Here is a 54,011-nt window from a genome sequence, read left to right as displayed (position 1 = left end):
GACGGTCCCCGGCGACCTTTCGGCCAAGGTCGAGATGGGCCCGGACAACAACGCGGTCATCACGCTGAGCCGTCCCGTCGACGACCCCGCCTGGGTTCAGGTGACGGCGTGGCAGGGCGGCGACCTGCACGTCGACCCGCTGGAGCAGACCGGCGCGACGACCTACCGGACGACCTCGCCCATGCCGGTAGAAGGCGAGTGGAAGACCCTCATCCGCGTCCACGACGGACGCGAGCTGTCGGCGATCCCGATCTACCTGCCGAAGGACCCGGCGATCGACGCCGAGGAGCTGCCGGCCGAGCCGTCGTTCACCCGTCCGGCGCAGTCGGAGAAGCTGATCCTCCAGCGTGAGCTGAAGACCGACGTGCCCGGCTGGCTTTGGGGGACGGCTTCCCTCGTCGTCCTTGTGTGCTCGCTCGCCCTTGTCGTGGCGCTCGGGTGGGGTACGCAGCGGATCGCCCGTGCCACCCGGGAACGTCCCGATGTACGGTCTCGGTCATGATTGTCGCCGACCATTCCGTCACCGAGGCCATCGCCCTCTTCGTCCCCGCGCTGGCCATCGTGTCGGTCATCGCAGGCGCGGTCATCATCGACCGCCGCAGAGGCGCGGCGGAGGAGGCGGCCCAGGCCGCCGAGCCCGCGGCCGAAGCCGAGCCGAAGCCCTCCGAGTCCTGACGGTCGCTAGCGGCCCACCGCCGAGCGGAGGGCCGCCTCGATCACCTCGAGCCCGGCGATCGCGTCGGCCATCGGCACCGGGGGCGGCGCGCCGTTCTGGAGGGTCGCGGCGACGCCCTTGTAGAAGTCCTGGTACGCGCCCGCGTCCGTGCGCACAGGGCGGGCCCGTCCGGGGACGCCGAGCAGGCCGTAGGTCTCGGGCGGCATCTGCCCCCAGCCGGGCTCGCGCGGGGTGCGTCCGGCGCGCAGCGCGGCCTCCTGCCCGTCCATGCCGTGGATGACGTAGGACGCCTCGGAGCCGAGGACGCGGAAGCGCGGTCCGAGGTCGGCGGCGGTCGCGCTCATCCACAGGTGGGAGCGGACGCCGCCCTCGTGGGTGAGGCCGAGGAACACGTCGTCGGGCACCTGTGCGCCAGCGCGCCGGGTGTCCACCTCGGCGTACACGTGGGTGGGCGGGCCGAACAGGCAGATCGACTGGTCTACGAGGTGGGTGCCGAGGTCGTACAGGATGCTTCCCGCGTCGGCGGGGTCGCGGGACTCCTTCCAGGACTCGGCGACCTCGGGCCTCCACCGCTCGAAGCGTGACTCGAAACGCCGCACTTCACCGAGCGCGCCCTCGCCGATGAGCCTTCTGGCCGTGCGGAAGTCACCGTCCCAGCGGCGGTTGTGGTACGGGAAGACGGGCGGCCCGTAGGACTCGAGTTCCCTCGCCTGCGCGGAGGTCACCGCCACCGGCTTGTCGACCACGACCGGCAGCCCCGCCTTGAGCGCGCCGGTGGCGAGCGTGACATGGGTGCGGTTGGGGGTCGAGACGACGACGAGGTCGCAGTGCTGCGGCTCGGCGAAGACCGCGGCGGGCTCGGGCAGCACCGCGACGCCCGGGTAGCGCTGACGGACCGCCTCCTGGCGCTCGGGGTTCCCGGTCACGACGGCGACCAGCATCATCCCCGGCACCGAGCTGATCAGCGGCGCGTGGAACGCAGCGCCGCCGAGCCCGTATCCGATGAGGACCACACGCAACGTCATAGACCGATCATGACAAACCAGATGCGGAGGACAAGCGGGAGGGTCCCCCCTGACCAGGGCGAGCGCGTCAAGGCAGACGCAGCAGGGCGAAAACCCCCCGGTGGTCGCTGTCGGGCAGGGGGTGCACCGCGTAGTCGAGGACCGCCACGCGCCGGTCGGCGAGGACGTGGTCGATGACGACGCCGGGCAGCGGACGTCCGTCGGCGGGCCAGGTCGGCGCGAGGGCCGACCCGCGGACCTCGGCGGCGTCGCGGTAGCCGGTGGCCAGGACGTCGCGGATCGTCGTGTGGTCGAGGGTGGCGTTGAAGTCGCCCGCCAGGACGCGGACGCGTCCGTCGGGGGTGGCGGGCGGGAGGGCCGCCTGGCTCTCGCGCCAGCACCGGTCGAGGCCCGGGTACAGGGGCGCGCAGGTGTGGACCGCGACGACCTCGACGGGTTCGGCCGCGCCCGGCACCGTCAGCTCCGCGCGGACCGCACCCGCAGGGGACGGTCCCGGCACCGTCAAGGGGTGGGCCGAGTACAGGGTCGTGTCGTTCGTGCCGTCTTCGGCGTAAGGCAGGTACTCGCGTATGCCCGCGTCGTCGAGCGCGTCCTTGGCCTGGGAGGGCAGCTCGGACAAGGCGAGGACGTCAAGGTCGAGGACGCGGACGAGGCTCAGGACGTCGGCGGGCGGCGTCCTGCCGAACAGCAGGTTCGCCGCGAGCACCCGCAACTCGGGCCCCTTGGCGACGGGTTCGGAGTCGGGCAGGACCCGGGGCGCGAGGAGCGCGGCGAACACCGCGACGACCGCGACGCCGGCCAGCGCCGCGCCCTTGCGCCGCAGCACGAGCGCCGCGACGGGGACGGCGACCGACGCGGCGGCGACATAAGGCGTGAACGAGACAAGCTGGACCCATCGGAAGGACGAGTCCCACCCGGACAGCCGCACGGCAGCCCAGACGGCGAAGGGCGCGAGCAGCGCCCACGCGACGAAGGTCTTCCAGCGCCCCATCCCCGGCCCCCCGTGGCAACGGCCCCTAGGGACGGCCCCGCGCCCCTCCGCAGCGTAACAGCGGCCGATCAGGGCCGAACCCGTCCCGGTAGTGAGTTGGATATGGCAACCTAGAAGGCATGAGCAGCACCGCGCGTCCCTGCTCGATCGCGGGGGCGCTCCAGATCGTCGGCGAGCGCTGGGCGCTCCTTGCCGTCCGCGAGATCATGTTCGGCAACCGCAGGTTCGACGAGATCGCCCGCAACACCGGCGCGTCCCGCGACATCCTCACCGCGCGCCTGCGCTCCCTGGAGACCGCGGGAATCCTCGAACGCCGCCGCTACCACGACCGCCCCGCCCGCTACGAGTACCACCTCACCGAGGCGGGCCGCGACCTCGCCCCCGTCCTCCACGCCCTGCGCGACTGGGGCGACCACTGGCTCCCCGACCCGCCCCCCGTCACCGCCCACCACACCTGCGGCCACCCCCTCGACCCGCTCACGGTCTGCCGCCACTGCGGCGCCGAAGCCACCCCAGAAACCCTCCGCCTCACCGTCAACGCCCCAGGCTGGACCCTGAAAGGCCCCGAATGACCCCCCACAACCTCCCCTCCCTCCTCCACTCCGCCTCCGAAGGCGCCCACCACAAGTACGTGTTCTTTTGGGGGCATGCGGTTAATGCGAGTGGGAATCATGTGTTTTCGCAGTGGTGGGAGGTGGGGTTTGAGTTTGAGGGGGTGGGGTATCGGAGTGCGGAGCACGCGATGATGGCGGGGAAGGCGCGGTTGTTCGGGGATGAGGAGGCGGTGGAGCGGGTGCTCGCGGCTCGGCATCCGGGGGAGGCGAAGAAGGTTGGGCGTGAGGTGCGGGGGTTTGATGAGGGGGTGTGGGCGGAGCACAGGTTCGAGCTGGTGACGGCGGTGAACGTGGCGAAGTTCAGTGCCACGCCGGAGTTGCGGGCGCATCTTGTCGGGACTGGGTCGCGGGTGTTGGTGGAGGCGAGTCCGGTTGATCGGATCTGGGGGATCGGGCTTGCCGCTGACTCACCGGATGCTGCCGATCCGGCGCGGTGGCGTGGGTTGAATCTGCTGGGGTTCGCGCTGATGCGGGCGCGTGACCTGCTGAGCGAGTGAGCGGGGTGGTCAGGAGGCCGTCCAGGAGCCGTCGGGCTGCTGCCAGACGCGTATCGGGGAGCCGTCGACGGTGACGAGCAGGGCCCGCCCGGACGGCGTCACGCCGCCGATCCGGACGGCGAGCCGGTCGCTGCGGTCGTCGGTGAACGCAAGTGACGGCACGAGTTTGCTGAGCGCGTCCTTGAACGCGGCGGGCAGGGGCGTGGAGCCGCAGGTGACGGGGTCGGCGCAGAAGGCGTCGAGGATGAGCAGGGGTGTACTGCGCTTGGTGGGCAGCGCGTTGAGGGCCGCCACGTACGCGGGGGCGTAAGAATCCGGTGCGTACGCCAGGGCTCCTTCGGGCGCGACCTCGTCGCTCAGGGGGCCCGGCTTTTCCGCGCCCTCCAGTGGAGCGTCGCTGTGCGCGCTGTAGGACTCGTCACGTCCAGCGGCGGTCTGGGACGCGGTGTCGGACTGGACCGAGGAGCCCTGCTGCCAGACGACGGGGAACACCACGGCGGCCGCGCAGACCACCACCGCCGAGGCCGCGACGGACACCCGCCGTCTGCGCCGGACGCGCCGGGCCCTGCCGACGACGGCGTCGGCGAGGCCGGGCGACGGGTCGGGGGCGTCGTCGGCGAGGAGGGAGAGCAGGGTCTTGTCATCCATGGGCGTCGTCCCGCACCGTGCCATACGCTTCGCGGAGTTTGTCCAGGCCGCGCAGGGTCTGGCTGCGGACCGTGCCCGGCGAGCAGCCGAGCAGTTCGGCGACCTCGGCGACCTCGAGGCCCACCCAGTGCCGCAGCACGACCGCCGCGCGCTGGCCCGCGGGCAGTTCGGCGAGCGCGGCGCGCAGCCGTACATTGCCGTCGATCGCGGCGAACGGATCGGACCCGGGCAGCTCGGGCGGCGCCTCGGTGGCGGTCTCGTGCCTGCGGTGCGGGCGGCGGCGTTCGTCGGCGGCGACGGTGACGAGGATCCGGCGCACGTATGCCTCCGGGTTCGTCTCGATGCGCTTCCATCGAAGATACGCCTTGACCAGCGCGTTCTGCACAAGGTCCTCGGCGTTCGCGCGGTCGGCGGTGAGCAGGTAGGCCAGCCGCAGCAGCGCCGGGGAGCGTTCGGCGACGAAGTGCCGGAACGCCTCCTCGTCGGCCATCGGGGCCCTCCTCGTTATGCCGGGACCTGCCACACGGTGGTCCGCTTGTGCCTCGCGTCCTCCAGCGCGCGGCTGACCGGCACGTCGTACCGGGCGAGCGCGGTGTACGCGCCGCGCGGCAGGTAGCGCCGTCCCGGGTCGCCGACGAGGACGAGCGCACCCCGCTCGGCGCAGCCGCGGAGGAATGGCTCGACCCTACGGGACATCGCCTTGTCGTAGAAGACGTCCCCGGCGAGGACGACGTCGTGCCGGGCCGCCTCGCCGTCGCCGTCGTCGAGGAGGTCGGCGCAGACCGCGGTGACGGTGACGGCGTTGGCCTCGGCGTTGGCGGTGACGGCGGCCGCCGCGTACGGGTCGACCTCGGCCGCGACGACCTCGCGCGCACCGGCCCTGGCGGCCGCGACGGCGACGACCCCCGAGCCTGACGCGAAGTCGAGGACGCGGCGGCCGCGCACGAGTTCGGGCCGGTCGAGGACATGCCGGGCAAGGGCGAGTCCTCCGGTCCAGGCGAAGGCCCAGTAGGGAAGTCCGGTGTCTTCGGTGCGTTCCCACAGGCCATAGGGGTCGTCGGCCTGGTGAAGCACCAATTCCGGGAGAAAGGGGACAGATCTGAGGCGCGTGTGGGCTCGCACGAAGGCGAGTTCCTCTGGCGCCTGGCAGAGCGGGGGGTTCGACTGCACGGTGCAGACCTTAAACCGCGCGACCTTACAACGCCATTTCCCACGGTCATTTACCAACAGATCTCATTTTGTTGCGCAATCAGACTATCCCTCTCCTCCGCCCTTCCACCTGGGAAAACAGGTATTAAACAGACCTTCCAGGCAATGCGCAATGTGTCCGGACGATCACGACTTCCTATAGTTAACAAACCTACCTATTATGGTCGTCCATGTCCCTCAGGTTGACCCCCAGGACCGCGGTCGCTGCAGTGTTCGCCCTGCACGGCGCGGTCGGCGGCTCGTTCGCCACACGGATCCCGTGGATCCAGGAGCACGTGGGCGCGGGCCCCGGCGGGCTCGGTCTCGCGCTGCTCGCCCCCGCGCTCGGCGCGTTCCTCGCCATGCCGCTCACCGGCCGGATCATCCACCGGCGCGGCGCGCGGACCGTGACAAGGGCGACCGCGCTGCTGTTCGCGGTCGCGCTCGTGCCTCCCTCCCTCGCCCCCGACCTCGCGCTGCTGTGGGTGCTGCTGCTCGGCTACGGGGTGCTCGGCGGCGTGTGCGACGTGGCGATGAACGGGCTCGGCGTCGAGGTGGAGCGCGAGCTCGGCAAGCCCGTCATGTCGAGCCTGCACGGGATGTAGAGCGTCGGCGCGCTGGTCGGCGCGGGCGGGGGCGCGCTCGCGGCGGCCGCCGGGGTCGACGCGCGCGCCCACTTCGTCGCGGCCGCGCTCGTCCTTGCCGCGCTGGCGCTCGCGGCGGGACGCGGGCTGCCCGACCCGCCGCCCGGACTCGCCGAGCCCGCGAGGTTCACGCTGCCGGGCCGCGCGGTCCTCGGGATCGGGTTCGTCGGGTTCTGCGCGGTGTTCGCCGAGGGCGCGACCGCCGACTGGTGCGCGGTCTACCTGCGCGACGTCGTCGGCGCGGACCCGGGCGTCGCGGCTGCGGCCTACGCGGCGTTCGCGGTGACGATGGCGGTGAGCCGCCTCGTCGGCGACGCGGTCGTCGCCAGGTTCGGCACGGTCAGGACGGTCCGGCTCGGCGGGGTGCTCGCGGTCGCGGGCGGCGCGCTCGTGGTGACCGCCGACTCCCCCGCCCCGGCGATCGCGGGCTTCGGGCTCATCGGCCTCGGCATCGCGGTCGTGGTGCCGCTGGCGTTCGCGGCGGCGGGCCGCGCCGCCGCCGTCCCCAACGAGGGCGTCGCGGCGGTGGCGACCATCACCTACTCGTGCCTGCTCATCTCCCCCGCGCTCGTCGGCGGCCTCGCGTCCGCGACGTCGCTGCCGGTCTCCTTCGCCGTCATCACCGCCGTCGCCGCCCTGATGACCCTCACAGCCGGCTTCCTCTCCCACCCCACCCCCAAACCCGCCTGACCTCCCGGACGGGCCCTGCGCGGCTTCAGGAGGGGTTGAGGAGGCGGAGGGCCCGTTGGGTGGTGTTGCGGGCGGCGCTGGCGGCAAGGCGCGGGACGGCGGCGGGGGCGACGCGCAGGGTCACCCGGACGGCGATCGCCGCCGCAGCCTCGCCCGCGGGCCCGTCGACGACGAGTTCGGTGATCCTGCGGGTGGCGCGGGAGACCGCCCCGTCGTCGGCGGCGGGCGCCTCGCCGCGCAGTGTGCCGACCGCGCCGGTCCAGGCGAGGCGGACCGACTCGCGGGCGGTGTCCTTCATGCGTTCGCGCAGGGTGGTGCGGGCCACGTCCTCGACCATCGCGGTGAGGGCGCGGCCCAGGTCGGTGCCGGCCGCCCAGGCGGCGCCGCGTCCGGCGAGGTCGGCGACGCCCGCCGACCCCGAGCGCTCGACCACGATCCTGACGGGGCCGCTGCGCGCGGCCTCCCCCGCCCACCCGACGACCGAGCGCGGCACGAGCCCCGAGGCGACGAGCCGGTCCGCCACCTCCTCGGCGGCCTGCCGCGCGACGTTCTCGGCGACCTCGAGCGCGAGTTCGGGGCCCACCTCGATCACCACGTCCATGACGACGTCGGCGACCACGTCGGTCACCGAGTCGAGCGCGGCGTCCACTGCGGTGCGTGCCAGCGCGCTTGAGGCGGCACGTTCGGTGATCCCCACCCACGTGGAGGCGGTCGCCCGGGTGATCGGGTTGCGCAGGGCAAGCCGCCGAGCCGCCTTCGACAGCGGGTGCCCCGCCGCCTGGCCCGCGACCGAAAGGGCGGTCGCGGTGACGCCGTAGGCGGCCCCGGTGACCACGTTGGACTCCGCAGCCGACGCCAGCTGCCCGACGGCCTGCTCGGCGATCGACACCGCGAGGCGCTGCGCGGCGGTCTGCGCGGCGCGCTCGACGGGCGCGCGCACCGCGGGAAGCTCAAGCGCCCGCTCAAGGCCCTCGCGCGCGACGCCGACGGTCACGTCGCGGCCGAGCTCGCGGACCGGACGGGTGATCAGCGACCCGAGCCGCCACAGCGCCGCGACCTCGCGGCGGAGGTCCGCGCCCCCGGTGTGCTCCGCCGCCATCGCCCGCTCCTCGCTGTCGCCGCCCCCTGGACGGGGCCCGGCCCCCCGGCCGACCTGCGGCGAAGAGGGTATCCCCTGCGGCCGACGGAACAATCCCGATCACTCGGGACGATCTCCTGGACCGCCGCGCGGGGCCGCCGAGTACCGTGATGCCATGAGCAATCTGGAGACCGCGCCCGAGCCCGTCAGCACGGGCGGGACCGCCGAGGTGAAGGCCACGCCGGTGCGGGAGCTGCTGCCGGTGAAGGAGGTGCTGCTCGGCGGGACCCCGGTGCGGCGGCTGCTGCCGTCGTTCGGCCGCCGCATGGTCGGCGCGTGGTGCTTCCTCGACCACTACGGCCCCGACGACATCGCGGGCGAGCCGGGCATGCAGGTGCCGCCGCACCCGCACATCGGACTCCAGACCGTCAGCTGGCTGCACGCGGGCGACGTGCTGCACCGCGACAGCCTCGGCAGCCTCGCGACGATCAGGCCGGGCGAGCTCGGCCTGATGACGTCCGGGCGCGGCATCGCCCACTCCGAGGAGTCCCCGGTCCCGCATCAGCCGGTCCTGCACGGCGCGCAGCTGTGGACGGCGCTGCCCGACTCCGCGCGGCACAAGGACCCGGCGTTCGCGCACCACACCGACCTCCCGGTGGTCACCGCGCCTGGCCTGCGCGCGACGGTGTTCCTCGGCGAGCTGGACGGCGCGATCTCACCGGGCGAGGTCTTCACCCCGATCACCGGCGCGGACGTCTCCCTCGACGCCGGGGGCGAGGCCAAGGTCCCGCTGGAGTACGACTTCGAGTACGCGGTGCTCACCATGACCGGCGACGTCCGCGTGGACGGCGCGGAGGCCCCCGTCGGACGGCTGCTCTACCTCGGCTGCGGCCGTGACGAGCTGCCCGTCGAGGCGGGTTCCGCAGCGAGGTTCCTGCTGCTCGGCGGCGTCCCTTTCGAGGAGAAACTGGTGATGTGGTGGAACTTCGTGGGCCGCACCGGCACGGAGATCGCCGCCGCCCGCGAGGCATGGATGACCAGCGACTCCCTCGGCGTCGTGCACGGCTACGACGGCCCGCGCGTCCCCGCCCCGACCCTGCCGACGACCCCCCTCAAAGCCCGCGGCCGCGAACGCTGACCCGCCCGCCAACGCCACCCACCGGTCCCCCCAGCAACCCCCACCCACCCCCATGCACCAGGCCCACGCGCTACGCCCCGCGCGTTAAGTCCGCGCACTAGGCCCAGGCGTTGCGCCCCGCGCGTTGGGCCCGCGCCTTGAGCCCCGCGCGCTAGGCCCAGGCGCTAGGCCCGCGCGTTGAGGCCACGCGCCAGGCCCACGCGTTAAGTCCACGCCCGAAGCCCCGCGCGTCGAGGCCACGCGTTAGGCCCACGCGCTAGGCCCACGCGTTAAGGCCGCGCCTTGAGCCCCGCGTTGAGGCCACGCGCCAGACCCCGCGCGTTAGGCCCACGCGTTGGGCCCCGTGTTAGGCCCCGCGCGCTAGGCCCACGCCTTGAGCCCGCGCGCTAGGCCCACACGTAAAGTCCGCGCCTTGAGCCCGCGCGTTAGGTCCGCGCGTTGAGTCCCGCGCCAGGCCCCGCGCGTTGAGCCCCGCGTTAGGCCGACGCGTTGGGCCACGCGCCAGGCCCCGCGCGTTGAGCCCCGCGTTAGGGCCGTGCGTTGAGCCCCGCGGTAGGCCGACGCGTTGAGCCCGTGCGCTGAGCCCGCGTTAGGGCCGTGCGTTGAGCCCCGCGGTAGGCCGACGCGTTGAGCCCGTGCGCTGAGCCCGCGTTAGGGCCGTGCGTTGAGCCGCGCGGTAGGCCGTGCGTTGGGCTGGGGGCGGGGGTTGGGGGTTAGTCCCACCAGAAGGTCCAGGCGTTGCGGCCTACTAGTTCTTCGGCGTAGCCCTCTAGGGTGCCTGCGCCTTGGACGATGACGTCGGGGCAGAAGGCCCAGTGTTCGGCGGCGACGTGGACGGCGTGGTCGGGGTCGCGGGGCGGGGCGGCGACGCTGAAGTCCATGGTGTTGAAGCCGACGCGGACCAGGCGCGCGCCGAAGCGGTCCTCCCAGCCGCGCGCGACGGCGGCCATCGGCGCGGTCCACGGGTTGTGGTTCAGCGCGCCCTGCCAGCCCATGACGGCGAGGGCGTCGGCCCCCCGGACGGCGGCGACGAGGCCAAGCAGGGTGGAGCGGCCGTCGGCGAGCTGACCGGCGAGCCAGTCGGCGGCCTCCATCGGCTCGGCCATCGGCTCGCCGGGCGGGGCGAGGCCCGGGCAGTACTTGCCGAACGGGGCGAGGTCCTCGAAGTCGTCGCCGTAGCGCAGGCGCGGTTCGATCATGTCCTGCCACACCTCGGACATGAACTGGGCGGGCTCGTAGACGTCGATCTCCGCCTCGGGCTCGGGCGCGACCTGGCCCGCCGCCCACGGCTGCGCGGACTCGTCGAGCAGCAGCGGCCACAGTCCGGAGTAGGGGTGTTCTGCGGCGAGGCTGCGCCACACCTCCGCGGTGACCGGCGCGTCACTCAGCCAGAACGCTGGCCTGGTCACCGGATGGTCGCGGCGGTAGGACCTGTCGGGCCACACCACCGCGCCCTCCGGCAGCGGCACGTTCAGCGTGCGGCCGTTGCCGCCGTCGGCGAACAGCCGGTAGACACCCGCCGGCAGCGCCCTGCCGGGCCGGGGATCGTCCATGCTCGACCACTTTCGAATTAGGCAGACCTATGCCGGATCTTGGCGCATTCCAGGACTCTACTGCCACCCGGCCGCCCCGTGCGGCCCGCGCGGGCAAGGCGTGCGACGATCGGTGCCGTGACCGCCGACGCCTCCCTGCCCTCCCTGCTTCCCGACCGCCGCACCCTCACCAGGGAGATCTGGCTCGTCTTCGCCCTGTCGCTGGGCGCGTCGGCGCTCGCGGCGTTGATCTCCTTCACCGGGTCGCTCACCGCCGAGAAGGCGCTCGCGGAGCAGACCGCCTCGCTCGTCACCGACAGGTACGCCGGACGGCCCTGGCTCGGCCTGTCCTGGCAGCTGTACGGGATCGCGGTGTCGCTGGTGCCCGTCGCGCTCGTCGCGCACTTCCTGGCGCGCTCGGGCGAGCCGATGGGCCGCACGCTCGGCGTCTCGTGGATTCCGCGCGGCTTGGACCTGCTGCGCGGCGCGGGCGTCGCCGCCGCGATCGGCGGGTCGGGCCTCGCGCTGTACCTCGGCGCGCAGGCCGTCGGCGCGAACCTGACGATCGTGCCGACGACGCTCGGCGACGTGTGGTGGCGTATCCCCGTGCTGGTGCTCTCGGCGATCGAGAACGCGGTGCTCGAGGAGGTCATCGTCCTGGGGTACCTGCTGCACCGGCTCGACCAGCTCGGCTGGTCCCGCTGGAAGGCCGACCTCACCAGCGCGGGCGTCCGCTCGGTCTACCACCTGTACCAGGGCATCGGCGGGCTCGTCGGGAACTTCGTGATGGGCGTGATCTTCGCGTTCCTGTACCGCCATTGGGGCCGGGTGATGCCGCTGCTCGTCGCGCACGCGCTGATCGACATCGTGGCGTTCGTCGGCTGGGTGGCGCTCGCCGGGAAGGTGTCCTGGCTGCCGGGCGCGTGAGCCCGCGCCGATAAACCGTTTGCGGTCCCGCCGCGCGCTTGGCGAGGATCCGCCCTCATGGAGAGCGCACTTCTCGCGGGAATGCTCGCGGGCTACGGCGTCGCGGTGCCCGTCGGCGCGATCGGGGCACTGATCGTCGGGCTTACCGCGCGCACCTCGCTGCGGATCGGCGCGGCGGCCGCGCTCGGGGTGGCGACCGCCGACGGCCTCTACGCGGTCGCCGCGGTGCTGGGCGGCGCGGCCCTCGCCGGGCTGCTCGCGCCCGCCGCCGTCCCGCTGCGCTGGGCCGCCGCGCTCGTGCTGCTGGCGATCGCGGCGCGCACGGCCCGCGCGGCGTTCGCGGAGTCTGCGGGACGCGCGGCGCCGGTGTTCACCAGGCCGTCGCGCGCCTATCTCGCGCTGCTGGGCCTCACGATCCTGAACCCGGCGACGGTCGTCTACTTCGCCGCGCTCGTCCTCGGCCGCCAGGGCGCGGACGCCCTCACCGGCCCAGGCCAGGCGGTCTTCGCCATCGCGGCGTTCGCGGCGTCGCTCAGCTGGCAGCTGCTGCTCGCGGGCGGCGGCGCACTCGTCGGCAGGACGCTGACGGGCCCGCGCGGCCGCCTGGCGACCGCCCTGACGGCCGCGGCGATCATCGCGGTCCTCGCCGTCGGCCTCGTCGTCTGACCCGGGCTCACTCGGCCCAGTCGAAGGTCCGGGTGACCGCCTTGCGCCACTGCGCGTACTCGCGCTCGCGCTTGTCCTCGGCCATCTGCGGCTCCCACCGCCGGTCGGCCTTCCACTGCGCGGCGAGCGCCGCCTCATCCGGCCAGACGCCGACGGCAAGGCCCGCCGCGTACGCCGCGCCCAAGGCCGTTGTCTCGTTGATGCGGGGCCGCACGACGGGCACGCCGAGCACGTCGGCCTGGATCTGCATGAGCAGGTCGTTGACGACCATGCCGCCGTCGGTCTTCAGCTCGGTGATGGCCTGGCCCGAGTCGCGGTCCATCGCGTCGACGATCTCGCGGGTCTGCCACGCGGTCGCCTCAAGGACCGCACGCGCGAGGTGGCCTTTGTGGACGAACCGGGTGAGCCCGACGATCGCGCCCCGCGCGTCAGACCGCCAATAGGGCGCGAACAGGCCGGAGAAGGCGGGCACGAAGTAGCAGCCGCCGTTGTCCTCGACGGTCCCGGCCAGCTCCTCGATCTCGGCCGAGCTGGAGATCACCCCGAGGTTGTCGCGCAGCCACTGCACGAGCGCGCCGGTGATCGCCACCGACCCCTCGAGCGCGTAGACGGCGGGGGCGTCGCCGATCCGGTAGCCGACGGTCGTCAGCAGCCCGTGCCGCGACCTGACGGGCTCGGTCCCGGTGTTGAGCAGCAGGAAGCTCCCGGTCCCGTACGTGTTCTTGGCGTCCCCGGGCGTGAAGCAGCACTGGCCGAACAGCGCGGCCTGCTGGTCGCCGAGGGCGGACGCGATCGGCACGCCCTCCAGGACCCCCCTGCCCGTCCCGTACACCTCGGCGGAGGAGCGGATCTCGGGAAGGACGGCTTCGGGGATGCCGAACGCCTCAAGGGTCGCGGGGTCCCAGGCGAGGGTCTCCAGGTTCATCAGCATCGTGCGCGAGGCGTTGGTGACGTCGGTGACGTGCCGTCCGGTCAGGTTCCAGATCAGCCACGAGTCGATCGTGCCGAACAGCACCTCGCCGCGCTCGGCGCGCTCGCGCAGTCCGGGGACCTCGCGGAGCAGCCACAGCAGCTTCGGGCCGGAGAAGTAGGTGGCCAGCGGCAGGCCGCAGGACGCGGCGAAGCGGTCCGCGCCCTCCTCGCCCGCCAGTTCGCGGCACAGCCTGTCGGTGCGGGTGTCCTGCCAGACGATCGCGTTGTGGACGGGCTCGCCGGTGGCCGCGTCCCAGACGACGGTCGTCTCGCGCTGGTTGGTGATCCCGGCCGCCGCCAGGTCGGACGGCCGCAGCCCGGCCCGCTCCAGCGCCTCGGCCACACACGCCTCGACCGACGCCCAGATCTCGGCGGGGTCGTGCTCGACCCATCCCGGCCTGGGGAAGATCTGGCCGAACTCGCGGCGCGCGTCGCCGACGACAGCGCCTGACCCGTCGAAGACCAAACACCTGCTCGAGGTGGTCCCCTGGTCGATCGCGGCCACGTACACCGGCTGCCTCCTGGTCGCTGTCTGCCGATCGAGCGGTCCGGCCATCTTGGCGGACGCGGCAGCCGCGCGCCACGGGCGACGCCGTCGGCGCGATCCCTACAGGGGGTTGTCGTCGGTCGGGTCGCCCTGGCCCGGCCGTCCCTCGTCGCCGGGTGTCGGGGAGTTCGTCCCGGTCGGCGATGGGGTGGGGCGCGGCGTCCCGGTCTGCCCCGGCGACGGCGTCGGGCTCGTCACGGTCTCGACGGGTTCGGGAGGCAGGTCCTCGGGCTGTGAGCGCCACAGCCAGATCACCGCGCCGATGATCAGCGCGAGCAGAAGCAGCACCGCGACGGCCGCGAGGATCGTCCCCCAAGGCCCCCGGTTGCCTCCCGGCCCCTGCCCTCCGCCGAAGAGAAGCGGCGTGCCTCCGCCCGCCGCCCCTCCGAAGCCCCTTGCGCCGCCGGGACGCGTGTACCGCGGGAACACCAGGTACGGCCCGCCCGAGCCCGGCGGGGGCGCGCCCTCCTCGGTGACGGGATAGGCGGGCTCCTCCGCGCCGACCCAGTGGTGCGCCAAGGCCGGACCGCCACCCGAGGAGTGCAGGGAGACGGTGTCCAGCAGCCGCGTGAGGTCGCCCTCCCCGACCGCCCAAGGCCCCGGGTTGGTCACGTCGTAAGACAGCAGCGCGGCCTTCTCGCCGCGTACGGCCGCCGCGAAGCGGTCGCGCGCTGCGGCGTCTCCCGCCGCGCCCTTGCTCAGCAGCACCACCTGGACCGCGCGGCCCGCGCCGTCCACCGCGCCGAACACATAACCGGCCGGGGTCTGGCGGAGCGCGCCCGTCAGCCGGTACGGGCCGGGTGACGGCGGGGACGGCGGCGGCGCTGTCATGGCAAGACCCTACTGCGACGCACAGGAGATCATCCCGTGTCGTCGGCGAGGCACCGGGTAGTCACGTAGGGTCGGACTTGTCAGTCGAGGCGTGGGAATTCGGGGCGAAGGGGCAGGGGTGACCGTCACCGAGCAGACCAAGCAGATCCGTGAGGCGTCCGCGCTGCTCGCGCGCGCGCTCGCGGAGGTGAAGAAGGTCATCGTCGGCCAGGAGCACATGGTCGAGCGGCTCGTCGTGGCGCTCCTCGCGGGCGGGCACTGCCTCGTCGAGGGCGTGCCGGGCGTCGCCAAGACCCTCGCGGTCTCCTCGCTGGCCCAGGTCACCGGCGGCACGTTCGCGCGGCTGCAGTTCACCCCCGACCTCGTGCCTTCCGACATCGTCGGCACCCGCATCTACCGGCCGTCCAGCGAGTCCTTCGACGTCGAGCTCGGCCCGGTCTTCGCCAACTTCATCCTCGCCGACGAGATCAACCGCGCGCCCGCCAAGGTCCAGTCGGCCCTTCTCGAGGTGATGGCCGAGCGCCAGGTGTCCCTCGCCGGCCGCACCTACCCGCTGCCGCGCCCGTTCATCGTGCTGGCCACCCAGAACCCGATCGAGTCCGAGGGCGTCTACCCGCTCCCCGAAGCGCAGCGCGACAGGTTCCTGATGCGGATCAACGTCTCCTACCCCGACGCGGCCGACGAGATGGCGATCCTGCGCCGGATGAGCGTCGACCCGCCCGGCGTGGAGCGCGTCCTCGACCCCGAGACCCTGCTCGACCTGCAGAAGACCGCCGCAAGGGTGTCGGTGCACGAGCTCGTCGCCGACTACGTCGTCAGGCTCGTCATGGCCACCCGCCAGCCCGAGGCGTACCGGATGCCCGACCTCGCGCCGCTGATCGAGTTCGGCGCGTCCCCGCGCGCGACCCTCGGCCTCGTGTCGTCGGCGCGGGCGCTGGCGCTGCTGCGCGGCCGTGACTTCGTGCTGCCCGAGGACGTGCGCGACGTGGCCCGTGACGTCCTGGTCCACCGGCTCGTGCTGACGTTCGACGCGATCGCCGACGGGGTGTCTCCCGGCGAGCTCGTCGCGCGGATTCTGGCCTGCGTGCCGCCGCCGCGCGTCATGTGGAACCACGGCCCGGTCTGATGCGCATCCCGGAGGACAGGCTCCGCAGGCTGGAGCTGAAGGTGACCGGCAGGCTCGACGGGATGCTCGGCGGCGAGCACCTCGGCCTGCTTCCCGGGCCGGGAAGCGAACTCGCCGAAGCCCGCGCCTACCAGCCGGGCGAGGACGACGTCAGGCACATGGACTGGTCGGTGACGGCCCGCACTGCGGTCCCGCACGTGCGCGACGTGATCGCCGACCACGAGCTCGAGGCGTGGGCGCTGGTCGACCTCTCGCCGAGCATGGACTACGGCACCGCCGAGTACCTGAAGCGCGATCTCGCCGTCGCCGCCCTGGCCGCCGTCGGGTTCACCGCGACGCGCCTCGGCGACCGGGTCGGCGCGTACCTGATGACCGGCCCGACGCTGCGCCGCAGGCCCGCGCGGGCGGGCCGCAGCCGCCTGTACGGGCTGCTGCGCGAGGTCGAGTCCGCGCCCAGTGAGCCGGGCCCGCTCACCCTCGCCGACGCGATCACCGCGCTCGACCGGGGCCAGCGCCGCCGCGGCCTGCGCGTGGTGATCAGCGACTTCCTCGACGCCTCGGACTGGGAGCGGCCGCTGCGCCGGATGGCCGCGCGCCACCAGGTCCTGGCGGTGGAGATCATCGACCCGCGCGAACTCGAACTCCCCGCGACCGGCATGATCGAGTTCGCCGACCCCGAGACCGGGGCCGTCCAGGAGTTCCTGCTGAACGCCCGCGTCGCCGAGGACTACCAGCGGGCCGCCGCCGCCCAGCGCGCGGGCAACGCCGCGGCCCTGCGCCGGGCGGGAGCCGCGCACCTCGTGCTGCGCACCGACCGCGACTGGGTGACCGACATCGCCCGCTTCGCCCTGCGCCGGCGCAGGCTCGGAGGCCGCGCATGACGTTCCTGTCGCCCTGGTGGCTGCTGCTCCTCCCGCTGGTCGCGGCGATGCTGCTCGCCTACCTGATGCTGCTGCGCAGGGCGGGCCGCCAGGCCGTCCGCTTCACCAACCTGCCCACGCTGCGCGCGGTCGCGCCGCGCAGCCCCGCGTGGCGCAAACACCTGCTGGCGGGGCTGTTCCTGACCCTGCTGACGGTCCTGGTGATCGGGGCCGCGCAGCCCGCCGCCACCGTCAAGGTCCCCCGCGAGCGCGCGACGATCATGGTCGCGGTCGACGTGTCGCTGTCGATGCAGGCCACCGACGTGCCCCCGTCCCGGTTCGAGGCGGCCAAGACCTCGGCCAAGACGTTCATCGAGGGCCTGCCCGAGCGGTTCAACGTCGGGGTCGTGTCGTTCGCCGGAACCGCCAACGTCGTCGCGTCGCCCAGCTCCAACCGGCTCGCCGCGCTCAGCGCGATCGACAACATCACCCTCGACCGGCGCACCGCGATCGGCGAGGCCGTCTTCGCCTCGATCACCGCGATCAAGACGTTCGACGCGGGCAACGGCGCCGACCCGCCGCCCGCCCACATCGTCCTGCTGTCCGACGGCGACAACACCTACGGCCGCTCGGTCGCCTCGGCGGTCGCGGCAGCGCGGGCGGCGAGCATCCCGGTGTCCACGATCGCGTTCGGCACCCCCTACGGCACGGTGACGATCGAGGGCGAGACCACCACCGTCGACGTCAACAAGGCGACCCTGCGCGCGCTGGCGACCCAGACGGACGGGCACGCCTACGAGGCCGAGGACTCCGCGCAGCTGTCGGAGGTCTACGAGAGCATCGGCACGTCGCTCGGCTGGCGGCCGGAAAGCCGCGACATCACCTCGTGGTTCACCGCCCTCGCCGCGCTCCTGGCGCTCGCGGGCGGCGCGTTGTCCCTCACCTGGTACTCGCGCCTGCCCTGACCGCGACGGGTCGGGCGGGTGCCGCGCCGCCACTAGGCTTGACGGCCGTGGGGGATCACTACTTCTCGGCCGAACCTGGCGCGCCAAGCCGTCGTACGACGGTCGACCTCGTGCTGCGCGACCTGCATCTGCGCCTGGAGACCGACCGCGGCATGTTCTCCCCCGACCGCGTCGACGCCGGGACCCGCATCCTGCTCGACGCGGTGCCCGCGCCGCCCGCCGAGGGCCATCTCCTCGACGTCGGCTGCGGCTACGGCCCCATCGCGCTCACCCTCGCCGCCCGCGCCCCCGGCGCGCGCGTGCACGGCGTCGACGTCAACCGGCGTGCCCTCGACCTCGCCGAGCGCAACGCCCAGACGGCGGGCCTGGGCAATGTCTCCTTCACCGAGCCCGACGCGCTCGATCCGGCGCTGCGCTTCGCCGCGATCTGGTCGAACCCGCCGATCCGGATCGGCAAGGACGCCCTGCACGAGCTGCTCCAGACGTGGCTGTCCCGCCTCGAGCCGGACGGCAGGGCCTACCTGGTGGTCCAGAAGCACCTCGGCAGCGACTCGCTCCAGCGCTGGCTCACCGACTCCGGCTGGCCGACGGCACGGCTCGCCTCCCGCTCGTCCTACCGCATCCTGGAGGTCAAGGCCCGTGAACACCCCTGAGCGCCGGCAGCTTCGCGCGACCGACGTCAAACGGCTGAACCGCACATGGCGGCGGGCCACCGAGGGGCGGCTCGGGCTGATCGTGGAGTCGGTGACGCAGCCGTTCAACATCGGCTCGATCTTCCGCACCGCCGCCGTGTTCGGCGTGGAGCGGCTGTGGCTGGCGGGCAACGCCACTCCCCCGACCCACCCGAACGCGCAGAAGACCGCGCTCGGCACCGACCGGCTCGTGCCCTGGGACCACGCGGGGACCGCCGCCGACGCCGTCAAGCAGGCGCGCGCCGCGGGGTTCAAGGTCGTCGCGCTGGAGCTGACGGGCGACGCGCTGCCGCTGCACGAGGCGGATTTCGCCGGGAACGTGTGCCTGGCCGTCGGGGGCGAGGACCACGGCTGCTCCCCCGCGCTGCTGGCCGCCGCCGACTCCGTCGCCTACATCCCGCAGGTCGGCCGGGTCGGGTCGCTGAACGTGGCGGTCGCCACGGCGGTGGCGCTGTCGGAGATCCGCCGCCGGGAATGGGCGAAATAACCGGCGGAGTCGGGCGGCGCGTGCGCGCGCGCCGCGCCGGGGTGATCAGGGCCACCGCCTTTACATAGTAAGTTCGGGTCATACTGAAGGCGAGATGCGTTACGCCTTCCTTGAACACGACGGGCCCATCGCCTTCGCCCACCGGGGCGGGGCGCTGGGCGCTCCCGAGAACACCATGACGGCGTTCCAGCGGGCCGTGGACGTCGGCTACCGCTACATCGAGACCGACGTGCAGGCCACCGCCGACGGGGCACTCCTTGCCTTCCACGACGCCGATCTCGCCCGCGTCACCGGCGAGCCCGGCCGGATCGCGCGCCTGCCCTACCAGCGGGTCGCCCGCGCCCGCATCCACGGCACCGAGCCGATCCCCCTCCTCGAGGACGCCCTCGGCTCGTTCCCCGACATCAGGTTCAACATCGACATCAAGGACAGGCCGGCGATCGGCCCGCTGATCCGCGTCCTGCACCGCACCCAGGCGTGGAGCCGGGTGTGCGTGACGTCGTTCTCCACCCGCCGCCTCGCCAGGGCCCGCGCGCAGGCCGCGGTGTTCACCCGCGAGCCCGTCTGCACCGCGCTCGGCCCGAGCGGGGTCGCCGCCGTCCGGATCGGCGGGCGCGCCGCGCGGATCGCCGCCTCGGGCGTCGCCTGCGCCCAGATCCCGCACGTGCTCGGCCCGGTGCCCTTCGCGACCGCCTCCTTCGTCGCCCAGGCGCACGCGGTGGGCCTCGCCGTCCACGCCTGGACCGTCAACGGCAGGGCCGCCATGGCGCGGGTCCTGGACGCCGGAGTCGACGGCGTCATGACCGACGATCTCGAGGCGTTGCGGGAGGTCATGGCCGGACGCGGCCTCTGGAGCGCAGCCGGGGCCTAGCGGGCAGGGTTGGAAACCCCGCGAGCGGGAATCTTGTAGCGGTATCCAGCGTTGGTCACAGCAGGACCGCTAGCCGTCTGGGAGGCGTTTTTCGATGGCAGAGCGCGCACTTCGCGGCACCCGGCTCGGGGCGACGAGCTATGAGAACGACCGGAACACCGATCTGGCACCGCGCCAGGAGGTGTCGTACACCTGCCCGAAGGGCCACCAGTCTACCGTCACCCTCGCCGCCGAGGTTGAGGTGCCGATGACCTGGGACTGCCGCAACTGCGGTGTTCCCGCCCTTCTGATGGACGGCGAGGTTCCGGTCGCGAAGAAGGGCAAGCCGCCGCGCACCCACTGGGACATGCTCCTTGAGCGCAGGTCGATCGAGGATCTTGAGGAGGTCCTCGCCGAGCGCCTGGAGATCCTTCGTGCGGGACGGCGCAAGACCGCATGACGGGTTAAGGCCCCCGAGCCGAAGACGAGACCATGGAAGGCCCGTACCGGAGTCCCCGGGACGGGCCTTTCGTGCGTCCACGCGGTGGATCAGCGCGTGTCGTCCTCGTCGTCCCTGACGACGTCGCCGCGCAGGATCTGCCCCTGGATCGGCCCGGCGGGGCGGTCCTCCTCTTCGACGACCTCGCCGCGGATCACGTCGCCCTGCCCGGGGAAGACCGGGCCGCCCGGGTAAGCGCCGGGGAATCCCGCGGGAGCGCCGATCTTGGCGGCGCGGCGCTCGGCCCAGACCATGAGCACGCGCCGGACGAGCGGGCGGGTGAACGGCAGGACGCACAGGAACCCGAACACGTCGGTGACGAAGCCGGGGACGATCAGCAGGACGCCGCCCGCGAGGATGAGGAACCCGTCGGCGAGCTCGCGGTCGGGCATCTTGCCCTGCGCGACCGTGGCGTTCAGGCTCGACCAGGCGCGTTTGCCCTCGCGTTTGACGAACCAGAGCCCGAGGACTGTCTCGGCCACCAGCAGCAGCGCGGTCCACCAGCCGCCGATCGCCTGGGCGACCTGGATGATCACGTAGATCTCGACGATCGGCAGAAGGACGAACATGAGCGGAAGCAGGAGCGGCCACATGTCTTCATCATCCCCGATGAAGTGGGGTGTCCGAACTGCTCGTCCATGTTTGACAGGGCATGGGATTCCGGTAGTTTTGACCGTCTGGTCCAGACCGGACCCGACGGGCTCGGGCATCCTATAGACAACGGACACCGCCTTCACGGCCTGTGGGGACGCGTCCGGCCCGACGGATGTCCGGGCCCGCGTCCTTTGCCGGTACCTTCTCTGCGAAGAAGCGCCGGGAACGCTGGAGATGGTGTGACGCAGGAGACGGTGACGGCCGAACCCGAGACCGCCCCCCGGGCGGAGGCGGCCGGGTCCCGGGGCGGGCGGGCGACGCGCGTCGCGGTGAGCGCGGCCGCCGGTCTGATCATGTTCCTCGCCTTCCCGCCGAACGTGTTCGGCCCGGACGAGGGCAGCCCGTCGGGGCTGTGGCCGCTCGCCCCGGTCGGGGTGGCGGTGCTGGCGCTCGCGCTGCGCGGGCTGCGCCCGTGGGCGGGCGCGCTGGCGGGCCTGGTGTGCGGTCTGTTCTTCTTCATCCCGATCCTGCCGGGCCTGCGGCCGATCGGCACTGACGTCTGGCTGGGGCTGAGCGTCGTCCAGGCGCTCTACTTCGCGCCGATGGGCGCGGCCATGGCCTATGTCTCGCGAAGCCGTCTGTGGCCGCTCTGGGTGGCCGGACTGTGGGTCGCCCAGGAGCTGGTGCGCGGCAGGGCCCCGCTGGGCGGCTTCCCGTGGGCGCGGCTCGCCTTCGCGCAGACCGACACCCCCTTCACCGCGTTCGCCGCGCTCGGCGGTGCCCCGCTGGTGTCCTTCGCGACGGCGCTCTCCGGGACGCTGCTGGCCTTCGCGGTCCTGGCGGTCGCGGCGCGCGGCCTCAAGGCCGCCGCCCTCGCCGTCGCGGGGGCCCTGGCGGTGCCGCTGGCCGGGCTCGCGGTCCCCACGGGCGCGGGCACGGGCGGCGAGAGCGCCGTCGTCGCCGTGATCCAGGGCAACGTGCCGCGCTCGGGCATGGACTTCCTCGGCCAGCGCCAGGCCGTGCTGAACAACCACATCGCACGGACCAGGGAGCTCGCCGCACAGGTCAGGTCGGGCGAGGTCCCCCAGCCCGACCTCGTCGTCTGGCCGGAGAACGCCAGCGACATCGACCCCTACAACGACCCCGAGGCCCGCAGGCTGATCGACGCCGTCGTCAAGGAGGTCGGGGCCCCCGTGCTGGTCGGGGCGCTCACCTCGACCCCCGACGGGACGATGGTGGAGAACCGCGGGATCGTCTGGGACCCCCAGGACGGGCCGGGCGAGCACTACACCAAGCGGCATCCCGTGCCGTTCGGGGAGTACATCCCGTTCCGCGACGTCCTGACCAAGATCATCTCCCGGCTTGAGCGGGTCCCCCGCGACTTCGCGCGCGGCACCGAGGACAACACCGTCATGATGGACGGGGTGCCCGTCGGCGACGTGATCTGCTTCGAGGTGGCCTACGACGGGATCGTCCGCGACGCGGCGGAAGCCCGGATTCTTGTGGTGCAGACCAACAACGCCACATATGGCCGCACGAGCCTTCCCTGGCAGCAGCTCGCGATGTCGCGGCTGCGGGCCGTCGAGCACGACAGGACTGTGCTCGTCGCGGCCACCAGCGGGATCAGCGCCATCGTCGCCCCCGACGGCACTTTGGTCGACAAGTCCCGTGAGTTCACCCCCGATGTGCAGGTGGCGCGAGTGCCGCTGCGCGCCTCGGTTACCATCAGTGACCGCCTCGGCGGGCTGCCCGAGTGGCTGCTCGCGTTGGTGGGAGTCACCGGGGTGGGCCTCGCGCTCACCGCGCGCAGGCGGGCCTCGCACCCAGGCCCCGGAGAGGCAGCATGAACGCGATCGTCGTGATCATCCCGACGTACAACGAACGGGACAACCTCCCCCTGATCACCTCGCGGGTCCGGGCCGCCGTGCCCGGCGCCGACATCCTCGTGGTGGACGACGACAGCCCCGACGGCACCGGCGACCTCGCCGACGAGCTCGCCGCGGCCGACGACCACGTCCACGTGCTGCACCGGACCGCCAAGAACGGTCTCGGCGCGGCCTACCTGGCCGGTTTCCGGTGGGCGATCGAGCACGGCTACGACGTCATGGTCGAGATGGACGCCGACGGCTCGCACAAGCCCGAGCAGCTCCCCCGGCTGCTCGACGCCCTGAACGACGCCGACCTGGTGATCGGCGCGCGCTGGGTGGACGGCGGCGAGGTGGAGAACTGGCCGAAGCGGCGCGAGGTCCTGTCGCGCGGCGCGAACACCTACGCCCGGCTGATGCTGGGCGTCCCGCTGCACGACGCGACGGGCGGCTACCGCGCGTTCCGCCGCGAGACCCTGGAGAAGCTGGATCTCGCCGACGTCGACTCGCGCGGCTACTGCTTCCAGGTGGATCTCGCGCTGCGCGCCCACCGCGCGGGCCTGCGCGTCGTGGAGGTCCCCATCACCTTCGTGGACCGCGTCCACGGCACGAGCAAGATGAGCGGCTCGGTCATCGCCGAGGCGATGCTCCGCGTCACCTCCTGGGGCCTCCGCTCCCGCTTCGGCCGCTAACCCCACCCCCACGGCCCCACGGCGGCCGCAGGGCGGCCGCAGGGCCGCGTGTGGCCGCAGGGCCGCGTGTGGCCGCAGGGCCGCGTGTGGCCGCAGGGCCGCGTGTGGCCGCAGGGCCGCGTGTGGCCGCAGGGCCGCGTGTGGCCGCAGGGCCGCTGAACGCGGCACGTCCGGCCCCGCTCGCCCGACGGCCGCCCGGCGTCCCGACAGCCGCACAGTGGCCGGAGGGCCGCATCATGTGGCCGGAGGCCCGCACGGCGTCCCGACGGCCGCACGGTGGCCGGAGGGCCGCCGACCTCGGCACGTCCGGCCCCGTTCGCCCGACGGCCGCATGGTGGCCGGAGGCCCGTGTGGCCGGAGGCCCGTGTGGTGGCCGGAGGCCCACACGGCGTCCTGACAGCCGCACGGTGGCCGAAGGGCCGCACGGTGGCCGAAGGGCCGCCGACCGCGGCACGTCCGGCGCATCTCCGGCATGGCCGGGGCACCGGGCGGTCGGTGGCCGGAGGGGCCGCGTCGCCGGGGCGTTTGGCGGGTTCTTGTTTGTCAGGAAGGGGGGTCTGGGTGGCCGGGCGGGTGAGCGGAGGCTTGGTGGGTGGGTGGTTTGGGGGTGTGGTGGCGGCCGATGGGGACGATCATGGGGGTGCCCGTGACCGGGTCGGGGGTGACCTCGCAGTGCAGGCCGAAGACCTCGGTGACGAGGGCGGCGTCGACGATCTCGCCGGGCGGGCCCTGGGCGATGATGCGGCCCGCCTTCATGGCGACCATGTGGTCGGCGTAGCGGCAGGCGTGGTTGAGGTCGTGCAGGACCATCACGACGGTTCTGCCCTCGGCGCGGTTGAGGTCGATGACGAGGTCGAGCACGTCGATCTGGTGGGCGAGGTCGAGGTACGTGGTGGGCTCGTCCAGCAGCAGCACCGAGGTCTCCTGGGCGATGGCCATGGCGATCCAGGCGCGCTGGCGCTGACCGCCGGACAGCTCGTCCACGGGCCGGTCGGCGAGGTCGGTGAGGCCCGTCGCGGCGAGCGCGCCCTTGACCGCGCGTTCGTCGGCCGCCGACCACTGCCGCCACCAGGTCTGGTGGGGTGAGCGGCCGCGTCCGACGAGGTCGCCGACGGTCAGCCCCTCGGGCGCGATCGGCGACTGCGGGAGGATGCCGAGGCGGCGGGCCAGCTCACGGGTGGGGACCGCGCGGATGTCGCCGCCGTCCAGGAGCACCGCGCCGTCCGCCGGGGTGAGCAGCCTGGCGAGCGCGCGCAGCAGGGTCGATTTCCCGCACGCGTTAGCGCCGACGATCGCGGTGATCGCGCCGGGCGGGACGGTGAGGTCGAGCCCGTCCACGACGACGCGGCCGTCGTAGGCCAGGCGGAGTCCCAGCGCGCTGAGCACGGGCGCGGGCTTGCCTTCGAAGGGCATCTTCAGCCTCCTGATCCCGCGCGGTTGGCGCGGACGAGCAGCCAGAGCAGGACGGGTGCGCCGAGCGCGCCGGAGACCACGCCGACCGGGAGTTCCACGCCGGGCAGGACGCGGCGCGCGGCGAGGTCGGCGGCGAGCACCATGAGCGCGCCGGTCAGCGCGGACGTCGCGGGCGGCGGCCATGCCGTCCCGGCGAGCCGCTGGGCGATCTGCGGCGCGGCCAGCGCGACGAACGCGACGGGCCCCGCGGCGGCCGTCCCGAACGCGACGAGCCCGACGGCGGTGGCCAGCAGCGCGAGCCGCACCCGCTGGACGGGGGTGCCGAGCCCGAGCGCGACGTCGTCGCCGAGCTGGAGGGTGCGGGTCAGCCGGCCGAGCAGCAGCGCGGCGGGCACGAGGAGCGCGACGCACAGCGCGAGCGGGACGACGTGGTCGTAGGTCCTGCCGTTGAGGTTGCCGACGAGCCAGCCGGTGGCGGCCTGGGCCTCGAAGCGGCTGCCGTGCGCGAGCAGGAAGTCGGTGGCGCTGGTGCAGATCCACGACAGGCCGATCCCGATGAGGATCATGCGGTACCCGGTCGTGCCGCGCCGCCAGCCGAGCGTGTAGATGAGCGCGGCGGTCGCGACGGCCCCGGCGACGCCGAGCACCTGGAGCGCCGCGCCGCCCGCCTGGAACAGCACGATCCCGGCGACGACGGCGGTGGACGCGCCCTGGGTGATGCCGATCATGTCGGGGCTGGCGAGCGGGTTGCGGGTCATGGTCTGGAACATCGCGCCCGCGACCCCGAACGCGACGCCGACCAGGACGGCGGTGAGCGCGCGCGGCAGCCGCAGCTCCACCACGACGAACCTCGTGCCGCCGTCGGCCTGGCCGGTGAGGGCAGCGACGACGTCGGCGACCGGGACCGGCACGTCGCCGAGGGTGAGGCCGACGCAGAACGCCCCGGCGGCCAGCGCGGCGAGCAGCAGGCACACCGCGACGAGCCGGGGCCGCAGCACGCCGGAGACGGGCGGGAACGCGAGCCGGAACGGGATCGCCGCGCGCGGCGCGGGAAGTGGCTTCGCCATCTAGATCTCCCGCAGTCTGGCGCGCCGGACGAGGACGATGAAGAACGGGCCGCCGAGCAGCGCGACGATGACGCCCGACTGGATCTCCACGGGCCGCACGACGATCCGGCCGACGACGTCGGCGGCGAGCAGCAGCGCGGGGGCGATCAGGCCCGACAGCGGCAGCAGCCAGCGGTGGTCGGGCCCTATCCCCACCCGCTGGGTGAGGACGCGGGCGAGGTGCGGGACGACCAGGCCGAGGAAGACGACGGGCCCGATCACCGCGACCGAAGCGCCGGTGAGCAGGGTGATCGCCGCGGTGCCCTGGGCGCGGACGAGCCATGGGCTGCGGCCGAGCGACGCGGCGACGTCGTCGCCGAGCGCGAGGCTGTTCAGCGCGGGCGCGCAGGCAAGGGCGAGGAACCCGCCGAACACGAGGAAGGGTGTGATCCACAGGAGCTCGTCCGCGCCGACCCCGGCGAGCGAGCCCGCCGACCAGAAGCGGAAGCGGTCGAGCGCGTCGGGGTCGGTGAGCACGATGCCGTGGGTGAGCGAGCCGAGCAGCGCGGTCACCGCGACCCCGGCGAGCGCGAGCTTGACCGGGGTCTGGCCGAACGCGCCGACGCCGCCGAGCGCGTAGACCGCGACGCTGGCCAGGAGCGCGCCGAGGAACGCGGGCCAGATGTAGCCGGAAAGCGACGTGACGCCGAGCAGCCCTGCGGAGACGACGATCGCGAACGACGCGCCCGCCGAGACGCCGAGGATGCCGGGGTCGGCCAGGGGGTTGCGGGTGAGCGCCTGCATGAGCGCCCCCGCGACGCCGAGGGCCGCGCCCGTCGCGAGGCCGAGGAGGGTGCGCGGGACGCGCACCGACCACAGCACGTCGGCGAAGCGGGTGCCGTCCTGGCGGCCGGTGAGGACGGCGACGACGTCGCCGGGCGGGATGCTCAGCGCGCCGAACGCCAGCGACAGCAGGCACCCGCACAGCAGGACCGCGGCGGCTCCCGTGAGCAGGAGCACGCCGCGGATGCCACGGGTCAAGACCGCGGGACCTCGGTGTTCGGGTCGCCGTCGATGGCGGCGGCGAGCTGCGGGACGAGCCTCTCCACGAAGTAGGGGATGCTCAGCACCGACACGAAGGAGATCGAGTTGCCGTAGTCGCTCGACTCGACGATCAGGACCTCGCGGCCCTCCTTGACGACCCTCTGGTTGGCGTACGCCTTGTTCTTGTGCAGCTTCGCGCCGTCCTCGTCGCCCGCGCCGACGAGCCAGACCGTCACGTCGTTGTCGAGGAGGTCGGTGCGCTCCTCGCTGATGTTCGCGCCGAACTCGTCGCCGACGGCCTCCTTCAGCCCGTCGGGCAGGGTGAAGCCGAGCGCGGTGAGCACCTGGGAGCGCGGGTCGTCGCCGCCGTAGACGAAGACGCCCTCGTACGGGGTCGCCATGAGCGCCTTCGCGCCCTTGAACGACGGGTTCGCGACCGCCGCCTTCTTCAGCGCGTCCTCCGCGCCGTTGACGAGCTTCTCGGCCTCGTCGGCCTTGCCGAGCACCTTGCCGACGGTCCTGGTGAGCTGCGGCCACGCGATGGCGTAGTCGGCGACGTCGCCGGGCTGCGCGACCACCGGGGCGATCTTCGACAGGGTGGTGTACTGCTCCTTGGTGAGCCCGGAGTACAGGGCGAAGATGACGTCGGGGCGCAGCGAGGCGATCTTCTCCGCAGACGGCCCGGTGCCGGTGTCCTTCATGACGGTCGGCAGTTCCCTGCCCGCGATCTTGTCCTGCGCCCAGGGCCCGATCGCGCCGGGGTACTCGCCGAGCCACTCGGTGGTGCCGACGGGCATGACGCCGAGCGCGAGGACGGCGTCCTGGTCGGACAGCCCGACGGTGACGACGCGTTCGGGCGCGCGCTCGACCGTCGTGCTTCCGTACTTGTGCTCGACGGTGACGGGGAACGCGGCGGTGGGCGGGTTCGCCGACCCGTCGCCGGGCCCGTTCTCGGTGCCGGAGCCGCACGCGGCGCTCAGCACGAGCGCGGCGGCGGGCAGGAGGAACTTCAGCGTGCGCAGCATGGGGGGCCTTCAGTCTGACGAAAACGACGGCGGGCATCCCGATCCGACGACCGAACCGGCACCCCCGCCCACCTAATATTTAGGCAAGGCTAACCTACGTAATCCCCACCCCACACGGCAACTCCCGGGGGTCCCGAGTCAGGTGGGCGGGCCGAAGTGCGCGGTGAGCCAGTGGCGGAACCGGGGAAGGTCGGCGCAGCGGCTCAACTGGACCGCCGGAAGGGGATCGGGGAAAGTTCTTCCGGCCATTCCCGAGAAAATCGAGGCGTGAAGCGAACGGCCCGGCCCCGCGCCTCGTGGGCGGGGCCGGACCGTGGGGAGCGGTGCTACTTGACGGCTCCGGCCGTGAGGCCGCTCTGGATCTGCCTCTGAAAAATAACGTAAATGATGAGCACCGGGATGATGGCCATGGAGAGGGCGGCCATGAGGGCGGGCCAGTCCTGGCGGTAGCCGGCGGTGGTGCTGATGGTGGCGATGGCCTGCGGGAGGACCCACTTGTCCTGGTCGGCGGGGACGATGATGATCGGGAGCAGGTACTGGTTCCACTGGCCGATCACGTTGAAGATGGTGATGGAGACCAGGCCGGGACGGGCCATCGGCATCATGATCTGGAAGAACGTGCGGACGTGGCCCGCGCCGTCGATGAAGGCGGCCTCGGCCACCGACGTCGGCAGGGTGCGGAAGAACGCGGTCAGGAAGAACACGGTGAACGGCAGCGAGTAGGCGACGTACACCAGGATCAGGCCGAGGTAGGTGTTGTGGACCCCGAGGTTCTGCACCACCTTGAACAGCGGGACGAGGGCGAGGAACACCGGGAACATCATGCCGGAGACGAACATGAAGTAGACGACCCGGTTGCCGCGGAACTCGTACCTGGCGATGACGTAGGCGGCCATCGCGCCGAACAGCATCGTGAAGAACGTGCTGAGCGACACCACGAACACGCTGTTCAGCAGGTAGCGGCCGATGTTGGTGTCGCGCCAGGCGCGGCCCCAGGCGTCGAAGTGCCAGGTCTCGGGCAGTGTCCAGGCGTCCCCGAAGATCTCGGCGTTGGTCTTGAACGCCGCCACGAACGTCCACACCAGCGGGACGATCACCAGCAGCGCCCAGACCGCGAGCGCGGCGTGGGACAGGCCGGAGAACACCCCTGAGGCGACCGCGGCGGGCCGGCGCCCGCCTCGGGCGGGGGCCTTGCGCACGGTCGGGACGGCCTCGGGACGTGCGGGCGGTTCGGTCTTGGTCTTCATTCGCGGCCGGCCTTAGAACTCGATGCGTTCGCGGCGCGTGACGCGCAGGGTGAGCACCGCGAAGGTCAGGGTCATGAAGAACAGGACGACGCCCATCGCCGAGGCGTATCCGAGGTCGGAGTAGCGGAACACCCTCCGGTAGATCTCCAGCGCCACGACGGTGGTGGAGTTGTCCGGGCCGCCCTGGTCGACCGACAGGATCTGCACGATCGCGAACATGTCGAACGCGGCGATCCCGAGGTAGATCCAGCCGACCTGGAGGGTGTCCCACAGCAGCGGGAGCGTCACCCGGAAGAAGAGGGTGAAGCGGCCCGCGCCGTCGATCGCGGCGGCCTCGAAGACGTCCTTGGGTATCGCGGACATGCCCGCGGAGAACAGGACGACGTAGAAGCCGACGCTCTGCCAGACGACGACGCCGATGATCGACCACAGCGCGATCTTCGGGTCGTTGAGGAACTGGACGGGGGCGATCCCGACCTTGGCGAGCAGGCCGTTGATCATGCCGCTCTCGGTCGGCCGGTAGACCGACTGGAACAGCACGCCGAGGATCGCCACCGCGAGGACCTGCGGCAGGAAGAACACGACCTTGTAGAAGCCGGAGAACTTGACGCCCCGCATCGTGCCGCTCTTGCCCGCGCCGCCTCCGACGTTCAGCAGGAACGAGAAGAACAGCGCGATGACGAGGGTCGCCAGCGGCAGGGTGATGAGAATCCACAGGTGGTGCCGGAGCGCGGCGGTGAACGCCTCGTCCTGGAACAGTTCGCGGAAGTTCTCGAGTCCGACGTACTCCGGCGCCTTGTAGCCGTTCCACTCCGTGAGCGCGATCTGGAACGCCTGGAGGTACGGGCCGATCACGAAGACGGCGTACAGGACCACCGGGATCGCCAGGAACCCGATGATGAAGGGATATCTACCCTGCCGCATGGCTGGTTCTCCGGAATTCTGGGTGATTCTTGGAGGTTTCGGGACGGAGGTCAGGACGCCCGGGTCTGGAGGTCGTCGCCGGCGTCCTTCTTGGCCTTGTCGGCGGCCTTCTGCATCGCCGCGCAGAACGCCTTGGCGTCACTGCGGCCGTACATCAGGTTGTTGGTCTGGCGGCGCAGCTCGGTCTCCAGCTCCTTGTACCAGTTCTCGAAGAGGCTGGTGGTGACCACGTTCTGCCCGGCGGCCTGCTGGGCGGCGAACACGGAGCTGAGGCCGGGCGACAGGGTGAGGCCCTCGGCCGCGCCGTTGACGATGGTGAGGGAGCCGGAGCGCTCGGTGAAGCCCTTCGCGCCCTCCTTGGACAGCATCTGGCGGAAGTACTCCATGCCGCCCTGCGGGTTCTCGCCCTTGGCCGAGACGAAGTAGTACTCACCGGCCGCGACGCGGACCGCCTCGTACGGCATCTGGTCGGACGCCGACACCGACGGGGTCGGCGCGAGCCCGTACTTGAAGCCGGCCGGGGTGGAGTCCTTCTGCTCGTTCTCCAGCCACGAACCCGACGGGTAGAAGGCGATCTTGCCCTGGTTCTGCTGGGTCTGGACCTCGGTGTGCATGAGGCCCTCGAAGGACTTGTCGGAGTACTTGGTGTTGATCTCCGCCCACGCCGCCGCGGCCTGCTCGACGGCCGGGTTCGTCCAGGCGCCGTCCTTGAGGTTGTCGATGTCGATCAGGACCTGGTTGCCGCCGATCTTCGCCGCCGAGATGAGGATCATCCAGTAGGCGTAGTAGGAGGCGTTCTTGCCCGCGTAGGCGAACGGGGTGAGGCCCGCGGCCTTGATCGTCTCGGCGAGGGTCTTGAACTCCTCGAAGGTCTTCGGCGGGGTCCAGCCCTTGGACTTGAACAGCTCGGCGTCGTACCAGAGGCCGTAGGTGGTGGACACGTACGGCAGCAGGTAGGGCTTGCCCGCGACGAGCCCGGCCTCGACCGCGCCCGGCATGACGGTCTCACGGACCTTCTTGCCCGCGTCGTCGACCGAGGGGGCGTCCCACAGGGACGTGAGGTCCTGCAGGTGCCCGGCCTCGGCGAGCGCGCCGGTGTCCATGAGGTCGGTGCCGGAGTTGGCGACGACGTCGGGGATGTCGGTGCCGCTGGAGAAGCGCGGCTGGAGGGCCTTGCCGATGTCGACGATGCCCTCATGCTCGATCTTGACGCCGGGGAACGCCTTGACGTACATCGGCTCGTGGACCTGGGTGGCGTAGTCGTCGCCGAGGCCGCCCTTGAAGATGACGACGTTCAGCGGGATCGTCGCGTCGACCTTGAACGGGTTCTTGGCGTCGCCGTCGGCGGCGATGTCCTTGCCGCTCTCGTCGCTGCCGCCGGTGGCGCAGGCGCTCAGCAGCGACAGGCCGGGCGCGGCGACGGCCACGAGGCCGAGCCGCTTCAGCATGTCGCGGCGGTGCAGTCCGGTGGTGATCTCGGTCATGGGTGCTGTCTCCCTAAGGGGGAAAGGGGTACGGGACAGGGGCAAGGGATTCGGGGTGCGCGGGGTCTCCGCGCGTTCAGGGCGGCACGGTGGAGGCGAAGAGCTCGTCGCGGGTGAGCGTGAGCCCGTGCTCGACCGCTCCGGTGAGGACCGGGTCGGGTCCGACGGTGGACAGGCGCAGTGGCGGCCGGGGGATGGTCAGCCTGTGCAGTTCGTGTTCGACGTGGCGGCGCAGCGCCTCTCCCCCGGCCATGAGCACGTCGCCGGTGAGGACGACGAGGGCGGGGTCGAGGAGCGCGGTGACCGAGGCGAGGCCGGTGGCGAGCCGGACGGCGACGTCGCGCAGGGCGTCGCGGCCGGACGGCTCGCTCTCGCGGGCGGCGGCGGCGCGCATCGCGGCGGCGGCGTCGGTGCCGCGGAAGCCGTGCGAGCGCAGGACCGTGCGGACGGCGGGTCCGGCGCTGAGCGCCTGGAGGCCGTGCGGGGCGAACCGGCCGGTCTCGCGGGCGGTGGGCGCGCCGGGCACCGGCATGAAGCCGATCTCCCCCGCGCCGCCGCCCGCGCCCCGGTGCAGCCGGCCGCCCAGCACGAGCGCCATGCCGAGGCCGGACCCGGCCCACAGCACGACGAAGTCGGAGTGGCCGCGCGCGACGCCGTGCTGGGCCTCGGCGAGCGCGGCGAGGTTGACGTCGTTCTCGATCTCGACGCGGGTGCCGAGGGCGGCGCGCAGCCTGTCGGCGAGGTCGGGGATGCCCCAGCCGGGCAGGTGGCGCGAGTAGCCGAGCCGTCCGGTCTCCGGCTCGACGACGCCCTGGACGCCGACGACGACCCGGGACAGCCCGGTCACGTCGATCCCGGCGGCCGCGCAGGCCCCGGCGACCGCCGTGGAGACCTCGGAGGCGGCCTTTCCCCCGGCCCGCGACGGGCTCGGCAGCCTGAACCGTCCGACGGTCTGGCCGGTGAGCCCGGCGACGACCGCCTCGATCCGCCCGGGGGTGATGTCGAGGCCGCACACGTGGGCGGCGGACGGGTTGATCCCGTACTCCTCGGCGGTCGGGCCGGGCCCGCCGCCGCGCCGTCCCTCGCGGACGACGAGGCCGGAGTCGCGCAGCCGGGTGAGCAGCTGGTGCGCGGTCGGCTTGGACAGGCCGATGAGGTCGCCCAGCTCAGGGCGGGTGAGCGGCCCGTGTTCCAGGAGTGCGCGGAGGGCGGCCTGGTCGTTGATGGCGCGCAGCAGCTGCGGTGTGCCGGGTACGTGCACGGTCATGACCTGCCTCCTCTCCCGTCCGGAAGATTAACTATTAGGAAAGTGTCCTAATCATTGAGGTGAAGGTAGATCCCGCGCGCCGGGCCGTCAAGCACGAGTCCGCGCCGCCGACACGTTCGCAACCAACCCGTGACCGCCCGCCCCGCCCGCGTGTTTCCCCCGCATGACGAAGGCCCCGCCCTCGGTGAGGGCGGGGCCTGCGGAGACTCCGAAGGCGTCTCACTATACGGACGAAAAGACAGGCTTCTTACCTGTCCCGAAGGGGGGTGTCCGTACGGAGACGCGAGGGAAGGGTCAGGCTGGGTGGGTCGAGGGCAGGACGCCGGGGATGAGGTTCTCGCGGAACGCGTCGACGAACAGGGCGTGGTCGCGCCTGACGAGCTCGGCGTACCCGTGGCCGAACGCGACCATCGCGGCGACGAACTCCGACTCGTCGTCGCCGATGGCGGCATGGATGGCGTCCTCGACCTGGAACGGCACGAGGGTGTGGTCGGAGTCGCTGTCCGACACGCAGTGGATCTTGGCGGTGGCGCGGCCGAGGTCGGCGAGCAGCGGCGTCATCTCGTCGGGCTCGGTGAGGGACGACCAGTCGAGGTCGGCCTCGTACGGCGAGAACTCCTGGACGACGAAGCCGACCCCGTCGATCTCGGCGTATCCGAGCCACGGGTCGGCGTTGGCCTGCAGGGCGCGGCGCGACAGCGCGGTGCGGTGGCCGTGGTGCTCGAAGTAGGCGGCGATCCGCTCGTCGCGCACGACCCGCGACGGCGCGGCCACGTTGCCCTGCTTGACCGACAGGATGACGTCGTTCTCCAGCGCCTGCGTCTGGCCCTCCACCAGGATGTTGTAGGCGGCCAGGCCCGCCGACCCGATCCCGAACCCGGACGCGCCCACCACGTCCTTGATCTTGTAGGTGAGGCTGCCGAAGCGCTTGTCCTGCGGGATCGTGTCGAGGTAGTGGACGTAGGCTTCCTCGACGCGGGCGCGCTCGGCGGCGTCGAGGCGGCGGATGTTCGCGCCGTCGCGCATCCGGCGCACGTGCCCGTCCACGACGGTGTGCCTGTTCAGCAGCTCGACCCTGGTCGAGGACACCGACTCCACCAGCACGTCGTAGACGTGGCCGGTGGCGGTGTCGAGGGTGAGCGCCCAGCCCTCGTAGGGGTCGCGGCGCGCGTAGAAGCGGACCTGCTCCACGTAGGCGCGGACATAGGTCTCGATGAGGCGGGTGATGTCGGCGTCGGAGATCGCCTTGCTCCACGCCAGCAGCGCGACGCTGGCGACGAGCCGCTTCAGGTCCCAGGTGAACGAGCCGATGTACGCCTCGTCGAAGTCGTTGACGTCGAAGGTGAAGACGCCGTCGGCGCTCATGTAGGTGCCGAAGTTCTGGGCGTGCAGGTCGCCCTGGATCCAGACGCGCGAGGTGCGCTCGTCGGCCCAGGGGTCGTCGTCGTCGACCACGTCGGCGTAGAAGATCGGCGCGCTGCCCCGGTAGAAGGCGAACGGGTCGGACGCCATCTTGCGGAAGCGGCGGCGGAACTCCGCGGGGCTGCGCTCCATCAGCGGGGCGAACGCCTCGACGAGCACGTCGACGAGCCGCGCCTGGCGTTCCTTGGGGTCGGCCGCACGCAGTGCGGCCACAAGATCGGTCATGCTCGGGGGTTTCCTTTCACGCGTTGTCCGAATCATCCCGCTCCGCCAGGCTCGGTGCGGTCTGATTGGGCTCAGCGCTCCATGTACCGCGCGTCAACTTTCTCGATCTTGTCCTGGAGCGCGCGGGCCGGATCGTCGGCGAACGAGCACAGCGCGACCATCGCGGTGATGACGACGTCGCAGAGCTCGGCGGCGACGTCCTCCCGTGAATGAGTGACGCCCTTGCGCGGATTCTGCCCGACATATCCGATATATGCCTGAGACACCTCGCCGATCTCCTCGGTCAGCTTGACCAGGCGCATCGCCACCTCGTGGTCGCCCGTGCCGTTGACCTCGTCAAGATGGGCGGCGAAGCGGCGGACGCTCGGCCAGGGGTCGTAGACGCTCATGTCATGACCCTAGTGTGCGAAGATGTGTCAGTAAGCGCTAACTTGCGCTGCGGCTTCTTTGAGCTGCGAAAACGACGCGCCGAGGGAAGGCACACACATGATCGAGTGGTCGTCGGACGAGCTGATGATCCGCGACGCGGTGCGCGACTGGGTGGCCAAGGAGGTCAGGCCCCACCAGGACGCGCTCGACTCCGGCGAGGCGTCGCCCTATCCGATCATCCGGAACCTGTACCAGACCTTCGGCATGGCCGATCTCGCCGCCTCGTCCTTCGACAAGCGGATCGCCAGGGAGAAGGCGGGCGAGCCCGTCAAGGACAAGTCCGAGGGCAGCGGGCCCGACGCCGGCGCGTCCTTCACCATGCTGCCCATCATCGAGCTGTGCAAGGTCGCCCCCGGCCTCGTCACCGCGATGGGCGTGTCGCTCGGCCTGGCCGCCGGGACGATCATGAAGCGCGGCTCGGTCGAGCAGAAGGAGCGCTGGGGCCGCGACCTGCTCACCTTCGACAAGGTCGGCGCGTGGGCGATCACCGAGCCCGACTCAGGCTCCGACGCGTTCGGCGGCATGAAGTCCTCGGCCCGCGTCGACGGCGACGGCTGGATACTCAACGGCAACAAGACCTTCATCACCAACGGCCCCGACGCCGACACCATCGTCTTCTACGCCAAGCTCGACGACGGCCGTCCCGTGCGCGACCGCGAGATCCTGTGCTTCGTGCTCGACAAGGGCATGGAGGGGCTCGTGCAGTCCAGGCCGCTGCGCAAGATGGGCTGCCACTCCTCCCCCACCGGCGAGCTGTTCCTCCAGGACGTCAGGGTCGGCCGCGACCGGCTGCTGGCGGTCGGCGGCAGCGGCAAGGAGTCGGCCAAGCAGAACTTCACGACCGAGCGCGCGGGCGTCGCGGCGATGTCCCTCGGCGTCATCGAGGAGTGCCTGCGGCTGTCGGTCGACTACGCCAAGTCGCGCGTGGCGTGGGGCAAGCCGATCGGCGACTACCAGCTGATCCAGCTCAAGCTGGCGAAGATGGAGGTCGCGCGCATCAACGTGCAGAACATGGTCTTCCGCCACATCGAGCTGTCGAAGGCCGGACGCACCCCCACGCTCGCCGAGGCCAGCGCGATGAAGCTGTACTCCGCGCAGGCCGCCTCGGAGGTCGCGATGGAGGCCGTCCAGCTGTTCGGCGGCAACGGCTACATCGCCGAGTACCGGGTCGAGCAGCTCGCCCGCGACGCGAAGGTCTTCCAGATCTACGCGGGCACCGATGAGCTTCAGATCACGCACATCGCACGTGACCTGCTGAGCCGCTGAACCGGGCGCGGGCGGTCGCTGGACATCGCGGGAATAGATCTGGATACTCGCGTTCATGGACGGACCGCCCGCATACCCGGTACGGGCCTCCGACACCCGCCGGGACAGGGTGATCGAAGAACTGCGCGACAGGCTCGTCGAGGGGCGCATGTCGCAGGAGACGTACGAGCACAGGGTCGAGCGCGCGCTGAGAGCGCGCAGCGAGATCGAGCTCGAGGAGCTGTTGCACGACCTTCCGCCGCGCAACCGCGTCGTGGAGCGGCTCACCGGGATCGTGTCGTCGCTGTCGGCCGCGACCGCGCGGGTGGAGTCGGCGTGGCGTGCCCCCCGGCTGCCGCGCTTCATCCTGCCGACCGCGCAGCAGGCGCGCGTCCTGGTCGGACGCGCGCCAGGCTGCCACTTCGTCCTGGCCGACCTGACGGTCTCGCGGTTCCACGCCGAGATCCGGGCCGACGAGGCGGGCTGGGTCGTCAGCGACCTCGGCTCGATGAACGGCACGCGCCTCAACGGCTGGCGGCTCACCGGGCCCGTCAGGGTCAGGCCGGGCGACCAGCTCGGCTTCGGCGACCTGACCTTCGTGGTCGCCTCCGGCCTGTCCTGAGCGGCCGCCCGGCACGCCTCAGGGGGTCGGCGTGATGTTGAGGTTGCCGCCCTGCGGGACCGGCACGACGGTGATCTTGCCGTCCTTGATCGCCTGGTAGAGCACCGCGCCGTTCGGGCCGAGCACCTTCACCAGCTCCTTCAGCGCCTGGATCTCGGTGCGGATCTGCTTGTTGCGGTTCTCCTGGGTGTTGTTGTCCTCGATCGCCTGCTGGGCGGCGGCCAGCGCGGCGCGGACGTTGTCCGGCGGGACCGGCTGCTGGAGCGTCAGCAGGAACGCGCCGCACTCGCCCGTGCCGTTGTAGGTCGGGGCGCAGAAGAAGTTGTCGCCGGCCGTGGCGTTCACCTGCGCGGCGACGGCCGCGCCGACCTCGCTCTCCCACTTGCGCTTGGTGTCGGGGTCGGAATACAGGTCCTGCCACGGGTACTTCTTGGAGACCTCGTCGAGGGCGCGGTCGAGCGGCGCGCCGATGTAGGTGCGCAGCATCTTGCCCCAGCCCTCCTCCTCGTACGCCTCGTACTTGAGGCCGATCTCCTCGTGGAACTTGCGCAGCGTCGCGCAGTCGTCGTTCAGCGAGAACGTCGCGACGCCCTCGACGGTCAGCTCAAGGTCGTCGCGGGAGACCACCTTCAACGCGTCGGTGTCGCCGCCGTCCCCGAACTTGTAGGTCCGCTGGCCGATCGGGTAGGTGAACACCTGGTCGCCGGGGCCGTGCCAGATCCTGCCGTTGCCGCAGGCGTCGAACTTGGTCGAGGAGAACGGCCCCGCGTTGTACTCGATGCCCTTGTGGTCGGGGGCGACGCTCACCGAGCAGCCCGCGGAAAGGCCGGTCAGCAGCACGAGGACGGCGACCGCCGCCAGTGCCTTCAGAAATCTCAACTACGGCTCCATGGGTCGGGACGGCGACCGGGCGGGACGCCGCCGGGGGTGACGTGGGTCTATCAGACGCGACAACGCCCTTCCCCGCCCCAAAAAACCGGAATGTCACCTTGCCCGCCGCCGCACGGCCGTACGGTGGACGGGCTCCCCCGCCGCCGACCCCGAGGGGAGCGCCGTGCTCGACTACCTCACCGACTGGATCGCCCTGCCCGACGGGCTCGACTGCGCACCCGCGCGGCCCGACTGGAACGAGTACGGATCGCTGCTGCTGCGCGCCGGGGCCCCTTGCGCGCGCCGGTACGGCGTCGCCGCGCCCGCCCCGCCGCCCGTGCTCGCCGAGTGGGGAGTGCGCCAGGCGTACGCGCTCGGCCTGTCGGCGGGCTTCGGCGGACTCGGCCTCACCCACCGGCAGCTGCTGTACTGCGCGCAGCCTCTGCTCGCGGGGCTCGTCGCGGCCCACGCCGTCCGGTTCCTGTGCTGGCTCGAGGGCGCGGACGCGGCGGCCGGCGCGCTCGACGCGGTGATCGCCGAGGTCTGGCCGACGCCGCGCACCGTCGTCACGCATCCCCGCGCCCCGCACGCCGCGCTCGCCCGCGAGGCGCTGCCCGACGTGCCTGGCGCGGACGAGGCGGCCGCGGCGTTCGTCCTCGACGGCCGAAGGCTCCGGCCCGCGTTCCTGATCCGCGCGGTCCTCGACGGGCCGGGCCGCGCGATCGCGCACGGCCACGCCGCCGCGATCGTCGCGCCCGCGCCGTCCGACCCCGTGCTGACGCCCGGGGACCTGGCCCGCCCGTCGCCCGACGACCTCGACCCCTTCGACGGCCCGTGGACCTGACGCCGCCCGAGAGAGGACCCGCCCCGGTGCTCCACTTCCAGCTGGCCAACGCCCTGTACACGCACTCGGCCCTCGCCCGCCTGTCCCAGGACCTGGACGGCGGCCCAAGCGACGGCCCAAGCGACGACCCGAGGCGTCTGATGCGCACCGCCTACGCGCTGGAAGACACGTTCGCGGCCCTGCTCGAGCACCGCTCGGCGCACGGCATGATCCGGCGCGCGCTGCGGACCGCGGTGACCGCCGCCGACGCCGTCCTCGAGGACGGCCCCGCCGCCGATCCGCACGACCGGCACGGCTGGGGCTTCACCCTGTCGCCCTGGTCCGGCCGCCCGTTCGGCTGGCACCGGCTCGACTGGACCCCGTTCCAGGCCCTGTACCTGCGCTGCGACGTGCACGTGCCGCCGCGCGGCGACCGCGCGCTGTACCTGTCGGCCTCCGCGACCCCCGACCCGGAACCCGAGCCCGCCCTCTACCGGGTGATCACCTATCCGCTGGCTGATCCTGGCGCGGAACTCGGCGGACTCGTCGCCGCGCTGCTGACCGGCCGCGCCGAGGTGCGACCGCCGCAGCGGCCCCTGACCGAAGACCTTCCCGCGCTTTCCGCCGCGCTCGCGCGGGCGGTGTCACCCTAGGCGGCCGCCCGTCGCCCCGGGCGGCCGCCTAGGGCGGGTTTCATTCGGCGTTCAACCAGACCCGTTCAGCCATGCCCGGGTCTCGGCGTAGAACGCGGCGAGTTCCTCGGGCCTGTCGTCGCCGAGTTCGTCGTCGCCCGGCTTGCGGCCCTCGCGGGCGATGTTCCAGGCGAGCACCGCGTAGCTCGGCCGGTACTTCGCCAGTTCCTCGGCCGGGACCACGATGGTCTGGCCCGGGACCGCGGGGGTGAGCGTGGCGTACTCGTAGACGGCGTTCAGGGCGAGGATCTTCCAGACGCCGTCGCGCCGCGTGAGCCGGTAGTTCAGCCTGGTGTGCGAGACGAGGTCGCCGGCGACGCCGTCGATCTCGACCGCGAACCGCAGCGAGACGGCGGCCTCGACGTGCGCCCGGTCGCCCCTGACGTGCACGACCGGCGCGAACACGTGGTGCAGGGCCACGTCGCCGCGCGCGGCCATCGCCTTGGAGCCCGCGACGAAGCCGGGCCCGTCGCCGTCGTACCAGCTGAGCCTGACGTGGGAGTCCGGCCAGTACTGCGCGGCCATCTGATCCCACCAGCCCCGGTCACGGCCCTGTCGTTCGGCGAGGACGACCTGGGTGACCAGGGCGGTGGCGAGCGCGGCGTCGCTCACGCCGTGCGCAGCTTCCTGGTGAGGCGGGCCAGCTCGTCGAGCATCAGCTCGGCGGACTGGTCGAGGGCGGCGTCCTCGGGGGCGACGCGGCCTTCGGCGAGCTTGCCCCAGGCGAAGGGGATGTTCACCGACTCGAGGACCGGCACCATCCGCAGCGTGGTGACGACCTGCTTGAGCTGCTGGACCGCGCGGACGCCCGCGCCGACACCGCCGTAGCTGACGAAGCCGACGGGCTTGTCGGCCCACTCATGGCACAGGAAGTCGAGCGCGTTCTTCAGGACCGCGCTGTAGCCGTAGTTGTACTCGGGGGTGACCAGGACGTAGGCGTCGGCCCGCTCGACCGTCGCGCTCCAGTCGAGGGTGTGCTGGTGGGTGTACTGCCTGAGCTTCGGGTGGTTGGGCTCGTCGAGGAACGGCAGGCCGACTTCGGCGAGGTCGATCGTCTCGACGTCGAAGGCCCCGTGCTTCTCGGCGAGCCCGGTGAACCACTCGGCGAAGGCTGAGCCGATGCGGCCCGGCCGGGAGCTGCCGATGATGACCTGGAGCAGGGGACGTGCGGGAGTTGACATGCCGTTCCTCGAAGATAGCGGTGCCGGATGGAGAGGGAGTTGTTATATCGTATAGCGCTCAGATCATCGGGGTGATGCGCTCCTCGGAGCCCACGAGCGACTTGCCGTAGATCTCGTAGCAGAGCATCGGCAGGATGCCCGCGTGCCGCGAGGCCACCTCGGAGTCGCGCCAGATGCGCTGGAGCGGGTTCACCTCGGCGAACGCGCCCGAGCCGTGCGCGTACAGCAGGGTGTCGATCGCCTTCACCACGTTCTCGATGGCGAAGCCGACGTGGGCGCGGATCTTGGCCCGTCCGGCGAAGTCGATCTTCCTGCCCTCGGCCGCCGCGCTGTCGAGCTCGTCGGTGACGTGGTAGGCGTGGAAGTGCGCGGTGTCGAGCAGCATCGTGGCCTGCGCGAGCTGGATCTGGACCGCGACGGAGTCGGCCTGCCGGGTGTAGACGGTGTGCGCGATGCCCTTGGTGGTCGCCTTGGCCGTCACCATCTCCAGCGCGGCGCGGCCAAGGCCGAGCTGTGGCCCGACCATGCCGATGGAGAACAGCGGCCCGAGCGGCGACTGGTAGAGGGTCTCCTCGGTGTGCTCGGTGGGGAACACGCCCTCGATCGCGGGCCCGACCGACATGAGGCGGTGCTCGGGCACGAACACGTCGTCGGCGACGAGGCAGTTGGAGCCCGAGGCGCGCATGCCCGCGACGTACCAGGTGTCGTCGACGTCGACGTCGGTGCGCGGGACGAGGACCATGGCCATGTCGACCACCTCGCCCGCCTCGTCGGTGACCGGCATGCTGAGCACGGCCCAGTCGGCGTGCAGGGAGCCCGAGTTGTAGAACCACTTGCCGGTGAGCCGGAACCCGCCGGGCACCTTCTTCGAGGTGACCTGCGGCGAGAACACGCCGGAGACCAGCGCGTCGGGGTTGGCCCCCCACACGTCGTCCTGCGCCCGGGTGGGGAAACAGCCGGCGATCCACGCGCCGGAGTTCAGCAGGGACACCACCCACGCGGTGCCGCCGTCGGCCTCGCCGACCGCCGCCGACACGTCGACGAGGGCGCGCATCGAGGTCTCGTAGCCGCCGTACCGCTTGGGCTGCAGGATGCGGAACAGCCCCGCGTCCTTCATCGCCTTGATGCTCTCGTCGGGGACCCTGCGGTCCTTCTCGCCCTGCGCGGCGTTCGCGCTGAGCAGCGGCCTGAGCGCCCGCGCCCTGGCGACGAGCTCGGCGGTGTCGGGGGTGGTGGTCGTCTCGATCGAAGTCGTCATCTGTGTCTCCTCAATCATTTCCGGGGGATCTGTCCTGGCGGGCGTGGCCCGCGCTCATGCGGCGGCCGACGCGGCGGCGAGTTCGCGTGCCACGTACTCGCGCAGCGTCGTCGGGGGTCTGCCGAGCAGCCAGCCGAGGACGTTGGGGTTGCCGGTGATGCCGTAGCGGCTGTAGTGGCCCCACAGCCGGTACATGGCGTCGTAGGGGAACTCGTCCTCTTCGCGCTGCCGCCGGTCGGAGCTGGCGTAGTCGCTGATCGGCGCGAGTTCGGTGGTGATGGTCCGGCCCGCGGCCTCGCCGATGACCGCGGCGATCTCGTGGCCGTTGACGTAGTCGGGGCCGCACAGCTCGTAGGTCGCCCAGTGGTGGCCGGGGTCGCCGACGACCTTCGCCGCGACCTCCGTCACGTCCTCGAGGTCGACCTGGGCGAGCCGGGTGTCGTGCGAGAACGGCTTGCGGTGCACGCCGGTCCGCACAGTCGCCGCGACGTCGATGTTCTGGAGGTAGTGCATCGGCTGCAGGATCGTGAACGGGATCGGCGACTGGATGACCGCGCGTTCCACCGCGAGCTTGGCCTGGTGGTTGAGCAGCGCCTCAATCTGCGGGTGCACCACCGAGAACTGCACGAAGTGGCCGACGCCCGCGCGCCGCGCCTCGGCGACGACCGCGTGCCCTATCTCGGCCTCGCGGTGGTGGAACAGCGGGCCGATGTGCACGACCGCCTCGACGCCGTCGACTGCCGTGCGCAGGTCGGCGGGTTCGAGGAGGTCGGCCACGACGGTCTCGGCCGCGCCGAGGTCGCGCAGGTCGTGCACCGAGGGCGCGATGTCGGCGGCCCTGACTGTCTTGCCTTCGCGGGCGAGCGCCCGCACGAGGCCGCGGCCGGTCCGGCCGCTCGCCGCGGTGACGAGGATCAAGGGAACCTCCGGGTGGGGTGGCCCGCCCCGGTTCGGGCGGGCGGCACTGCGTTGTCCTGTGTTCTTCCGGCTCGGGCCGTCAGTAGGCGACGGTGAACCTCGTGCGGCGGTGGGCGGGCGCTTCGATCTCGTCGACGAAAGCCTTGGCGTAGTCCGCGCCGGAGATCTCCGAGCCGCCCTGCTCGTCGGTCAGCAGCAGGTCGCCGCCGATCCGGAACGTGCCGCGCGGCTCGCCCGGCGCGTAGGCGCCGAAGCCGAGGGCTGGGCTCAGCACGAACCAGTCGAGGGCGGGGTCGCTGTCACGCAGCGCCGTCAGCACGTCGTCGCTCGCGCGGGCGAACTGCCGGAACGCCTCGGGGAACTGCGGGGTCTCCAGGACCTTGGGCCCGTCCGCGGCGACCCTGAGCGAGCCCGCGCCGCCGACGACGCCAAGCCGCGTGCCCCCGCGCAGCGCGAGGTCGGCGATCTCGGCGTTCAGCGCGACGAAGCCCTCCTGGAGCTCCCCGCTCGGAGCGAGCGCCACGACGATCACGTCAGCGCCCTTGACGGCCCGCTCGAGATCGGCCCTGACCAGCGCCGACCCGGTGACCGGCGTGACGCCGTCGACGGGTTCCGCCGGGGCGGTGCGGCTGAAGCCGACGACGTCGTGCCCCCGCGCGGCTGCCTCGCGCGCGATCGCGCTTCCGGCGTATCCGGTGCCGCCGAGCACGGTGATGCGGCTCATGCGGTGCTCCCCTCTGTGGTGCGCCCCGGGGACGGTCCCCGGGGCCTCGCGGTTACTGACGTGCTGCGATGTCGGCGTATGCCTTGCGGACGGCCGGGACGAGCTCCCGCGCGCGCTCCCGGTCGGCCCGCTCGTCGCGGAGCTTGAGGATCTCCCCGGCGCGCCGGTCGGCGGGCACGTCGGCGGTGCGCGCGGTGACCAGCACGTGGAAGTGCGGGAACGCCTCGCCGAAGGCCAGCAGGTAGGTGGCCTCAGCGCCGGTCGCGTGGGTGACCGCGGCGACGAGGTCGCTGGCGCGGCGGCCGAACGTCGCGGTCTCCCGGTCGTCGAGGCCGGTGATGCGCTCGGCGTGGCGGCGGGCCCGCAGGAAGTACCAGCCGGGCACGTCGTAGCCGGGGACGACCTCGGCGGACCAGTCGTCGTCGCGGAAGACCACGTCGGAGGGGTCGGCGTCGTCAAGTCCGCAGATCAGGCAGTTCGATTCCATGTGCTTTTCCGTTTCAGGTGGTGATGGGGGGCGTGCGGGCGCGGCTCAGTCGTCGGCCATCGGGTGCGGCAGCTCGGGGCTCGTCCGAAGCGCCCACGCCCTGGTCTGCAGCTCGGCGACGGGCACCCCGTCACGCCGCGCGGCGACCATCAGCTCGGGCCGGTAGCGCACGCCGATCGGGTCGGCGTCGTACTCCGGGCCCTCCATGTAGGCGGTGGCCTCGTCGGCCGTCGCGAAGTTGTCGACCTGGAGTTCCACGTGGTTGCCGTCGGGGTCCTCGTAGTACAGCGAGGTCGTGACGCCGTGCTGTACCGGCTTCCACGGCTCGATGCCCTTGGCCTTCAGCTCCTCGTACCTGCCGAGCAGGGCGTCGAGGGAGTCGAAGGTGTAGGCGACGTGGTTGACGAGCGCGGCGTCCTTCGGCTTCGGACCGAGGTCGGGGATGTGCGCGAGGGCGATGCGGTGGTGCTCGTCGTCGAAGGTGAGGAACGTCAGGCCGTGCCCCTCGTAGACGACGTGCGCGTCGAGCAGCGCGCTGTACCACTCGCGCATCGCCTCGGGCTGCGAGGTCTGGAACACCACGTGGGCGAACCTCGGTGCGGTGGTCATGCTCGTGCCTCCTTGGTGTTTCGGTGGTGGCCGCGGTCGGCGGCGGGTCAGCCCGCGACGGCGTCGAGTTCGGCGACGGCGTCGGCGGGCAGGTCGAGGGCGGCGCTCGCGACGTTCTCGCGCAGGTGCGCGACCGACGACGTGCCGGGGATCAGCAGGATGTTGGGCGACCTGCCCAGCAGCCAGGCCAGCGCCACGGCCTTCGGGGTCGCGCCGAGCCGCTCGGCGACGCCGTCGAGGATCTTGGACTGGACGGGGTTGAAGCCGCCGAGCGGGAAGTACGGCACATAGGCGATGCCCTGCTCGGCCAGGGAGTCGATCAGCGCGTCGTCGGCGCGGTGGGCGATGTTGTACATGTTCTGCACGCACGCCACCGGCGCGATCTCCTGGGCCTCGGCGATCTGGGCGGCGGTGACGGTGCTGAGCCCGAGGTGCCGGATGAGGCCGCGCTCGCGCAGTTCGGCGAGGACCCCGAAGGTCACGGCCACCGACTCCTCCGGACCGCCGACGCGCAGGTTGACCACGTCGAGGCGGTCGAGGCCGAGACGGTCGAGGTTGTCGCGCACGGCCTGGCGCAGCTGGTCGGGCTCGGCGGCCTGCGGCCAGCCACCCTTGGCGTCACGGGCGAACCCGACCTTCGTGACGATGTGCAGGTCCGCCGGGTACGGGTGCAGCGCCTCGCGGATGATCTCGTTGGTGACGTGCGGGCCGTAGTAGTCGCTGGTGTCGATGTGGGTGATCCCCAGCGCGACCGCCTCGCGCAGGACCGCGACGGCGGCGGCCCGGTCGGCCGGGGGCCCGAAGGCCATCGGACCGGTGAGCTGCATGGCCCCGTAGCCCATCCGGGTCACGGTGAGGTCCCCGCCGAGGAGGTAGGTCTGCTCCGAGAGGTTGGGTGACATGTGGCGTTTCTCCTGATCGGATTGAGGTAAGGACTCCGGGGCCGTCGGGCTAGCTCGCGCCCCACAACTCCGCGTATGCCTTACGGAACGATCCGTCAGTGAACCACGCGCCGTTCTTGAAGTCGGTGACGCTGCTTCCGTTGACCGAGCCGACGTTGTCGGCGGTGAACACGCGGCGGGGGATCGTGTAGGACGATTCGGCGGGAACCGGGGCGCCGGCCATCATGCGCAGCAGCCGGTCGGTGTTGTTCCAGGCGATCATCGCGGGGTCGTTGGCCACGTCGGTGAGCTGCTTGCCGCCGGCGAGCCGCTGCATGGCGGTGACGTCCGAGCCGTAGCCGACGAGCTTCAGCTTGTCGGCCCTGCCGGACAGCTGCATGCCCTGGATGGCGGGCGGGCCCGCGGGCTGGTCGTAGCTGACGAACACGTAGTCGATGTTCGGGTCGGAGTTGAGCGCGACGCTCACCGTCGTCGGGATCTTCTGGACGGCCGAGGCTTCCCAGGCCACCGACGTCACCTCGCAGCCCGAGCAGCGGGTCTTGAACTCGTCGAGGACCGCTTCGGCCGACTGCTTGGTGGTGCTCGTGGAGGTGGTGCTGACGAAGAGCACGTTCGCGTCGCCGCCGGAGTCGGCGATGATCGCGTCGGCCATCAGGCGGCTGCCGGCGTCCTGCCCGTTGTTGTTCGTGGTGATCTTGCCCTCCCACTCGGGGGGCAGCGGGTCGGACACGTCGGAGGCGACGACGGGGATGCCCGCCTCGACCGCCGCGGCGTAGGCGTTCCTGGCCAGGGCGAACGGCAGCGAGTCGGTGATGATCCCCGCGGACTTGGCGGCGACCGCCTGGTTGACGCACTGGGTCGCGACGGTCGGCTGCGCCTGGGCGTCGCAGACCTGGACCTTCATGCCGACCAGCGCGGCGGCCTCGGTGATCTGCTCGAGCTGGGCCTGGAAGTATGTCGCCTTCAGGGTGATGGGGACGTAGGCGATCGTGCCGCCCTTGACGGCGTCGAGTCCGGAGATCTTGTCGCCGGGGTCCTTGAACTCAGTCAGCGGGTTGAGGTGGGCCTCGACCTGCGCCTTTGCGTACGCGACGCCCTCGGCGTCGGTCTCGCCGCGGGTCGAGCCGCCCGAGCCCGAGTCGCCGCAGGCGCTCAGCGCGAAGGCGGCGAGGACGGCGAGCGCGGTGAGTGACCAGCGGGCACGGGTGGGTCTGCCGTGCCGGGTGTTGCCGTGTTCGGGGTGGTTCATGCTGTCATTCCGTTCTCGCGGGGTGGGGGGTGGCCGCCGTCGTGGGGCCGACGGCTTCCGGGCGTGGAGGTCAGGAATGCCGCCGGTCGCGGCGGAAGAGCGTGGAAAGGACGATGGCGATGATGAGGGCCGAGCCGTAGAACACGTCGCTGATCCAGCCGGCGAAGCCGAGGAGCTGGAGCCCGACGATCCCGGTGGCAAGGAAGTAGATGGCGATCATGCTTCCGGCGGGGTTGAACCTGCCGGGCTGGATCACCGCGGTGCCCAGGAACGTCGCCGACAGGGCGGGGAGCAGGTAGGTCGACGCGCTCGCCGGGTCGAACCCGCCGACGGTGCCGACCAGCAGGACGCCGCCGACGCCGCACAGCAGCGAGGAGGAGATGTACGCGCCCACCCTGATCCGGTCGACCCTGACCATCGCCAGCCTGGCGACCGACCGGTTGGAGCCGACGAACAGCATGTGCCGGCCGAGCGGCGTCGAGGTCATCACATAGGTGAAGATCGCGGCGAGGGCGAGCCCGTAGTAGAAGCTGATCGGCAGTCCGAGGACGTTGGTCGCGGCGACCTTGTAAAGCTCGGGGCTGTCGAGGAAGACGCTGCCGCCGTTGGAGATCCGGGACGACACGCCGGTCAGCAGGGTCGCCACGCCGAGCGTGGTGACGATGGGGTTGATGCCGATCTTGATGATGAGCAGCGCGTTGAACGCGCCGATGCCCACCGCTGCGGCGACCGCGATCAGCGCGGCGAGCCACACGTTCACGCCCTGGTCGCTGACGAGCACCGCGACGAGCGTGGCCGACAGCCCGGCGACCGCGGCCACCGAGAAGTCGAACTCGCCGACCGAGAACGCGCACAGCGCGCCGAGGCCGATGAACACCAGGGCCTGCTGGGAGCCGAAGATCGTCTGGAGCGTCCCGACGGTGAGGAACTGGTCGGGCCTGAGCAGGCCGAACAGGATGAACAGCGCGATCCAGACGACGATCAGGCTGCCGCGCCGCGACGTGTCAGCCGCGATCTTCTGGAAGCTGCCGCCCTCGACGGCGGTGGGCGCGGGTTTCCGGCTCGGGGCCTGAGCCGTGTCGGCGGCCACGGTGGACGTGGCGCTGGTGTGGGGTGGCATGGCTTGGTCTCCTTCGTCGTGCTCGGCCGCCCGGACCTCGGGGTCGAGTGGGGATGCCGGGTCGAGCGGGTGTGCCGGGTCAGGCGTAGGTCGCCTCGGTGATCGCGTCGGCGGTGACCTCCCCGCCCAGTTCGACGGGGTCGCGACCGGCGCGCAGGACGACCACCCGGTCGCACACGACCGCGAGGTCCTGCACCTCGATCGAACAGATCACGACGGCCTTGCCCGCGTCGGCGGCCGCGCGCAGGGCGCGCAGGATGTCGAGCCGCGCGCCGACGTCGACGGCCTGGGTCGGCTCGCACGCCACGAGGACGCGCGGCGCGTTCAGCAGCCACTTGGAAAGCAGCAGCTTCTGCTGGTTGCCTCCGCTGAACGCGGCGGCGGGGGCGTGCGGCTCGGCGGGGGTGATGCCGAAGGTCGCGACCGCCTCCTTGAACTCCTCGTGCTGCCATCCCCTGCTGAGGAAGGCGCGGCCGCGTCTGCGCACGCGCGGGAGCGTGAGGTTGGCGATCGCGCTGACCTCGGCCGCGAGCCCGTCGGCCATGCGGTTCTGCGGGATGACGGCGAGGCCCGCGCCGTGCAGCGCGGCGGCGTCGGTGACTGGCACCTCGAACGCCGCGTCGCCGACGGTGATCCGGCCCGCGCAGGCGCTGCTCGTGCCGCCGACGATCGCGGCGACCTCGTCGAGGCCGCAGTCGCCCGCGCCGGTGATGCCGATGACCTCGCCCCGGTGGACCCGCAGGTCGAGCCCCTGCAGGGTCCTGCCGGAGACGCCGACCGCCTCGAACGCGACGTCCGGCGTCTCGCCGCCCGCGGTCGCGCCGGGGTCGGCGGCGATGCGGCCGCCGGCGAGCTCGCGGCCCAGGATCAACCGGCTCAGCTCGGCCTCGGTCAGGTCCGACACCGCGACGCCGGTCGCGGCGGCCGCGCCGTCGCGCAGCACTGTCACCCGGTCGGCGAGGCTCATCACCTCCTCGAGGCGGTGGCTGACGATCAGGATGCCGGTGCCCGACCTGGCGATCGAGCGCAGGATCGCGTAGAACTCCGGCAGCGTCTCGCGCGGCAGCGACTGGGTCGACTCGTCGAACACGACGCAGCCGCTGCCCGGGCGCTGCCCCTGGACGGCGCGGGCGATGGCGACGACCGCGCGCTGTCCGGCGGGCAGCGCGCCGAGCCGCGCGTCGAGCGGGATCTCGGCGTTGAGCCGGGCGAACGTCTCCTCGGCGAGCCGCCGCTCCCGCGCCCAGTCGATCTTCCGTGACAGGCGGCCGGGGGTGTACTGGCCGACCCGCACGTTCTCCACGACGGTGAGGTCGTCGACGAGGCCGAGGTCCTGGTGGACGAACGCGAGGCTGTGCTCGCGCAGGTCGGCCGGGCGGACGGGGGTGGCGAGCCGGTGTCCGGCGACCGAGATCCGGCCGGCGTCGGCGGTGTACACGCCGGACAGGATCTTGATCAGGGTTGACTTGCCCGACCCGTTCTGACCGACCAGCGCGTGGATCTCGCCGGGCTCGATGGTGAGGTCCACGTCGTCGAGCACCGTCGCGCGGCCGAAGCGCTTGGTGAGGCCCTTGATCTCCACCACCTCGCGCCCGCGCGCGCCGTTCGATCCGGTGCCGCCGCCCGCTCCGCCCGTCTCGACGGGGTCGCGGTGGGGATGTGCGTCTGTGCTCCGCATCGGTTCTCCTGCCTTCGGGCTTGGGGACCCTTGGCTCGTCCTTGTGCTATATGTGATATCAGCGAGGGCCCTGGCAGGCCCCTGCCGAAAGTGCGCGCGGGCGACGGCTCCGGCCGCCCTCAGAGCATCGGGGTGATCTTCACGTCGCCGGTCAGCAGCGCCGTGCCGTACATCTCGAGGCTCACCGCCGGGACGATGTAGGCGTGCCTGCCGGCGACCGCCGAGTCGCGCCAGTGCCGCTGGAGCACGTTGCTCTCCGCGAAGCCCGCCGCGCCGTGCGCGAACAGCAGCAGGTCGATCGCCTTGGTGATGTTCTTGACGATCCAGCCCGCGTCGGCACGGGCGCGGGCCCGCGCGGCCTCGTCGGGGAAGGTGCCCTCGCGGGCCGCCTTGTCGATCGCGTCGACGGCCCGGTAGGCGTGCAGGTGCGCGGTGTCGATGAGCATCGCGGCCTCGGCGATCTGGCTGCGGAACACCGCCGACTCGGCCTGGGTGGCGTAGAAGGTGAAGGTGAGCGGCTTGGTGGCGGCCTTGGCGCTCACCAGCTCCAGCACCTTGCGGCCCATGCCGAGCTGCGGCGCGGCGACGCCGAGGGCGAGGACCGGGGTGAACGCGCTGCGGTAGAGCGCCTCGTCGGTGTGCTCGGTGGCGACCTCGCCCAGCCACGCCTTGGGCGCGGAGATGACCCGGTGCTCGGGGACGAACACGTCCTTGGCGATCAGGCAGTTCGAGCCGGACGAGCGCATCCCCGCGACGAACCAGGTCTCCTCGAAGTCGAGGTCGGTCTTCGGGATGAGCGCGATGCCGTGGTCGAGCGCCTCGCCGGCCTCGTCCACGATCGGCATGCCGAGCACGGCCCAGTCCGAGTGCCAGGAGCCTGAGTTGTAGTACCAGCGGCCGCTCACGATGTACCCGCCCTCGACCTTGGTCGACTGCGAGCTCGGCGTGACCACGCCGGAGATCTTGGAGTCGGGGTTGTCGCCCCAGACGTCGTCCTGGGCCCGCTCGGGGAACAGCCCGGTCATCCACGCGCACTGGTTGCACAGGGTGACCACCCACGCGGTGCCGCCGTCGGCCTCGGCCACCGCGGCCGCGACCTCGATCTGGGTGCGCACCGGCATCTCGTAGCCGCCGTAGCGGCGCGGCTGCGCGATCTTGAAGATTCCCGCGTCGGTGAGGGCCTTGATGCTCTCCTCGGTCACGCGGCGGTCCTGCTCGCCCCGCGCGGCGTTGCCCTCGAGCACCGGGTGCAGCTCCCTGATCCTGGCGATCAGCGTCTCGGTGCTGGGCGCGGCGTCCTCGGTGAGCGCCTTGGTGGTCGCGGTTGCCATGTGCGTTCCTTCTCGTCTCAGGGTTGTCGTCAGCGGGTCAGGGCGGCGAGGGAGTCCGCGATGGGCGGACGACGCCGCTCGCCGTAGCGCGAGTGGGTGCCGAAGGTGCGGTGCGCGTACACGAGCGGAGGCAGCTCCGCCCGTCCCGCGCCCACGACGTGGCCGAGCAGCAGCAGGTGGTCGCCGCCCTCGACCGCCTCGTACAGATCGCAGTCGAGCCATCCGGCCGCGCCGTCGAGCCGGGGCAGGCCGTCGTCCCAGTGCCAGGCGGCCCGGGCGAACCTGTCGGGCTCGCGTGAGGCGAACAGCATCGCGAGGTCGTCCTGGGCGTGGCCGAGCAGGTTCACGCCGAAGCGCCGCTCGGCGAGTATCCGCTCGAGGACGCGCGACCTGCGGTCGAACGCCACGGTCACCAGCGGCGGGTCGAGCGACAGCGAGGCGAACGAGCTCACCGTCGCGCCCACCGGACTCGCGCCGTCGACCGCCGTCACCACGGTGACCGGCGCGCAGACGCCCGCCATCATGTCGCGGAAGACCTGCGGCGCGACGCTCCGCCTCTCGTTCGTCATCCCCTGCTCCTTTCGGCTTGCGGTGTCTTGATTCGCGGTGTTCTGGTGCGCGGTGTCCTGGTGTGCTGGGTCCTGGTTCGCGGGGTCCTGCCTCAAGCGAGACCTTCGAGCTCGCGGAGGCCGACGGCGTCGATCATCCGGGCGAGCTCCTTGAGCGCGTCGCCTTCGAGGTCCAGGTAGGGCTTTCTGGGGTGGCCGCCGGGCAGGCCGAGCAGGCGCAGCATCGCCTTGTAGACCACGACGCGCGGCGCGGAGTGCGCGGCGGAGAAGCGGGAGATCCCGCCCCACACCCGGGTGATCGCGCGGCAGGTCTCGCCCGCCGCCGCGGCGTCGCCGCGGGCCAGCTCGTCGTGCAGCGCGCGGCACAGCCGGGGCGCGACGTTCTGGAGGTTGTCGAGCTCCGCCGTCGCGCCCGCGGCGAAGGAGAACATCAGCTTCTGCGTCATCGTCAGCACGGTGGTGCGCGGCGCGAACCTCGCGACGAACTCGGCGACGTTGTGCTGGTCGGGGTGGTGCTTGAAGATCCCGATCACCTGGGGGAAGTCCTCGACCGGCCGCTCGAAGACCGAAGCGGGGACCTCGAACCCGGTCATGAAGTTGCTGGACAGCACGACCGGCGTCGCGACGGCCGACAGGACCTCGTCGTAGAAGCGCGTGAACATCGCCTCGGTGGGGGCGAAGGAGTGGCCGAGGGTCGGCGGGTAGATCTGGACCGCGTCAGCCCCGTGGTCGTGGGCCTTGGCGGCGAAGGCGATGTTGTGCCCGGCCGTCGGGAACTCGCGGCTTCCCGCGACGACCGGCCGGTGCCCCGCCGTCTCCTCGGCCACGATCTCCAGGGCCCGCAGGATCTCGGCGTCGTCCATGGTCGAGCCCTCACCGGTGGCCGGGCTCGCGGGCCAGAACCCGACGCCCTCCGCGGCGAGCCGTCCGACGTGATCACGCAGCGCGCCCTCGTCCAGGCGGCCGTCCCGGTCGAACGGGGTGATCCCCATCGCGTAGGAGCCCGCGGGCAGCGCGCCGGGCCGCGTCTTCGGTACCTCGGGGGCGTACGTGGGGCTCGCGGACATCGTGGTTCTCCCTGAACTCTTTCCGACCGGCTCTCACCAGCAGAAACCGGGCCTTTCCGACACATCCCGGGGGGCTGTGACGCGCACCACGCTAGCGGGTTATATGTGATAACAGAAAGCCCTCTGGAGCAAGATCTTTTAGCGAACCGCGGATTTCCGGCCCGTTACGGGCTCATGTCGCGGTGTCGGCGACGGAGTCAGGGCGCGGGCGGCGCGGGAGCCGTGAACCCGCGCGGTTTCCGGAAAAGGCACAGGTCAGAATGGTTATCGACGGTCGCGAAGGCGAGCCGGACACGATCCCGAGGGGGACATTCGGACGTCACAAATCGGGTCTTCGCGGAGTCCGGAAGTGTGATCACAACTTCTTCGGGTGTTATCACACTTGCCGCGAAATTATCGCGCTCAGTGATCGAGATGGCGCGATGCGTCGACTATTGGTTCGCCGCGGTGACCGCCTGCTGGGCGATCCGCTCGTTGTTCTCCAGGTGGAGCAGCACCGCCTGGGCGGCACGGCCGGGATCGCGCTCGGCGGCGGCGTCGAGGAGCAGCGCGTGCGCCTCGACCCGTCGGCGCGGCTCGTCGGGATCGGTGCCGCGGCCGGCGAAGCCCGCCCGCACGTACCGTTCGGCGGCGTGCCAGAGCATGCCGAGGACCCGCAGGTCCCAGTCGGTCGCGGCGGGCCGCAGCAGGTCGAGGTGGAACTCGTGGTGCACCTCGTAGATCTCCTCGTGCGAGAGGGTCTGGTCGTGCATGACCTCGAGGTGCGACCTCAGGCGGGCGTGGTCGTGCTGGGTCAGCAGCACACACGCGCGGCCGACCAGGCCCGGCTCGATCTGGCGGCGCAGCCGGTACACCGCGCGCAGGTCGTCGTGGCTGAGCGGGGAGACCGTGGCGCTCTTGCCGCGCGCTGTTATAACAAGCCCCTGGCCTTCGAGGTGGTGCAGCGCCTCACGCACGGGGATGATGCTCACGCCGAGGCGTCCGGCTATCTCGCGGAGTGAGAACTCCTGGCCAGGACGCAGATCCGCCGACAGGATTGACCTGCGGATCTCCTTGGTGACCTGCTCGACCACCGAGAGCGCCTGCACGGGACGCACACCGGTCGTGCTCGGTTCAGTCACGGGGACCCTCCTTCGAGCGCGTCTCGGCGGCCCGGGTCGGCATCCCGGATGTTATCAGGCATATCACTTCAACGTCCGGTCCTGGAGTCTCCGCCGGGATCGCCCGGAAGGCCGCCGGAGGCGGGGTTCGCGACGGCGTCGCCCGGCGCGCGGACCGTCGGCGCAGGTCGACGGGACCGTGGCGCGTCCCGGGGACGGGCCCGTCGCGGCTGGGCACGATGCCCAACATCGCGGGCCGTCGCGGGACTGATTTTGGGCGTTCTGCTCTGTTATTACAGAGTCTCTTGCACAGATTGCGGCGAAATGATGTGCTCCATTGCGGCAAATGCCTCATATCCGCAGCGATCCGCGAGGAGGAACGTCACATGAGAGCTCTCGGCGGCATCGAGCGCGCCTGGTCCGGAGCGCGTCCCAGGCCGAAGGAACCCGCGCCCTCACGTCCCGTGCGCTGCCGCGTCGTCGGCGGGCGCATCGGACTCGTCATCCCCGAGGAGCCGCGCGAAGCCCTCGCCGAGACCGGCGAACCGCAGTCCCCGGGCCGTCGCGACGACGACGCCTGACCCGGCCCATCCGATCCCAGGAGCACTACGAAGATGCTGGTCCCCGTTAACCTGCCCGCGCTCGGCGAGAGCGTCACCGAAGGCACCGTCACCCGCTGGTTGAAGAACATCGGTGACGCCGTCGAGGTCGACGAGCCGCTGCTTGAGGTCTCCACCGACAAGGTG

At 72.0% G+C, this 54,011-nt stretch carries 60 protein-coding genes (1 of these 60 running past the window's edge); 24 read left to right on the top strand and 36 right to left on the bottom strand.

Annotated features, from left to right (window positions below):
- On the top strand, positions 1–502 hold the 3' end of the coding sequence (locus tag R9X44_RS15740; RefSeq protein WP_319814900.1) for a hypothetical protein. The gene continues 1,253 nt to the left of window position 1, outside the view; the window shows 502 of its 1,755 coding nt (coding positions 1,254–1,755); the start codon falls outside the window, past its left edge; the stop codon is at positions 500–502.
- Positions 499–675, top strand: a complete 177-nt coding sequence (locus R9X44_RS15735) for a hypothetical protein (RefSeq protein ID WP_319814899.1) — start codon at positions 499–501, stop codon at positions 673–675. Before R9X44_RS15740 ends, R9X44_RS15735 begins: the two co-directional genes overlap by 4 nt.
- 6 nt (positions 676–681) lie before the next feature.
- Here the strand turns inward: R9X44_RS15735 and R9X44_RS15730 are convergent, their stop codons facing one another.
- Together R9X44_RS15730 and R9X44_RS15725 are read right to left on the bottom strand one after the other, a co-directional pair.
- Complete coding sequence (locus R9X44_RS15730; protein WP_319814898.1) at positions 682–1,701, bottom strand: Gfo/Idh/MocA family oxidoreductase; 1,020 nt, start codon at positions 1,699–1,701, stop codon at positions 682–684.
- A gap of 67 nt (positions 1,702–1,768) precedes the next feature.
- On the bottom strand, positions 1,769–2,692 hold the full coding sequence (locus tag R9X44_RS15725) for an endonuclease/exonuclease/phosphatase family protein (protein ID WP_319814897.1): 924 nt from the start codon (positions 2,690–2,692) through the stop codon (positions 1,769–1,771).
- A gap of 119 nt (positions 2,693–2,811) precedes the next feature.
- On the opposite strand from R9X44_RS15725, the gene R9X44_RS15720 reads away from it, so the two are divergent.
- Together R9X44_RS15720 and R9X44_RS15715 are read left to right on the top strand one after the other, a co-directional pair.
- Entirely contained in the window at positions 2,812–3,264 is a 453-nt protein-coding gene (locus R9X44_RS15720) for a helix-turn-helix domain-containing protein (protein WP_319814896.1), read from the top strand.
- Positions 3,261–3,803 (top strand): NADAR family protein, encoded by a 543-nt coding sequence (locus R9X44_RS15715; protein WP_319814895.1) that lies wholly within the window; start codon positions 3,261–3,263, stop codon positions 3,801–3,803. Before R9X44_RS15720 ends, R9X44_RS15715 begins: the two co-directional genes overlap by 4 nt.
- A 9-nt stretch (positions 3,804–3,812) precedes the next feature.
- On the opposite strand, the gene R9X44_RS15710 is transcribed toward R9X44_RS15715, so the two are convergent.
- From R9X44_RS15710 to R9X44_RS15700, 3 genes are read right to left on the bottom strand one after another with little or no spacing between them, the layout of a single operon-like run.
- A complete protein-coding gene (locus R9X44_RS15710; protein WP_319814894.1) occupies positions 3,813–4,451 on the bottom strand; it encodes a hypothetical protein in 639 nt (212 codons plus the stop codon).
- Entirely contained in the window at positions 4,444–4,941 is a 498-nt protein-coding gene (locus R9X44_RS15705) for a SigE family RNA polymerase sigma factor (protein ID WP_319814893.1), read from the bottom strand. Before R9X44_RS15705 ends, R9X44_RS15710 begins: the two co-directional genes overlap by 8 nt.
- Before the next feature lie 14 nt (positions 4,942–4,955).
- A complete protein-coding gene (locus R9X44_RS15700) occupies positions 4,956–5,525 on the bottom strand; it encodes a class I SAM-dependent methyltransferase (RefSeq protein ID WP_319815349.1) in 570 nt (189 codons plus the stop codon).
- A gap of 305 nt (positions 5,526–5,830) precedes the next feature.
- Here R9X44_RS15700 and R9X44_RS15695 point away from each other — a divergent pair, with 305 nt between their 5' ends.
- Both R9X44_RS15695 and R9X44_RS15690 read left to right on the top strand, forming a co-directional pair.
- The gene (locus R9X44_RS15695) at positions 5,831–6,244 is read left to right on the top strand and encodes an MFS transporter (RefSeq protein ID WP_319814892.1); all 414 of its coding nucleotides are present in this window, start codon (positions 5,831–5,833) and stop codon (positions 6,242–6,244) included.
- Positions 6,245–6,463: 219 nt separating this feature from the next.
- Entirely contained in the window at positions 6,464–6,973 is a 510-nt protein-coding gene (locus tag R9X44_RS15690) for a hypothetical protein (protein WP_319814891.1), read from the top strand.
- Positions 6,974–6,998: 25 nt separating this feature from the next.
- Here R9X44_RS15690 and R9X44_RS15685 read toward each other — a convergent pair whose 3' ends face one another.
- Positions 6,999–8,072, bottom strand: coding sequence for a hypothetical protein (locus R9X44_RS15685; RefSeq protein ID WP_319814890.1), 1,074 nt, complete (start codon positions 8,070–8,072; stop codon positions 6,999–7,001).
- A 154-nt stretch (positions 8,073–8,226) separates the two neighbouring features.
- Between R9X44_RS15685 and R9X44_RS15680 the strand changes: the two genes are divergently transcribed.
- On the top strand, positions 8,227–9,189 hold the full coding sequence (locus R9X44_RS15680; RefSeq protein WP_319814889.1) for a pirin family protein: 963 nt from the start codon (positions 8,227–8,229) through the stop codon (positions 9,187–9,189).
- Positions 9,190–9,902: 713 nt separating this feature from the next.
- Here R9X44_RS15680 and R9X44_RS15675 read toward each other — a convergent pair.
- On the bottom strand, positions 9,903–10,742 hold the full coding sequence (locus R9X44_RS15675; RefSeq protein WP_319814888.1) for a DUF4253 domain-containing protein: 840 nt from the start codon (positions 10,740–10,742) through the stop codon (positions 9,903–9,905).
- Positions 10,743–10,859: 117 nt separating this feature from the next.
- Between R9X44_RS15675 and R9X44_RS15670 the strand changes: the two genes are divergently transcribed.
- Entirely contained in the window at positions 10,860–11,648 is a 789-nt protein-coding gene (locus R9X44_RS15670; protein WP_319814887.1) for a CPBP family intramembrane glutamic endopeptidase, read from the top strand.
- A 57-nt stretch (positions 11,649–11,705) separates the two neighbouring features.
- Complete coding sequence (locus R9X44_RS15665) at positions 11,706–12,314, top strand: LysE family transporter (protein ID WP_319814886.1); 609 nt, start codon at positions 11,706–11,708, stop codon at positions 12,312–12,314.
- Between the two features lie 7 nt (positions 12,315–12,321).
- On the opposite strand, the gene glpK is transcribed toward R9X44_RS15665, so the two are convergent.
- Together glpK and R9X44_RS15655 are read right to left on the bottom strand one after the other, a co-directional pair.
- Positions 12,322–13,797, bottom strand: coding sequence for a glycerol kinase GlpK (gene glpK, locus R9X44_RS15660; protein WP_319814885.1), 1,476 nt, complete (start codon positions 13,795–13,797; stop codon positions 12,322–12,324).
- Between the two features lie 96 nt (positions 13,798–13,893).
- Complete coding sequence (locus tag R9X44_RS15655; RefSeq protein ID WP_319814884.1) at positions 13,894–14,664, bottom strand: hypothetical protein; 771 nt, start codon at positions 14,662–14,664, stop codon at positions 13,894–13,896.
- A gap of 118 nt (positions 14,665–14,782) precedes the next feature.
- Between R9X44_RS15655 and R9X44_RS15650 the strand changes: the two genes are divergently transcribed.
- The 7 genes from R9X44_RS15650 to R9X44_RS15620 all read left to right on the top strand — a co-directional run bounded on the left by R9X44_RS15650 (position 14,783) and on the right by R9X44_RS15620 (position 20,104).
- Positions 14,783–15,790: an AAA family ATPase gene (locus tag R9X44_RS15650; protein WP_413774950.1), complete on the top strand. Its 1,008-nt coding sequence runs from the start codon at positions 14,783–14,785 to the stop codon at positions 15,788–15,790.
- Positions 15,790–16,671 (top strand): DUF58 domain-containing protein, encoded by an 882-nt coding sequence (locus R9X44_RS15645; protein WP_319814883.1) that lies wholly within the window; start codon positions 15,790–15,792, stop codon positions 16,669–16,671. The genes R9X44_RS15650 and R9X44_RS15645 overlap by 1 nt, the downstream gene beginning before the upstream one ends.
- A complete protein-coding gene (locus R9X44_RS15640) occupies positions 16,668–17,615 on the top strand; it encodes a VWA domain-containing protein (protein ID WP_319814882.1) in 948 nt (315 codons plus the stop codon). Before R9X44_RS15645 ends, R9X44_RS15640 begins: the two co-directional genes overlap by 4 nt.
- 47 nt (positions 17,616–17,662) lie before the next feature.
- Positions 17,663–18,268: a class I SAM-dependent methyltransferase gene (locus R9X44_RS15635; RefSeq protein WP_319814881.1), complete on the top strand. Its 606-nt coding sequence runs from the start codon at positions 17,663–17,665 to the stop codon at positions 18,266–18,268.
- Complete coding sequence (locus tag R9X44_RS15630; RefSeq protein ID WP_319814880.1) at positions 18,255–18,794, top strand: TrmH family RNA methyltransferase; 540 nt, start codon at positions 18,255–18,257, stop codon at positions 18,792–18,794. Before R9X44_RS15635 ends, R9X44_RS15630 begins: the two co-directional genes overlap by 14 nt.
- A gap of 94 nt (positions 18,795–18,888) precedes the next feature.
- Positions 18,889–19,665 carry a glycerophosphodiester phosphodiesterase family protein gene (locus R9X44_RS15625; RefSeq protein WP_319814879.1) on the top strand — a complete coding sequence of 259 codons (777 nt, stop codon included), beginning with the start codon at positions 18,889–18,891 and terminating at the stop codon, positions 19,663–19,665.
- Between the two features lie 94 nt (positions 19,666–19,759).
- Positions 19,760–20,104, top strand: a complete 345-nt coding sequence (locus R9X44_RS15620; protein ID WP_319814878.1) for an RNA polymerase-binding protein RbpA — start codon at positions 19,760–19,762, stop codon at positions 20,102–20,104.
- A gap of 89 nt (positions 20,105–20,193) precedes the next feature.
- Here R9X44_RS15620 and R9X44_RS15615 read toward each other — a convergent pair whose 3' ends face one another.
- The gene (locus R9X44_RS15615; RefSeq protein WP_319814877.1) at positions 20,194–20,736 is read right to left on the bottom strand and encodes an FxsA family protein; all 543 of its coding nucleotides are present in this window, start codon (positions 20,734–20,736) and stop codon (positions 20,194–20,196) included.
- A 240-nt stretch (positions 20,737–20,976) separates the two neighbouring features.
- Between R9X44_RS15615 and lnt the strand changes: the two genes are divergently transcribed.
- Together lnt and R9X44_RS15605 are read left to right on the top strand one after the other, a co-directional pair.
- Positions 20,977–22,584, top strand: coding sequence for an apolipoprotein N-acyltransferase (lnt, locus tag R9X44_RS15610; protein ID WP_319814876.1), 1,608 nt, complete (start codon positions 20,977–20,979; stop codon positions 22,582–22,584).
- Entirely contained in the window at positions 22,581–23,294 is a 714-nt protein-coding gene (locus tag R9X44_RS15605; RefSeq protein WP_319814875.1) for a polyprenol monophosphomannose synthase, read from the top strand. The genes lnt and R9X44_RS15605 overlap by 4 nt, the downstream gene beginning before the upstream one ends.
- Before the next feature lie 543 nt (positions 23,295–23,837).
- Here the strand turns inward: R9X44_RS15605 and R9X44_RS15600 are convergent.
- From R9X44_RS15600 to R9X44_RS15555, 10 genes are all read right to left on the bottom strand, one after another.
- Positions 23,838–24,707 carry an ABC transporter ATP-binding protein gene (locus R9X44_RS15600; protein WP_319814874.1) on the bottom strand — a complete coding sequence of 290 codons (870 nt, stop codon included), beginning with the start codon at positions 24,705–24,707 and terminating at the stop codon, positions 23,838–23,840.
- Between the two features lie 2 nt (positions 24,708–24,709).
- Positions 24,710–25,774, bottom strand: coding sequence for a FecCD family ABC transporter permease (locus R9X44_RS15595; protein WP_319814873.1), 1,065 nt, complete (start codon positions 25,772–25,774; stop codon positions 24,710–24,712).
- Positions 25,775–26,794, bottom strand: coding sequence for an iron ABC transporter permease (locus tag R9X44_RS15590; protein ID WP_319814872.1), 1,020 nt, complete (start codon positions 26,792–26,794; stop codon positions 25,775–25,777).
- Entirely contained in the window at positions 26,791–27,822 is a 1,032-nt protein-coding gene (locus R9X44_RS15585; protein WP_319814871.1) for an iron-siderophore ABC transporter substrate-binding protein, read from the bottom strand. The genes R9X44_RS15590 and R9X44_RS15585 overlap by 4 nt, the downstream gene beginning before the upstream one ends.
- Positions 27,823–28,148: 326 nt before the next feature.
- On the bottom strand, positions 28,149–29,069 hold the full coding sequence (locus R9X44_RS15580) for a carbohydrate ABC transporter permease (protein ID WP_319814870.1): 921 nt from the start codon (positions 29,067–29,069) through the stop codon (positions 28,149–28,151).
- A 12-nt stretch (positions 29,070–29,081) separates the two neighbouring features.
- A complete protein-coding gene (locus R9X44_RS15575) occupies positions 29,082–29,993 on the bottom strand; it encodes a sugar ABC transporter permease (RefSeq protein WP_319814869.1) in 912 nt (303 codons plus the stop codon).
- A gap of 50 nt (positions 29,994–30,043) precedes the next feature.
- On the bottom strand, positions 30,044–31,477 hold the full coding sequence (ngcE, locus tag R9X44_RS15570; protein WP_319814868.1) for an N-acetylglucosamine/diacetylchitobiose ABC transporter substrate-binding protein: 1,434 nt from the start codon (positions 31,475–31,477) through the stop codon (positions 30,044–30,046).
- A gap of 76 nt (positions 31,478–31,553) precedes the next feature.
- Positions 31,554–32,744 carry an ROK family transcriptional regulator gene (locus tag R9X44_RS15565; RefSeq protein ID WP_319814867.1) on the bottom strand — a complete coding sequence of 397 codons (1,191 nt, stop codon included), beginning with the start codon at positions 32,742–32,744 and terminating at the stop codon, positions 31,554–31,556.
- A gap of 294 nt (positions 32,745–33,038) precedes the next feature.
- Positions 33,039–34,391 (bottom strand): DUF2252 domain-containing protein, encoded by a 1,353-nt coding sequence (locus R9X44_RS15560; protein ID WP_319814866.1) that lies wholly within the window; start codon positions 34,389–34,391, stop codon positions 33,039–33,041.
- Between the two features lie 71 nt (positions 34,392–34,462).
- A complete protein-coding gene (locus R9X44_RS15555) occupies positions 34,463–34,780 on the bottom strand; it encodes a MazG-like family protein (RefSeq protein WP_319814865.1) in 318 nt (105 codons plus the stop codon).
- 97 nt (positions 34,781–34,877) lie between these two features.
- Between R9X44_RS15555 and R9X44_RS15550 the strand changes: the two genes are divergently transcribed.
- Positions 34,878–36,086 (top strand): acyl-CoA dehydrogenase family protein, encoded by a 1,209-nt coding sequence (locus R9X44_RS15550; RefSeq protein WP_319814864.1) that lies wholly within the window; start codon positions 34,878–34,880, stop codon positions 36,084–36,086.
- Positions 36,087–36,141: 55 nt separating this feature from the next.
- The gene (locus tag R9X44_RS15545) at positions 36,142–36,687 is read left to right on the top strand and encodes a DUF1707 and FHA domain-containing protein (RefSeq protein WP_319814863.1); all 546 of its coding nucleotides are present in this window, start codon (positions 36,142–36,144) and stop codon (positions 36,685–36,687) included.
- 18 nt (positions 36,688–36,705) lie between these two features.
- Here the strand turns inward: R9X44_RS15545 and R9X44_RS15540 are convergent, their stop codons facing one another.
- Positions 36,706–37,566 (bottom strand): SPFH domain-containing protein, encoded by an 861-nt coding sequence (locus tag R9X44_RS15540; protein WP_319814862.1) that lies wholly within the window; start codon positions 37,564–37,566, stop codon positions 36,706–36,708.
- A 175-nt stretch (positions 37,567–37,741) separates the two neighbouring features.
- Here R9X44_RS15540 and R9X44_RS15535 point away from each other — a divergent pair, with 175 nt between their 5' ends.
- Both R9X44_RS15535 and R9X44_RS15530 read left to right on the top strand, forming a co-directional pair.
- On the top strand, positions 37,742–38,401 hold the full coding sequence (locus R9X44_RS15535) for a hypothetical protein (protein ID WP_319814861.1): 660 nt from the start codon (positions 37,742–37,744) through the stop codon (positions 38,399–38,401).
- Positions 38,402–38,427: 26 nt separating this feature from the next.
- Complete coding sequence (locus R9X44_RS15530; protein ID WP_319814860.1) at positions 38,428–39,033, top strand: hypothetical protein; 606 nt, start codon at positions 38,428–38,430, stop codon at positions 39,031–39,033.
- A 51-nt stretch (positions 39,034–39,084) separates the two neighbouring features.
- On the opposite strand, the gene R9X44_RS15525 is transcribed toward R9X44_RS15530, so the two are convergent.
- From R9X44_RS15525 to R9X44_RS15455, 15 genes are all read right to left on the bottom strand, one after another.
- The gene (locus tag R9X44_RS15525; protein ID WP_319814859.1) at positions 39,085–39,684 is read right to left on the bottom strand and encodes a nuclear transport factor 2 family protein; all 600 of its coding nucleotides are present in this window, start codon (positions 39,682–39,684) and stop codon (positions 39,085–39,087) included.
- Entirely contained in the window at positions 39,681–40,253 is a 573-nt protein-coding gene (locus R9X44_RS15520; protein ID WP_319814858.1) for an NAD(P)H-dependent oxidoreductase, read from the bottom strand. Before R9X44_RS15520 ends, R9X44_RS15525 begins: the two co-directional genes overlap by 4 nt.
- A 58-nt stretch (positions 40,254–40,311) precedes the next feature.
- Positions 40,312–41,511 carry an acyl-CoA dehydrogenase family protein gene (locus R9X44_RS15515; protein ID WP_319814857.1) on the bottom strand — a complete coding sequence of 400 codons (1,200 nt, stop codon included), beginning with the start codon at positions 41,509–41,511 and terminating at the stop codon, positions 40,312–40,314.
- A gap of 54 nt (positions 41,512–41,565) precedes the next feature.
- Positions 41,566–42,429 (bottom strand): SDR family oxidoreductase, encoded by an 864-nt coding sequence (locus tag R9X44_RS15510; RefSeq protein ID WP_319814856.1) that lies wholly within the window; start codon positions 42,427–42,429, stop codon positions 41,566–41,568.
- A 79-nt stretch (positions 42,430–42,508) separates the two neighbouring features.
- Positions 42,509–43,153 (bottom strand): NAD(P)-dependent oxidoreductase, encoded by a 645-nt coding sequence (locus R9X44_RS15505; protein WP_319814855.1) that lies wholly within the window; start codon positions 43,151–43,153, stop codon positions 42,509–42,511.
- A gap of 52 nt (positions 43,154–43,205) precedes the next feature.
- Complete coding sequence (locus tag R9X44_RS15500) at positions 43,206–43,640, bottom strand: hypothetical protein (protein WP_319814854.1); 435 nt, start codon at positions 43,638–43,640, stop codon at positions 43,206–43,208.
- A 45-nt stretch (positions 43,641–43,685) separates the two neighbouring features.
- Positions 43,686–44,249 carry a VOC family protein gene (locus R9X44_RS15495; protein ID WP_319814853.1) on the bottom strand — a complete coding sequence of 188 codons (564 nt, stop codon included), beginning with the start codon at positions 44,247–44,249 and terminating at the stop codon, positions 43,686–43,688.
- A gap of 47 nt (positions 44,250–44,296) precedes the next feature.
- Entirely contained in the window at positions 44,297–45,151 is an 855-nt protein-coding gene (locus R9X44_RS15490; protein ID WP_319814852.1) for an oxidoreductase, read from the bottom strand.
- A 49-nt stretch (positions 45,152–45,200) separates the two neighbouring features.
- Positions 45,201–46,400 carry a sugar ABC transporter substrate-binding protein gene (locus tag R9X44_RS15485; protein WP_319814851.1) on the bottom strand — a complete coding sequence of 400 codons (1,200 nt, stop codon included), beginning with the start codon at positions 46,398–46,400 and terminating at the stop codon, positions 45,201–45,203.
- 70 nt (positions 46,401–46,470) lie between these two features.
- Positions 46,471–47,520 (bottom strand): ABC transporter permease, encoded by a 1,050-nt coding sequence (locus R9X44_RS15480; protein WP_319814850.1) that lies wholly within the window; start codon positions 47,518–47,520, stop codon positions 46,471–46,473.
- A gap of 79 nt (positions 47,521–47,599) precedes the next feature.
- Positions 47,600–49,198 (bottom strand): ATP-binding cassette domain-containing protein, encoded by a 1,599-nt coding sequence (locus R9X44_RS15475; protein ID WP_319814849.1) that lies wholly within the window; start codon positions 49,196–49,198, stop codon positions 47,600–47,602.
- Between the two features lie 119 nt (positions 49,199–49,317).
- Positions 49,318–50,529 carry an acyl-CoA dehydrogenase family protein gene (locus tag R9X44_RS15470; protein ID WP_319814848.1) on the bottom strand — a complete coding sequence of 404 codons (1,212 nt, stop codon included), beginning with the start codon at positions 50,527–50,529 and terminating at the stop codon, positions 49,318–49,320.
- A 29-nt stretch (positions 50,530–50,558) separates the two neighbouring features.
- Complete coding sequence (locus R9X44_RS15465) at positions 50,559–51,098, bottom strand: flavin reductase family protein (RefSeq protein WP_319814847.1); 540 nt, start codon at positions 51,096–51,098, stop codon at positions 50,559–50,561.
- A gap of 92 nt (positions 51,099–51,190) precedes the next feature.
- On the bottom strand, positions 51,191–52,165 hold the full coding sequence (locus R9X44_RS15460; RefSeq protein ID WP_319814846.1) for a dihydrodipicolinate synthase family protein: 975 nt from the start codon (positions 52,163–52,165) through the stop codon (positions 51,191–51,193).
- A gap of 431 nt (positions 52,166–52,596) precedes the next feature.
- On the bottom strand, positions 52,597–53,286 hold the full coding sequence (locus tag R9X44_RS15455; protein ID WP_319814845.1) for a GntR family transcriptional regulator: 690 nt from the start codon (positions 53,284–53,286) through the stop codon (positions 52,597–52,599).
- Positions 53,287–53,651: 365 nt separating this feature from the next.
- Here R9X44_RS15455 and R9X44_RS15450 point away from each other — a divergent pair, with 365 nt between their 5' ends.
- Together R9X44_RS15450 and R9X44_RS15445 are read left to right on the top strand one after the other, a co-directional pair.
- On the top strand, positions 53,652–53,846 hold the full coding sequence (locus R9X44_RS15450; protein WP_319814844.1) for a hypothetical protein: 195 nt from the start codon (positions 53,652–53,654) through the stop codon (positions 53,844–53,846).
- A gap of 33 nt (positions 53,847–53,879) precedes the next feature.
- Positions 53,880–54,011 (top strand): biotin/lipoyl-containing protein (locus R9X44_RS15445; RefSeq protein WP_319815347.1); only part of this gene is annotated, 132 nt, incomplete at its 3' end.

The organism is Actinocorallia sp. A-T 12471 (assembly GCF_033875155.1).
GTDB lineage: Bacteria > Actinomycetota > Actinomycetes > Streptosporangiales > Streptosporangiaceae > Actinocorallia.
Note: the sequence above shows the minus strand (reverse complement) of the source record. Positions and strands in the feature narration are given on the sequence as shown.

What these genes read in the sequence shown, in the direction of transcription:
- R9X44_RS15595 (WP_319814873.1), bottom strand. Translation starts at nt 25,774, where the DNA reads ATGGCGAAGCCACTTCCCGCGCCGCGCGCGGCGATCCCGTTCCGGCTC.
- R9X44_RS15735 (WP_319814899.1), top strand. Translation starts at nt 499, where the DNA reads ATGATTGTCGCCGACCATTCCGTCACCGAGGCCATCGCCCTCTTCGTC.
- R9X44_RS15655 (WP_319814884.1), bottom strand. Translation starts at nt 14,664, where the DNA reads ATGACAGCGCCGCCGCCGTCCCCGCCGTCACCCGGCCCGTACCGGCTG.
- R9X44_RS15715 (WP_319814895.1), top strand. Translation starts at nt 3,261, where the DNA reads ATGACCCCCCACAACCTCCCCTCCCTCCTCCACTCCGCCTCCGAAGGC.
- R9X44_RS15465 (WP_319814847.1), bottom strand. Translation starts at nt 51,098, where the DNA reads ATGACGAACGAGAGGCGGAGCGTCGCGCCGCAGGTCTTCCGCGACATG.
- R9X44_RS15565 (WP_319814867.1), bottom strand. Translation starts at nt 32,744, where the DNA reads ATGACCGTGCACGTACCCGGCACACCGCAGCTGCTGCGCGCCATCAAC.
- R9X44_RS15620 (WP_319814878.1), top strand. Translation starts at nt 19,760, where the DNA reads ATGGCAGAGCGCGCACTTCGCGGCACCCGGCTCGGGGCGACGAGCTAT.
- R9X44_RS15615 (WP_319814877.1), bottom strand. Translation starts at nt 20,736, where the DNA reads ATGTGGCCGCTCCTGCTTCCGCTCATGTTCGTCCTTCTGCCGATCGTC.
- R9X44_RS15695 (WP_319814892.1), top strand. Translation starts at nt 5,831, where the DNA reads ATGTCCCTCAGGTTGACCCCCAGGACCGCGGTCGCTGCAGTGTTCGCC.
- R9X44_RS15505 (WP_319814855.1), bottom strand. Translation starts at nt 43,153, where the DNA reads ATGAGCCGCATCACCGTGCTCGGCGGCACCGGATACGCCGGAAGCGCG.
- R9X44_RS15680 (WP_319814889.1), top strand. Translation starts at nt 8,227, where the DNA reads ATGAGCAATCTGGAGACCGCGCCCGAGCCCGTCAGCACGGGCGGGACC.
- R9X44_RS15600 (WP_319814874.1), bottom strand. Translation starts at nt 24,707, where the DNA reads ATGCCCTTCGAAGGCAAGCCCGCGCCCGTGCTCAGCGCGCTGGGACTC.
- R9X44_RS15450 (WP_319814844.1), top strand. Translation starts at nt 53,652, where the DNA reads ATGAGAGCTCTCGGCGGCATCGAGCGCGCCTGGTCCGGAGCGCGTCCC.
- R9X44_RS15575 (WP_319814869.1), bottom strand. Translation starts at nt 29,993, where the DNA reads ATGCGGCAGGGTAGATATCCCTTCATCATCGGGTTCCTGGCGATCCCG.
- R9X44_RS15500 (WP_319814854.1), bottom strand. Translation starts at nt 43,640, where the DNA reads ATGGAATCGAACTGCCTGATCTGCGGACTTGACGACGCCGACCCCTCC.
- R9X44_RS15720 (WP_319814896.1), top strand. Translation starts at nt 2,812, where the DNA reads ATGAGCAGCACCGCGCGTCCCTGCTCGATCGCGGGGGCGCTCCAGATC.
- R9X44_RS15515 (WP_319814857.1), bottom strand. Translation starts at nt 41,511, where the DNA reads ATGACGACTTCGATCGAGACGACCACCACCCCCGACACCGCCGAGCTC.
- R9X44_RS15705 (WP_319814893.1), bottom strand. Translation starts at nt 4,941, where the DNA reads ATGGCCGACGAGGAGGCGTTCCGGCACTTCGTCGCCGAACGCTCCCCG.
- R9X44_RS15645 (WP_319814883.1), top strand. Translation starts at nt 15,790, where the DNA reads ATGCGCATCCCGGAGGACAGGCTCCGCAGGCTGGAGCTGAAGGTGACC.
- R9X44_RS15605 (WP_319814875.1), top strand. Translation starts at nt 22,581, where the DNA reads ATGAACGCGATCGTCGTGATCATCCCGACGTACAACGAACGGGACAAC.
- R9X44_RS15470 (WP_319814848.1), bottom strand. Translation starts at nt 50,529, where the DNA reads ATGGCAACCGCGACCACCAAGGCGCTCACCGAGGACGCCGCGCCCAGC.
- R9X44_RS15640 (WP_319814882.1), top strand. Translation starts at nt 16,668, where the DNA reads ATGACGTTCCTGTCGCCCTGGTGGCTGCTGCTCCTCCCGCTGGTCGCG.
- R9X44_RS15730 (WP_319814898.1), bottom strand. Translation starts at nt 1,701, where the DNA reads ATGACGTTGCGTGTGGTCCTCATCGGATACGGGCTCGGCGGCGCTGCG.
- R9X44_RS15585 (WP_319814871.1), bottom strand. Translation starts at nt 27,822, where the DNA reads ATGCTGCGCACGCTGAAGTTCCTCCTGCCCGCCGCCGCGCTCGTGCTG.
- R9X44_RS15475 (WP_319814849.1), bottom strand. Translation starts at nt 49,198, where the DNA reads ATGCGGAGCACAGACGCACATCCCCACCGCGACCCCGTCGAGACGGGC.
- R9X44_RS15495 (WP_319814853.1), bottom strand. Translation starts at nt 44,249, where the DNA reads ATGACCACCGCACCGAGGTTCGCCCACGTGGTGTTCCAGACCTCGCAG.
- R9X44_RS15560 (WP_319814866.1), bottom strand. Translation starts at nt 34,391, where the DNA reads ATGACCGATCTTGTGGCCGCACTGCGTGCGGCCGACCCCAAGGAACGC.
- R9X44_RS15625 (WP_319814879.1), top strand. Translation starts at nt 18,889, where the DNA reads ATGCGTTACGCCTTCCTTGAACACGACGGGCCCATCGCCTTCGCCCAC.
- R9X44_RS15580 (WP_319814870.1), bottom strand. Translation starts at nt 29,069, where the DNA reads ATGAAGACCAAGACCGAACCGCCCGCACGTCCCGAGGCCGTCCCGACC.
- R9X44_RS15460 (WP_319814846.1), bottom strand. Translation starts at nt 52,165, where the DNA reads ATGTCCGCGAGCCCCACGTACGCCCCCGAGGTACCGAAGACGCGGCCC.
- R9X44_RS15480 (WP_319814850.1), bottom strand. Translation starts at nt 47,520, where the DNA reads ATGCCACCCCACACCAGCGCCACGTCCACCGTGGCCGCCGACACGGCT.
- R9X44_RS15710 (WP_319814894.1), bottom strand. Translation starts at nt 4,451, where the DNA reads ATGGATGACAAGACCCTGCTCTCCCTCCTCGCCGACGACGCCCCCGAC.
- R9X44_RS15665 (WP_319814886.1), top strand. Translation starts at nt 11,706, where the DNA reads ATGGAGAGCGCACTTCTCGCGGGAATGCTCGCGGGCTACGGCGTCGCG.
- R9X44_RS15485 (WP_319814851.1), bottom strand. Translation starts at nt 46,400, where the DNA reads ATGAACCACCCCGAACACGGCAACACCCGGCACGGCAGACCCACCCGT.
- R9X44_RS15550 (WP_319814864.1), top strand. Translation starts at nt 34,878, where the DNA reads ATGATCGAGTGGTCGTCGGACGAGCTGATGATCCGCGACGCGGTGCGC.
- R9X44_RS15725 (WP_319814897.1), bottom strand. Translation starts at nt 2,692, where the DNA reads ATGGGGCGCTGGAAGACCTTCGTCGCGTGGGCGCTGCTCGCGCCCTTC.
- R9X44_RS15545 (WP_319814863.1), top strand. Translation starts at nt 36,142, where the DNA reads ATGGACGGACCGCCCGCATACCCGGTACGGGCCTCCGACACCCGCCGG.
- R9X44_RS15490 (WP_319814852.1), bottom strand. Translation starts at nt 45,151, where the DNA reads ATGTCACCCAACCTCTCGGAGCAGACCTACCTCCTCGGCGGGGACCTC.
- R9X44_RS15685 (WP_319814890.1), bottom strand. Translation starts at nt 8,072, where the DNA reads ATGGCGGCGGAGCACACCGGGGGCGCGGACCTCCGCCGCGAGGTCGCG.
- R9X44_RS15520 (WP_319814858.1), bottom strand. Translation starts at nt 40,253, where the DNA reads ATGTCAACTCCCGCACGTCCCCTGCTCCAGGTCATCATCGGCAGCTCC.
- ngcE (WP_319814868.1), bottom strand. Translation starts at nt 31,477, where the DNA reads ATGACCGAGATCACCACCGGACTGCACCGCCGCGACATGCTGAAGCGG.
- R9X44_RS15555 (WP_319814865.1), bottom strand. Translation starts at nt 34,780, where the DNA reads ATGAGCGTCTACGACCCCTGGCCGAGCGTCCGCCGCTTCGCCGCCCAT.
- R9X44_RS15675 (WP_319814888.1), bottom strand. Translation starts at nt 10,742, where the DNA reads ATGGACGATCCCCGGCCCGGCAGGGCGCTGCCGGCGGGTGTCTACCGG.